Annotated in this window: 50 protein-coding genes; 40 read left to right on the forward strand and 10 right to left on the reverse strand. The window is 45.7% G+C overall.

Going from position 1 to position 53,407, the window contains the following annotated elements:
• Positions 1 to 587: 587 nt before the first annotated feature.
• The 22 genes from pyrH to FFM73_RS12925 all read left to right on the forward strand — a co-directional run bounded on the left by pyrH (position 588) and on the right by FFM73_RS12925 (position 26,672).
• Positions 588 to 1,310, forward strand: a complete 723-nt coding sequence (pyrH, locus tag FFM73_RS05085; protein ID WP_137630701.1) for a UMP kinase — start codon at positions 588 to 590, stop codon at positions 1,308 to 1,310.
• Positions 1,311 to 1,312: 2 nt separating this feature from the next.
• Positions 1,313 to 1,870 carry a ribosome recycling factor gene (gene frr, locus FFM73_RS05090; protein WP_137630702.1) on the forward strand — a complete coding sequence of 186 codons (558 nt, stop codon included), beginning with the start codon at positions 1,313 to 1,315 and terminating at the stop codon, positions 1,868 to 1,870.
• Between the two features lie 24 nt (positions 1,871 to 1,894).
• Positions 1,895 to 2,305 carry a hypothetical protein gene (locus FFM73_RS05095; protein ID WP_137630703.1) on the forward strand — a complete coding sequence of 137 codons (411 nt, stop codon included), beginning with the start codon at positions 1,895 to 1,897 and terminating at the stop codon, positions 2,303 to 2,305.
• Between the two features lie 105 nt (positions 2,306 to 2,410).
• Positions 2,411 to 3,184, forward strand: coding sequence for an undecaprenyl pyrophosphate synthase (gene uppS, locus FFM73_RS05100; RefSeq protein ID WP_137630704.1), 774 nt, complete (start codon positions 2,411 to 2,413; stop codon positions 3,182 to 3,184).
• Between the two features lie 24 nt (positions 3,185 to 3,208).
• Positions 3,209 to 3,997 (forward strand): phosphatidate cytidylyltransferase, encoded by a 789-nt coding sequence (locus FFM73_RS05105; RefSeq protein WP_137630705.1) that lies wholly within the window; start codon positions 3,209 to 3,211, stop codon positions 3,995 to 3,997.
• Between the two features lie 38 nt (positions 3,998 to 4,035).
• A complete protein-coding gene (rseP, locus tag FFM73_RS05110; protein WP_137630706.1) occupies positions 4,036 to 5,310 on the forward strand; it encodes an RIP metalloprotease RseP in 1,275 nt (424 codons plus the stop codon).
• Between the two features lie 37 nt (positions 5,311 to 5,347).
• Positions 5,348 to 7,090 carry a proline--tRNA ligase gene (locus FFM73_RS05115; protein ID WP_137630707.1) on the forward strand — a complete coding sequence of 581 codons (1,743 nt, stop codon included), beginning with the start codon at positions 5,348 to 5,350 and terminating at the stop codon, positions 7,088 to 7,090.
• Between the two features lie 109 nt (positions 7,091 to 7,199).
• Positions 7,200 to 11,528: a PolC-type DNA polymerase III gene (locus tag FFM73_RS05120; protein WP_137630708.1), complete on the forward strand. Its 4,329-nt coding sequence runs from the start codon at positions 7,200 to 7,202 to the stop codon at positions 11,526 to 11,528.
• Between the two features lie 149 nt (positions 11,529 to 11,677).
• Positions 11,678 to 12,151 (forward strand): ribosome maturation factor RimP, encoded by a 474-nt coding sequence (gene rimP / locus FFM73_RS05125; protein ID WP_137630709.1) that lies wholly within the window; start codon positions 11,678 to 11,680, stop codon positions 12,149 to 12,151.
• A 22-nt stretch (positions 12,152 to 12,173) separates the two neighbouring features.
• Positions 12,174 to 13,421 (forward strand): transcription termination factor NusA, encoded by a 1,248-nt coding sequence (nusA, locus tag FFM73_RS05130; protein ID WP_137630710.1) that lies wholly within the window; start codon positions 12,174 to 12,176, stop codon positions 13,419 to 13,421.
• Positions 13,422 to 13,435: 14 nt separating this feature from the next.
• Positions 13,436 to 13,738, forward strand: a complete 303-nt coding sequence (rnpM, locus tag FFM73_RS05135) for an RNase P modulator RnpM (protein WP_137630711.1) — start codon at positions 13,436 to 13,438, stop codon at positions 13,736 to 13,738.
• On the forward strand, positions 13,725 to 14,039 hold the full coding sequence (locus FFM73_RS05140; RefSeq protein WP_137630744.1) for a L7Ae/L30e/S12e/Gadd45 family ribosomal protein: 315 nt from the start codon (positions 13,725 to 13,727) through the stop codon (positions 14,037 to 14,039). Before rnpM ends, FFM73_RS05140 begins: the two co-directional genes overlap by 14 nt.
• 4 nt (positions 14,040 to 14,043) lie before the next feature.
• Positions 14,044 to 16,572: a translation initiation factor IF-2 gene (gene infB / locus FFM73_RS05145; RefSeq protein WP_137630712.1), complete on the forward strand. Its 2,529-nt coding sequence runs from the start codon at positions 14,044 to 14,046 to the stop codon at positions 16,570 to 16,572.
• 22 nt (positions 16,573 to 16,594) lie between these two features.
• Positions 16,595 to 16,954 carry a 30S ribosome-binding factor RbfA gene (gene rbfA, locus FFM73_RS05150; RefSeq protein ID WP_137630713.1) on the forward strand — a complete coding sequence of 120 codons (360 nt, stop codon included), beginning with the start codon at positions 16,595 to 16,597 and terminating at the stop codon, positions 16,952 to 16,954.
• Between the two features lie 115 nt (positions 16,955 to 17,069).
• The gene (gene truB / locus FFM73_RS05155) at positions 17,070 to 17,969 is read left to right on the forward strand and encodes a tRNA pseudouridine(55) synthase TruB (protein ID WP_137630714.1); all 900 of its coding nucleotides are present in this window, start codon (positions 17,070 to 17,072) and stop codon (positions 17,967 to 17,969) included.
• A 17-nt stretch (positions 17,970 to 17,986) separates the two neighbouring features.
• Positions 17,987 to 18,952, forward strand: coding sequence for a riboflavin biosynthesis protein RibF (ribF, locus tag FFM73_RS05160; protein WP_137630715.1), 966 nt, complete (start codon positions 17,987 to 17,989; stop codon positions 18,950 to 18,952).
• A 105-nt stretch (positions 18,953 to 19,057) separates the two neighbouring features.
• Entirely contained in the window at positions 19,058 to 20,101 is a 1,044-nt protein-coding gene (gene hrcA / locus FFM73_RS05165; RefSeq protein WP_137630745.1) for a heat-inducible transcriptional repressor HrcA, read from the forward strand.
• Positions 20,102 to 20,116: 15 nt separating this feature from the next.
• Positions 20,117 to 20,755 carry a nucleotide exchange factor GrpE gene (grpE, locus tag FFM73_RS05170; RefSeq protein ID WP_137630716.1) on the forward strand — a complete coding sequence of 213 codons (639 nt, stop codon included), beginning with the start codon at positions 20,117 to 20,119 and terminating at the stop codon, positions 20,753 to 20,755.
• 45 nt (positions 20,756 to 20,800) lie between these two features.
• The gene (gene dnaK, locus FFM73_RS05175; RefSeq protein ID WP_137630717.1) at positions 20,801 to 22,693 is read left to right on the forward strand and encodes a molecular chaperone DnaK; all 1,893 of its coding nucleotides are present in this window, start codon (positions 20,801 to 20,803) and stop codon (positions 22,691 to 22,693) included.
• Between the two features lie 215 nt (positions 22,694 to 22,908).
• Positions 22,909 to 24,075 (forward strand): molecular chaperone DnaJ, encoded by a 1,167-nt coding sequence (gene dnaJ, locus FFM73_RS05180; protein ID WP_137630718.1) that lies wholly within the window; start codon positions 22,909 to 22,911, stop codon positions 24,073 to 24,075.
• Between the two features lie 178 nt (positions 24,076 to 24,253).
• The gene (gene lepA, locus FFM73_RS05185; RefSeq protein ID WP_137630719.1) at positions 24,254 to 26,092 is read left to right on the forward strand and encodes a translation elongation factor 4; all 1,839 of its coding nucleotides are present in this window, start codon (positions 24,254 to 24,256) and stop codon (positions 26,090 to 26,092) included.
• A 247-nt stretch (positions 26,093 to 26,339) separates the two neighbouring features.
• Entirely contained in the window at positions 26,340 to 26,672 is a 333-nt protein-coding gene (locus FFM73_RS12925; RefSeq protein ID WP_206750970.1) for a hypothetical protein, read from the forward strand.
• Between the two features lie 116 nt (positions 26,673 to 26,788).
• Here the strand turns inward: FFM73_RS12925 and FFM73_RS05190 are convergent, their stop codons facing one another.
• Positions 26,789 to 28,024, reverse strand: a complete 1,236-nt coding sequence (locus tag FFM73_RS05190) for a DNA/RNA non-specific endonuclease (protein ID WP_137630720.1) — start codon at positions 28,022 to 28,024, stop codon at positions 26,789 to 26,791.
• Positions 28,025 to 28,285: 261 nt separating this feature from the next.
• On the opposite strand from FFM73_RS05190, the gene FFM73_RS05195 reads away from it, so the two are divergent.
• Positions 28,286 to 28,609, forward strand: a complete 324-nt coding sequence (locus tag FFM73_RS05195) for a thioredoxin family protein (protein WP_137630721.1) — start codon at positions 28,286 to 28,288, stop codon at positions 28,607 to 28,609.
• A gap of 70 nt (positions 28,610 to 28,679) precedes the next feature.
• Here the strand turns inward: FFM73_RS05195 and FFM73_RS05200 are convergent, their stop codons facing one another.
• The 3 genes from FFM73_RS05200 to FFM73_RS05210 form a co-directional block, all read right to left on the reverse strand.
• Complete coding sequence (locus FFM73_RS05200) at positions 28,680 to 28,874, reverse strand: hypothetical protein (protein ID WP_137630722.1); 195 nt, start codon at positions 28,872 to 28,874, stop codon at positions 28,680 to 28,682.
• 14 nt (positions 28,875 to 28,888) lie between these two features.
• On the reverse strand, positions 28,889 to 29,764 hold the full coding sequence (gene fakB, locus FFM73_RS05205; protein ID WP_137630723.1) for a DegV family protein: 876 nt from the start codon (positions 29,762 to 29,764) through the stop codon (positions 28,889 to 28,891).
• Between the two features lie 91 nt (positions 29,765 to 29,855).
• A complete protein-coding gene (locus tag FFM73_RS05210) occupies positions 29,856 to 30,767 on the reverse strand; it encodes a magnesium transporter CorA family protein (protein WP_137630724.1) in 912 nt (303 codons plus the stop codon).
• A gap of 277 nt (positions 30,768 to 31,044) precedes the next feature.
• On the opposite strand from FFM73_RS05210, the gene FFM73_RS05215 reads away from it, so the two are divergent.
• The 7 genes from FFM73_RS05215 to FFM73_RS05245 all read left to right on the forward strand — a co-directional run bounded on the left by FFM73_RS05215 (position 31,045) and on the right by FFM73_RS05245 (position 36,941).
• Positions 31,045 to 31,377 (forward strand): hypothetical protein, encoded by a 333-nt coding sequence (locus FFM73_RS05215; RefSeq protein ID WP_137630725.1) that lies wholly within the window; start codon positions 31,045 to 31,047, stop codon positions 31,375 to 31,377.
• 56 nt (positions 31,378 to 31,433) lie between these two features.
• Positions 31,434 to 32,393, forward strand: a complete 960-nt coding sequence (prmA, locus tag FFM73_RS05220; RefSeq protein ID WP_137630726.1) for a 50S ribosomal protein L11 methyltransferase — start codon at positions 31,434 to 31,436, stop codon at positions 32,391 to 32,393.
• Positions 32,394 to 33,128 carry a 16S rRNA (uracil(1498)-N(3))-methyltransferase gene (locus tag FFM73_RS05225; protein WP_137630727.1) on the forward strand — a complete coding sequence of 245 codons (735 nt, stop codon included), beginning with the start codon at positions 32,394 to 32,396 and terminating at the stop codon, positions 33,126 to 33,128.
• Between the two features lie 76 nt (positions 33,129 to 33,204).
• Positions 33,205 to 33,531 (forward strand): hypothetical protein, encoded by a 327-nt coding sequence (locus FFM73_RS05230; protein ID WP_137630728.1) that lies wholly within the window; start codon positions 33,205 to 33,207, stop codon positions 33,529 to 33,531.
• Between the two features lie 4 nt (positions 33,532 to 33,535).
• Positions 33,536 to 35,773, forward strand: a complete 2,238-nt coding sequence (locus FFM73_RS05235; RefSeq protein ID WP_137630729.1) for a RelA/SpoT family protein — start codon at positions 33,536 to 33,538, stop codon at positions 35,771 to 35,773.
• Positions 35,774 to 35,839: 66 nt separating this feature from the next.
• A complete protein-coding gene (gene dtd / locus FFM73_RS05240) occupies positions 35,840 to 36,286 on the forward strand; it encodes a D-aminoacyl-tRNA deacylase (protein ID WP_137630730.1) in 447 nt (148 codons plus the stop codon).
• Positions 36,287 to 36,296: 10 nt separating this feature from the next.
• Positions 36,297 to 36,941 carry an HAD-IA family hydrolase gene (locus tag FFM73_RS05245; RefSeq protein ID WP_137630731.1) on the forward strand — a complete coding sequence of 215 codons (645 nt, stop codon included), beginning with the start codon at positions 36,297 to 36,299 and terminating at the stop codon, positions 36,939 to 36,941.
• 4 nt (positions 36,942 to 36,945) lie between these two features.
• Here the strand turns inward: FFM73_RS05245 and FFM73_RS05250 are convergent, their stop codons facing one another.
• On the reverse strand, positions 36,946 to 37,779 hold the full coding sequence (locus FFM73_RS05250; RefSeq protein WP_137630732.1) for a fructosamine kinase family protein: 834 nt from the start codon (positions 37,777 to 37,779) through the stop codon (positions 36,946 to 36,948).
• Positions 37,780 to 37,802: 23 nt separating this feature from the next.
• Positions 37,803 to 38,642, reverse strand: coding sequence for an N-acetylmuramoyl-L-alanine amidase family protein (locus tag FFM73_RS05255; RefSeq protein WP_306418823.1), 840 nt, complete (start codon positions 38,640 to 38,642; stop codon positions 37,803 to 37,805).
• Between the two features lie 377 nt (positions 38,643 to 39,019).
• On the opposite strand from FFM73_RS05255, the gene hisS reads away from it, so the two are divergent.
• Both hisS and aspS read left to right on the forward strand, forming a co-directional pair.
• Complete coding sequence (gene hisS / locus FFM73_RS05260) at positions 39,020 to 40,306, forward strand: histidine--tRNA ligase (protein WP_137630734.1); 1,287 nt, start codon at positions 39,020 to 39,022, stop codon at positions 40,304 to 40,306.
• A gap of 12 nt (positions 40,307 to 40,318) precedes the next feature.
• Positions 40,319 to 42,112 (forward strand): aspartate--tRNA ligase, encoded by a 1,794-nt coding sequence (aspS, locus tag FFM73_RS05265; RefSeq protein WP_137630735.1) that lies wholly within the window; start codon positions 40,319 to 40,321, stop codon positions 42,110 to 42,112.
• A gap of 105 nt (positions 42,113 to 42,217) precedes the next feature.
• Here aspS and FFM73_RS05270 read toward each other — a convergent pair whose 3' ends face one another.
• The gene (locus tag FFM73_RS05270; protein ID WP_137630736.1) at positions 42,218 to 43,540 is read right to left on the reverse strand and encodes an MFS transporter; all 1,323 of its coding nucleotides are present in this window, start codon (positions 43,538 to 43,540) and stop codon (positions 42,218 to 42,220) included.
• Between the two features lie 585 nt (positions 43,541 to 44,125).
• Here FFM73_RS05270 and msrA point away from each other — a divergent pair.
• From msrA to FFM73_RS05300, 6 genes are all read left to right on the forward strand, one after another.
• The gene (gene msrA, locus FFM73_RS05275) at positions 44,126 to 44,665 is read left to right on the forward strand and encodes a peptide-methionine (S)-S-oxide reductase MsrA (RefSeq protein WP_137630737.1); all 540 of its coding nucleotides are present in this window, start codon (positions 44,126 to 44,128) and stop codon (positions 44,663 to 44,665) included.
• A gap of 92 nt (positions 44,666 to 44,757) precedes the next feature.
• The gene (locus tag FFM73_RS05280) at positions 44,758 to 45,633 is read left to right on the forward strand and encodes a YitT family protein (RefSeq protein ID WP_137630738.1); all 876 of its coding nucleotides are present in this window, start codon (positions 44,758 to 44,760) and stop codon (positions 45,631 to 45,633) included.
• A gap of 180 nt (positions 45,634 to 45,813) precedes the next feature.
• Complete coding sequence (locus FFM73_RS05285) at positions 45,814 to 46,968, forward strand: CDP-glycerol glycerophosphotransferase family protein (protein ID WP_235874459.1); 1,155 nt, start codon at positions 45,814 to 45,816, stop codon at positions 46,966 to 46,968.
• A gap of 23 nt (positions 46,969 to 46,991) precedes the next feature.
• Complete coding sequence (locus FFM73_RS05290; RefSeq protein ID WP_137630739.1) at positions 46,992 to 47,798, forward strand: ABC transporter permease; 807 nt, start codon at positions 46,992 to 46,994, stop codon at positions 47,796 to 47,798.
• A 38-nt stretch (positions 47,799 to 47,836) separates the two neighbouring features.
• Positions 47,837 to 49,048 carry a CDP-glycerol glycerophosphotransferase family protein gene (locus FFM73_RS05295; RefSeq protein ID WP_137630747.1) on the forward strand — a complete coding sequence of 404 codons (1,212 nt, stop codon included), beginning with the start codon at positions 47,837 to 47,839 and terminating at the stop codon, positions 49,046 to 49,048.
• On the forward strand, positions 49,045 to 49,974 hold the full coding sequence (locus FFM73_RS05300; RefSeq protein ID WP_137630740.1) for a deoxyribonuclease IV: 930 nt from the start codon (positions 49,045 to 49,047) through the stop codon (positions 49,972 to 49,974). The genes FFM73_RS05295 and FFM73_RS05300 overlap by 4 nt, the downstream gene beginning before the upstream one ends.
• 48 nt (positions 49,975 to 50,022) lie before the next feature.
• Here FFM73_RS05300 and FFM73_RS05305 read toward each other — a convergent pair whose 3' ends face one another.
• Together FFM73_RS05305 and FFM73_RS05310 are read right to left on the reverse strand one after the other, a co-directional pair.
• Positions 50,023 to 50,868 (reverse strand): GNAT family N-acetyltransferase, encoded by an 846-nt coding sequence (locus tag FFM73_RS05305; RefSeq protein ID WP_137630741.1) that lies wholly within the window; start codon positions 50,866 to 50,868, stop codon positions 50,023 to 50,025.
• Between the two features lie 115 nt (positions 50,869 to 50,983).
• Entirely contained in the window at positions 50,984 to 51,823 is an 840-nt protein-coding gene (locus FFM73_RS05310) for a pyruvate, water dikinase regulatory protein (protein ID WP_137630742.1), read from the reverse strand.
• Positions 51,824 to 52,031: 208 nt separating this feature from the next.
• Between FFM73_RS05310 and rpsU the strand changes: the two genes are divergently transcribed.
• Together rpsU and FFM73_RS05320 are read left to right on the forward strand one after the other, a co-directional pair.
• Positions 52,032 to 52,217, forward strand: a complete 186-nt coding sequence (gene rpsU, locus FFM73_RS05315) for a 30S ribosomal protein S21 (RefSeq protein ID WP_054655423.1) — start codon at positions 52,032 to 52,034, stop codon at positions 52,215 to 52,217.
• 280 nt (positions 52,218 to 52,497) lie between these two features.
• On the forward strand, positions 52,498 to 52,944 hold the full coding sequence (locus FFM73_RS05320) for a GatB/YqeY domain-containing protein (protein WP_137630743.1): 447 nt from the start codon (positions 52,498 to 52,500) through the stop codon (positions 52,942 to 52,944).
• 79 nt (positions 52,945 to 53,023) lie between these two features.
• On the opposite strand, the gene FFM73_RS12755 is transcribed toward FFM73_RS05320, so the two are convergent.
• Positions 53,024 to 53,170 carry a hypothetical protein gene (locus FFM73_RS12755; RefSeq protein WP_171001213.1) on the reverse strand — a complete coding sequence of 49 codons (147 nt, stop codon included), beginning with the start codon at positions 53,168 to 53,170 and terminating at the stop codon, positions 53,024 to 53,026.
• Positions 53,171 to 53,407: the final 237 nt, after the last annotated feature.

Raw genomic sequence — 53,407 nt, forward strand, 5'->3', positions numbered from 1 at the left:
CGTATTTTTTTGGAACGCGGCTGGTTCAAACCATTGTCCAAAAAACTGCCAACTAAAAAAGCACCTAGACCAATTGAGGTCTAAGTACTCCTATAAATCTAAATCAACTCTACTTGACGAAGTGCCACTTTTAAAAAGGGTGTACGTGAAACGTACACCTTTTTTTATGCAATTTAACCGGGTTACGACTGTTGGTCGATACTGGTTTATGATAGAATTACACAAGGAAACTAAAAAGAAAAAGTGTGATGACGGTATTTTGCACTGCAGGCTAGAAAACAGAAAGAAGGAAAACTGCTACTGATTTGAACCTAGCCAAAATCCAGCTGAAAGTGCAACGCATCTCGTTAACATTTTGTTCAATCATTAAAATAAAATGATGATTGGGATGCTGCCTCAAATATGAGGGATATTGAAAACTTTGTCTTAGCCGACTAAATAATAGGCTGCAAAGGGATGTACCGGCGGCTAGCCGGGAATTAACGCTTGTGGACTATCAGATACCGGTGTAGTGGTTTTAAACTAGCCAGGATAGGTTGAAGCAGGAATCATCAATAACTGTATCAGTTATTAGTAGCAGACACATGATGTCGGATTTAAAGTATAAACGCGTTGTTTTAAAGCTGAGCGGGGAAGCCTTAGCCGGTGATCAAGGTTTTGGTATCCATCCACCAGTGATTGAAACGGTTGCCAAGGAAATTAAAGAAGTCTATGATTTAGGCCTTCAGATTGGAATCGTCGTTGGTGGCGGTAACATGTGGCGCGGTGAATCAGGTGCTCAGATGGGTATGGAACGCGCTCAGGCTGACTATATTGGGATGCTGGCAACCATCATGAACGGTCTTGCTCTGCAGGACAATCTTGAATCGATTGGTGTGCCAACCCGGGTTCAGACCTCGATTGAGATGCGCGCCATTGCCGAACCCTATATTCGGCGCAAGGCAATTCGTCATTTGGAAAAGGACCGGGTCGTTATTTTTGCCGGTGGTACTGGCAGCCCTTATTTTTCAACCGATACCACGGCTGCTTTACGAGCAGCTGAAATCAGCGCTGACGCAATCTTAATGGCTAAAAATGGTGTTGACGGTGTTTATTCAGCTGATCCAAACGTTGATCCAAACGCCGTTAAATTCGATCATCTGACCCATATGGATATTATCAATAAGGGGCTGCACGTGATGGATTCAACGGCCAGCACTTTGTCGATGGATAACAATATTCCATTGGTCGTGTTTAACTTGAATCATCCTGGAAACATTAAGAAAGTTGTCCTTGGTGAAAATATCGGGACAACGGTAAGGGGGAAATAGGTATGGCAAACCCAATTATTGACGAAGCAAAAGTTAAGATGCAAAAGGCAGAAAAGGCGTTAAACCGTGAGTTCGGTACAATTCGTGCCGGCCGTGCAAATGCCAGTCTGTTGAGTCGGGTAACGGTTCAGTATTATGGTGTCGAGACACCCATTAATCAGGTGGCTGCAATTACCGTGCCAGAACCACGGGTCATTTTAGTTACCCCATTTGACAAGTCTGCTTTGGAAGACGTGCAAAAGGGCATTATGGAATCAGACCTGGGGATTACCCCAGCTAACGACGGTTCCGCACTGCGGTTGGTTGTTCCTCAACTGACTGAAGAACGCCGTAAGGAATTGGCTAAACAGGTTAAGGCGGTTGCTGAAGAAGGCAAAGTGGCTGTTCGTAGTATCCGGCGTGATGCAATGAACGACTTGAAAAAGGGTCATAAGAACGGTGATTTCACTGATGATCAAATTCATGATCTGGAAAAACAAGTTCAAAATGAAACTGATGCGGCAGTTAAACAAATCGATAAGCAGACCGATGACAAGGAACAGGAAATTATTACTGGCTAGTCATTGAACGAAAGGAACTTACACATGGCAAATGACGATGAAACAGTTGAAATTACGCCCGGCACACCACAGTTTGCCAAAATGGTTTTCAAACTGAATGATGCTGTCACCGATGACAACTTAGCGGTTTTAAATTATAACGGTAATGAGCTGACTCAAATTCAAGATGGTGTTTACGCGCAACCTGCTTTTGTGAATGACAACTTTAACCTCTTCTTTGTGATCACGCAGTTGATTGAAGAAGATTGGATCATTGCCTTTTCAAAAGCCACGATTGAAAACGATTCTGAAATTACGGATCTGAGTGAACCGATTCCAACCGGTGAAGGGTTGAACAAGCTTGGTGAAGTTAGCCCAGATGATGCTAATAATTTGTTGCAGTATTTTAATACGTTATCTGACGCTAATCGTGGTGAATGGCGTTTACTTCAGTAGCTTATTTAAATTCTGTTAAATAATCGCTTAAAGCAGAGTTGGGATAGTCGACAACTCTGTTTTTTGGTATGATTAGTTTTTGAAAGCTAATTTGGAGGTGCCATCTTGTTTTCTTGGCTTAATAATAATCAATCAGGGGAACCTGAAAAAATAGAATTAGATCCGAATAACATTCCAGCGCATGTGGCCATCATTATGGACGGCAACGGTCGCTGGGCCCAAAAACGGCATTTACCACGGGTTGCCGGCCATAAGCAAGGGATGGAGACCGTTAAGACCATCACGAAAGCGGCCAGTGATCTGGGCATTAAAGTGCTGACACTCTATGCGTTTTCAACTGAAAATTGGAAGCGGCCAACGGATGAAGTGAATTATCTGATGAAGTTGCCTGTCGACTTCTTTGATACCTTCGTGCCAGAATTGATTAGTAATAATGTCCGGGTCAACGTTATGGGCTATACGGATCAGTTACCAAAAAAGACCCAAAAAGCAGTTGCGGATGCAATCGAAGATACTAAAGATTGTGATGGCATGGTCTTGAACTTTGCGTTAAACTACGGTAGCCGTGCGGAAATTACTACTGCCGTGCAGGAAATCGCGCAATCAGTGCAGCAGGGTCAGCTGAAGCCAGAAGATATTTCGGCAGACACAATCAGTTCACACCTGATGACGGCACCATTGGGACAGTATCAAGACCCAGATGTGGTCATTAGAACGTCAGGCGAGGAGCGGATCTCTAACTTCTTGCTGTGGCAGATTGCTTACTCGGAATTTGTTTTCATGGCGCCGCACTGGCCTGAATTCACAGCGGAATTATTAACGGAGGCAGTTTATGAGTATCAGCATCGTAAACGCCGCTTTGGCGGGTTAACGAAATAACTGAGGTAAAAAAGGAGTTTTTAAATGAGACAACGGGTTATTACGGCGGTGATCGCCTTAATTATCTTCATTCCAATAATCATTGCTGGGGGCGTCTGGGTCGATATTGCGGCTGCCGTTCTTGGCTTGATCGCACTTTCTGAAATTTTAGTCATGAGAAAAAAGTTGATCATTTCGTGGGAGGCGGTTTTATCAGCACTGGTTTTGTTGCTGATCGTCCTGCCCGATTTCTGGCACGATTTTTTGCCGGGACACTTGAATGTGACCTTCGTGACCTATGGTTTGGTCGTGTTACTCTTAATGTACACTGTTTTTTCCAAGAACCGGTTTTCGTTCGATGACGCAGCGGTTTTAACACTGGGGGCAATCTATATCGGCGTTGGGTTCCACTACTTTATCGTGGCTGATCAAACGAGTCTGACCACCATTTTCTTTGCGCTCTTTACCGTTTGGATCACCGATAGTGGGGCTTATATGATTGGCCGTAAACTCGGCCGGCACAAGTTAGCACCGCATATCAGTCCTAATAAGACCTGGGAAGGGTCAATTGGCGGGACAGTAGTGGCAACCATTATTGTGGCGATCTACGTTTATTTCTATCCCCAAGGCGACTATAGTTGGTTAGTCACGGTATTATTCACAATCGTGCTGTCGATTATCGGTCAGATTGGTGACTTAGTGGAATCAGCATTAAAACGTTACTATGGTGTCAAGGATTCTGGTAAGATTTTGCCTGGTCATGGCGGTATCTTAGACCGCTTTGACAGTCTCTTGCTGGTATTGCCAGCCTTACATTTGCTGGGCTTTATGTAAATTAGCAAATCGAGTTTATTACGAAAGGATCGACGTCTGTGATTACGACCATTATTACTTTCATCATCGTGTTCGGCCTGATTGTTTTTATTCACGAGTTTGGTCACTTTTATTTTGCCAAACGGGCGGGGATCCTCGTACGTGAATTTTCAATCGGAATGGGACCTAAACTGTTTAATTACCGGACGACCGATACCACCTACACGATTCGGCTATTGCCAGTGGGTGGCTACGTTCGCATGGCCGGTGCTGAAGACGATGAAGATGAGTTAAAACCGGGGACACCTGTCAGCCTGTACGTGGGTGATAATGATCAGGTGACCCGGATCAATACAAGTAAAAAATCTACGTTATTTAACGGTATCCCCATGGCAGTCACAGCTACTGATCTGGAAGATGAACTCTGGATCGAGGGCTATGAAAACGGCGATGAGAGTGAAGTTAAACGGTACAACGTGGCCCACAACGCAACGATTATCGAAACGGATGGCACGGAAGTCAGAATTGCACCGCGGGATGTTCAGTTCCAATCAGCTAGCTTAGGGCATCGTTTGATGACCAACTTTGCTGGACCGATGAATAACTTTTTCTTGGCGATCATCGTTTATACGATTTTGACGTTTGTCGCTGGCGGTGTGACCAATAACAGTAACCGGGTCAGCCCAACCACGTCAGACGTGACGGTGGCCCGCTCTGCTGGGATCAAGAATGGTGACTACATTACCGCTGTCAATGGTAAAAAAGTCAACAGCTGGGATCAAATTGCCATCCAGATTCAGGGTCGGGCTCATAAGCAGACCACTTTTAAGGTTGAGCGCGGTAAACAGGCTAAGACCATTCAAATGGTGCCGGCCGCTTCCAAGGTCAACAACAAGACGGTTGGTGCGATTGGAATTACCCAGTATCGTAATCACGATGTTGGCGCCATGCTGCTCTCCGGCTTTACGCAGACTTGGCAGATGACCATCCGGCTGTTAGCCGCCATTTGGTCGATGATCTCTGGGCACTTTAGTCTGAATGATCTAGGGGGGCCAGTGGCAATTTTTGCCACGACTTCCACGGCGGCCTCCGAAGGGATACTGGGCATTTTAAGCTTCCTAGCGTTTTTGTCGCTTAATTTAGGAATTGTGAACTTATTGCCGATCCCGGCACTTGATGGTGGTAAAATATTAATTAACGTGATTGAGGGTATTCGACGCAAACCGCTCTCAGAAAACGTTGAAACAGCGATTACCCTAGTAGGGGTAGCCTTCTTAGTTGTTTTGATGTTACTGGTGACGTGGAATGATATCGAACGCTATTTCATTAAATAAAACCAATATAAACGGTTAAAAAGGAGTTCAATTGAGTATGAAACAGTCAAAATTGCTGATTCCAACATTGAAAGAGGTACCTAGTGATGCGGAGGCGTTAAGTCATCAGATGATGCTTAGAGCCGGCTACATTCGCCAGGTGACTGCAGGAATGTATGCTTATTTACCTCTGGCATTCCAAGTCCTGAGCAATATTGAAAAGATCGTTCGGGAGGAAATGGCCAAGATCGATGCTGTTGAAATGGTGGTCCCAACTGTTTTACCAGCGCAACTCTGGAAGGATTCAGGTCGGTATGATACATACGGCCCAACCTTGTTTAAGTTCAAGAACCGGCACGACACGGACTTTATCTTAGGCCCAACGCATGAAGAAACGTTTACCACGCTGATTCGTGACAGTATTAAATCATATAAGAAATTACCACTGACTTTGTATCAAATCCAAGCTAAGTACCGTGATGAAGAACGTCCCCGCTATGGGTTGTTACGTGGTCGGGAATTCATCATGAAGGATGCTTACTCATTTTCAACTAATTACGATGATCTGGATAAGGTCTATCGTCAAATGGAAGGTGCCTACCGACGCATCTTTGACCGGATCGGCCTGAAATACCGGACGATCATTGGTGATGCCGGTGCCATGGGCGGGAAAGATTCCAAAGAATTCTCCGCCATTGCCCCAATCGGTGAAGACACCATTGTTTACGTGGATGAATCAGATTACGCAGCCAACCTTGAAATGGCCACTAACTTGTATACACCAAAGAAGTCCCATGCAGCGCAACAAGATCTGGAAAAGGTAGCAACTGGTGATGCTAAGACCATTGATGACGTGGCTAAAAAGCTCGATGTCAGTCCCGATGATCTCATCAAGAGTATGCTGTACATTGCCGATGACAAGCCCGTTTTGGCGTTGCTGCGCGGTGATGATGAACTGAATGAAGTTAAGCTGAAGAACTTCCTGCATGCCGACTTTTTCGCACCTGCTACCAATGACGATGCTGAAAAGTATCTGGGTGCTTCATTTGGCGCCTTGGGTCCCGTGGGTGTAGGCGAAGACGTGACCATTGTGGCTGACCGCTACGTTCAAGATATGGTCAATGCTGTCGTGGGTGCTGATGAAGATGGTTTCCATTACAAGAATGCCAACGTTGAACGTGATTTCCGGGTCGATCAATTTACCGATATCCGGACCGTTAAGGAAGGCGATATTTCACCTGATGGCGCCGGTAAGCTGAAGTTTACCCGTGGGATCGAAATTGCCCATATCTTCAAGTTGGGCACCCGTTATTCAGAAGCGCTTAATGCCAAAGTCCTCGATGAAAATGGCCGTTCAGTGCCAGTGATCATGGGGTCTTATGGAATCGGTGTGAGCCGGTTATTGTCAGCTATCACTGAACAGCAGGCTGACGAACACGGTCTGGTATGGCCACGCGCCATTGCACCATATGACCTGCACGTGATTCCTGTGAACATGAAGAATGATACACAGGTTGATCTGGCTAACCAATTAACGGACAGTCTAACGGATGCTGGTTATAGTGTTCTGATCGATGACCGTAAGGAACGGGCCGGTGTTAAATTCGCCGATTCTGACCTGATCGGGTTACCGATTCGCATTACGGTGGGTAAAAAAGCCAGTGACGGCATCGTGGAAGTTAAGATTCGTAAGACTGGTGAAACCGTTGAAGTTAAGGCTGATGAAGTCGAAAATACGGTAGCTATTTTACTAAAAGAAACCGATGCTAAACCAGAAGATTCAGATACGACGAACGATTAAAAATTTGTGTGGGACGGGCTCGAGAAATCAAAACAATTTTTGTTTTGTCTCGGGTCCGTTTTTACGTTAAAATAACGGCACTAAGCAAAAATAAAGGGGGCAGTTTGGTGTGGCCTTAGATCATCAGGCATTATTTGAAAAATTATTACAGCAACTCCAATTATCAGATTTAGCTGACCAACCATTCTTTAAAGGGGCAGCACTGGAAAAACTGACGGTGCACGAGAAGTCCAAACGCTGGCATTTTAATTTTAACTTACCAACGATTTTACCCTTCGAGGCGTTTACAACGTTTTCCGGGCAACTTGAAAAGGCGTTTCAATCAATCGCTAAGGTGGACTTTGAGATTCATACCGAGCAGACTGATCTTGATAACCGGCTGATCGGAGACTATTGGAACTGGGTCGTGCAGCACAGTGGGGTAACCTCACCGCTGCTGCAGGAACTTTGTCGCGATCAAGTCCCCAAGGTTCAAGACGACCGGGTGATCTTCATGGCTGAAAATGAAGTGGTGAAGAACTTTTTGGTTGGCCAAGCATTAGGACCAATCGAAAATCAATATGAAGCTGTGGGTTTTCCTAAATTTGCAATCCATACGATGGTTGACGAATCAGCTTCACAGGCGAAGATTCAGGAATTTAAACAGCAAAAGGCCCAGTCGGATGCGCAGCTGGCCCAAAAAGCAGTGGCTGCTATCAAAGTGGCTAACGAGAAACGGGAAAAACAGGGGGTCGCACCCGCTAGTGGACCAACTGTGATTGGCCGCAAAATCAAGGCGGATGATGAGCCCGTCCAGCTTTCAACGATTGAAGATGAAGAAAAATCAGTCACGGTTCAAGGCTACGTCTTTAATAAGGAAGTCCGAGATCTGCGTTCTGGCCGGAAATTGATGATTTTGGAGATTACCGATTACTCCTCCTCAATTGCGGTGAAGAAATTCTCCCGTGATGAAAGTGATGAAGCCCAGTTTGAAGGTTTAAACGAGGGTGACTGGATCAAAGTTCGTGGCAGTGTCCAAGAAGATAATTTTATGCGCGATCTGGTGTTAAACGCCTATGACATTAACCGAGTTACGGTGCCGGCCCGTCAGGATAAAGCCCCTGAAGGTGAGAAGCGCGTTGAACTCCACCTGCACACGAATATGAGTACCATGGATGCCACCAATTCAATTTCTGATTTTATTAAAACGGCTAAACGGTGGGGCCATAAAGCAATTGCCATTACCGATCACGCTGGGGTACAGGGATTTCCCGAAGCGTACCGGACGGCTTCTAAAAACGACATCAAGATGATCTACGGGGTGGAAGCTAACCTCGTTGATGATGGGGTGCCAATTGGGTATAACAATGAGCACCGGGCACTGGAAGGCGCAACGTACGTGGTCTTCGATACTGAAACCACGGGGCTGTCGGCCATTTATGATCGGGTGATCGAACTCTCCGCTGTGAAAATGCAGGGGAAAGAAGTCATCGATCAATTCGAGGAGTTCATTGACCCTGGATTCCATTTGTCGGATCAAACCACTAATTTGACTAGTATTACCGATGATATGGTCCACGGATCAAAGTCGGAAAAAGAAGTCTTCGAACTCTTCAGAAAATTCTACGGCGATGCTATTATTGTTGGGCATAACGTCACGTTTGACATTGCTTTTATGAATGCCGGCTATCAGCGGTATGATTTGCCAGAAATCACCAACCCTATCATTGATACGTTAACGTTGGCACGATTCTTGTATCCCAACATGAAGGGATACCGTCTGAACACGTTGGCTAAAAAGTTCCACGTCTCACTGGAACACCATCACCGGGCGATTTATGATGCGGAATCCACTGGTCATTTGAACTATCTTTTCTTAAAGGATGCAGAAGATCGCTACCACATTCAATACCATGATCAGTTAAACGATCACATGAGTGAAAACGACGCGTATAAACACGCACGGCCGTCTCACGCCATTGTTTTGGCGCAGACCCAGGCTGGCCTGAAGAACATGTTCAAGCTCGTCTCCATGTCTAACGTGGATTACTTTTACCGGGTACCGCGGATGCCAAGAAGCCAGATTGAGAAACTGCGCGATGGTTTACTGATCGGCTCCGCCTGCAGTTCTGGTGAAGTCTTTACCGCGATGATGCAAAAGGGTTATGCCGAAGCCCGCGATAAAGCTAAATTTTACGATTACCTTGAGGTTCAGCCGTTGGCCGCTTATAAGCCATTGATCGAGTCTGGACTGATTCAGAACAAAAAAAACCTGGAAGAGATTTTGACGAACATGGTCAAACTGGGTGAAGAATTAGGCAAGCCAGTGTGTGTCACCGGGGATGCCCACTATCTCAATCCAGAAGACGCGATTTACCGGAAGATCTTAATTAATTCGCAAGGTGGGGCTAACCCACTAAACCGGCAGGAATTACCTGACGCGCATTTTCGAACCACTGATGAGCTGTTGGACGATTACAGTTTCTTGGGCGAAGAAAAAGCCAAAGAAATTGTGGTGACGAATACCAACGCCATCGCGGATGAGATTGATGACGTTCATCCGTTGAAAGATAAGCTGTACACGCCACGGATGGAAGGCGCGGAAGATGAAATTCGCGAACGGACAATGAATACGGCACACGCCTTTTATGGTGATCCGCTGCCAGAACTCGTTCAGCACCGGCTTGACCGGGAACTAAAGAGTATCATCGGTAACGGGTTCGCCGTGATCTATCTGATTGCTCAACGGCTGGTAGCCAAAAGTAACAAGGACGGCTACTTAGTTGGTTCCCGTGGGTCAGTGGGGTCCAGCCTGGTGGCGACTATGACCGGGATCACCGAAGTTAATCCGCTGCCGCCGCATTACCGCTGCCCTAACTGTCAATATTCGAAGTTTTATACCAAGGGTGAATACAGTTCTGGGTATGATCTACCGGAAAAGAAGTGTCCTAAATGCGGCACTTTGATGATTGGCGACGGCCACAACATTCCGTTTGAAACCTTCTTAGGGTTTACTGGGAATAAGGTGCCTGATATTGACCTGAACTTCTCTGGGGATTATCAACCAATTGCCCATAACTATACGAAGGTCTTGTTCGGTGAAAAGAACGTTTACCGGGCTGGGACGATCGGTACGGTGGCTGATAAGACGGCTTACGGCTACGTGAAGGCGTATGAGCGGGATAAGGAAAAGCACTTCCGCAACGCTGAAATCGACCGGTTAGCCAAGGGCGCTACCGGGGTCAAACGGACCACTGGACAACATCCGGCTGGTATCATCGTTGTGCCAGATTACATGGACATCTATGATTTCACGCCGATCCAATACCCAGCCGATGACCAAAACGCGGCTTGGCAAACGACCCACTTTGATTTCCATTCGATCCATGATAATATTTTGAAAATTGATATTTTAGGGCATGATGATCCCACCATGATCCGGACGTTGCAAGATTTAAGCGGAATCGATCCCAAGTCGATCCCAATGGATGATCCGGGTGTTATGGCACTGTTTTCCGGTACCGATTCACTGCACGTCACACCAGAACAGATTCAATCCAAGACCGGGACGCTTGGTGTGCCGGAATTTGGGACGCGTTTCGTCCGGGGAATGCTAGAAGAAACCCACCCGAAAAACTACTCAGAACTGTTACAAATTTCTGGACTGTCTCACGGGACCGATGTGTGGTTAGGTAACGCGGAAGAATTGATCAAAAACGGAACTGCTACGATTGCCAACGTCATTGGGTGTCGTGATAACATCATGACCGACTTGATCAACTGGGGCATGGATTCTGAAACCTCCTTCCAAGTGATGGAGTCGGTTCGTCACGGTCGCGGGATCCCCGATGAATGGCAGCAAAAGATGCGTGAATCTGAAGTCCCAGACTGGTACATTGATTCCTGCCTGAAGATTAAGTACATGTTCCCACGGGCCCATGCGGCGGCTTACATTTTAATGGCGCTGCGGGTGGCTTACTTTAAGGTATATTTCCCACTGGTATACTACGCAGCTTACTTCTCAGTGCGTGCGGATGACTTTGACGTCGTGGCCATGGCCCGTGGCAAGGAATCCGTTAAGGCTAAGATGAAAGAGATCAATGATGAGGGCATGGATGCTTCTACCAAAGACAAGAACCTGCTCACCGTGATGGAGTTAGCCAACGAAATGCTGGAACGGGGCTTTAAGTTTAAGATGATTGACATTGATAAATCGGCTGCCAGTGAGTGGCTGATCGATGGCGACACCCTGATTGCACCGTTCAATTCGGCACCTGGATTAGGGCTGAACGTGGCTAAGCAGATCGTGGCTGCCCGTGAAGACAAGCCGTTCCTATCGAAGGAAGATCTGGCTAAACGCGGGAAAGTTTCCAAGACGCTGATCGAATTCATGACCGATAATGGGGTTTTGGACGGATTACCAGATGAGAATCAACTGAGTCTGTTCGATATGATGTAGTCAAAACAAGGCACAGTGGGCATAGCAGCGCGCTTTTGGTTTGCTATTATGCCAAGCTTGTGCTATCATACAACTTGTAGATATTTCGGAAAGGAGTGAGCAGCGATGCTCGCTCTTTTTATTGGAAAAATGGTATTGGAGGTAACAGATTGGAGAACGTCGTAGACATTGTTTCGGCTCTGGCAAAGCCGATTGTAGAGACGCATCATTTTGAACTGGTGGACGTGGAATTTGTTCACGAAGGCAAAAGCTGGTACTTACGGCTCTATATCGACAAACCGGGTGGCATTACGATCGATGAATGTGCATTAGTGAGTGATGAGTTAAGTGAAAAACTGGATGATATCGATCCCGATCCAATTCCCCAAGCGTATTTCTTGGAGGTATCCTCTCCGGGTGCTGAACGGCCGCTGAAAAAAGAAGCTGACTATGAACGGGCGGTCGATCATTACGTTCACGTTTCGCTCTATCAGAAAATGAACGGTGAAAAGGCATTTGAAGGAACACTGACCGCTGTTAATGCCGATGAATTAGGTTTAAAAATCAACCTAAAGGGCCGAATGAAAGACCTGGTCATTCCAAGAAAAAACGTTGCCAAAGCAAGATTAGCAATTAAGTTTTAACAGCTAAAGGAGACTATACGTAATGAGTAAAGAACTAGTAGGTGCCCTTGACACACTAGAAAAAGAAAAGGGTATCAAAAAAGAAATTGTGATCGATGCACTTGAAGCGGCATTGACCTCTGCTTATAAGCGGAACTACGGCCAAGCCCAAAACGTGGAAGTGGACTTCGACCAAAAAAAGGGTGACGTACACGTTTACGCGGTTAAGAAAGTCGTTGATCAAGTGTATGACTCCCGGTTGGAAGTGAGTCTAGACGATGCGCTACAAGTCAGCCGCGGTTATGAATTAGGCGATGATATCAAGTTTGAAGTGACACCGAAGAACTTCGGTCGTATTGCTGCTCAGACTGCTAAGCAGGTTATCATGCAACGGGTCCACGAAGCCGAACGGTCACTGGTCTTTGACCAGTACAGCCAGTATGAAAACGAAATTATTACTGGTGAAGTTGAACGTCAGGATAACCGCTTTGTTTATGTTAATCTAGGTGACGTAGAAGCCGTTATGAGCCGTCAAGACCAGATGCCTAACGAAACTTATCGGATGCACGATCGAATCAAAGTGTACGTGACGCGTGTTGAGAACGCCGCTAAAGGGCCACAAGTGTTCGTTAGCCGGACGGATTCGGGACTGCTGAAGCGGTTATTTGAAGAAGAAATTCCGGAAATCTACGATGGTACCGTTGAAATTATGTCGATTGCCCGTGAAGCGGGTGATCGGGCTAAAGTGGCGGTACGTTCAAATAACCCCGATGTTGACCCAGTGGGAACCAGTGTTGGTCCCCGTGGACAACGGGTTCAAGCCATCGTTTCAGAACTTGATGGCGAGAACATGGACATTGTTGAATGGACGGATGACGAAGCGAAGTTCATTGCTAACGCTTTGAATCCAGCCGAAGTGATCGACGTAGTCTTTGATGAGAACAACGAACGGGCATGTACCGTGATCGTGCCAGATTATCAATTATCATTAGCCATTGGTAAGCGGGGTCAAAATGCCCGTTTAGCTGCCAAGCTGACCGGCTATAAGATCGACATTAAGTCTGAAACTGAGGCTGAGACGATCTTTAAGGATAAGGACCAGCCTGCTGACAGCGATGATACTGATAGCGACGATACCGATTCTGAGGCACCGCAAGAAGCACCATCAACGCAATCAGCCGACGATGAGACTGCGACGACTGACACTGATACTGACGCAGCTGATAACACGACTGAGTCAGAACCTGAAGATACCCCAGAAAATTCTGAGGATGACGGGACTGAAGACTAAGGAGGTCAGCGTACATGAAGAAACGTAAGGTACCAATGAGAAAAGACATTGTGACCGGTGAAATGGCGCCGAAAAAAGACTTGGTCCGAATTGTCCGTGACAAGGATAACAATGTGTCTGTTGACCCAACGGGGAAGAAATCAGGCCGTGGCGCCTACATTTCATTGAACGTTGCGATTGCTAAACGGGCACAAAAGGAACGGACTTTTGACCAAGTCTTTGAGACCAAAGTCGATGCGAAATTTTACGATGACCTAGTGGACTACGTGGACCACCAGCAAGCCCGTCGTAAACTTTTTGAAGATGGAAAAGCCTAACCGCTTTTTACAGCTTTTAGGACTCGTTCGCCGGGCTAATCAGTTAGTCACAGGTGAAGGATTTGTCTTAAAAGCGATTCGGAACCAGAGCATCTCAGTGGTGATACTTGCCAGTGATGCCGGTCCCAGCAGCATGAAAAAGTTAAGTGATAAGGCCACGTTTTACCACGTTGACTTAATTACCGCATTTACAAAGGAACAGCTTAGCCAAGCGACTGGTATGAACCGGTCAGCTTACGGCGTAAAAGATCCTGGATTTGCTAGAAAGTTAATTGAACTAGTTAATACCAAAGGAGAGTGAAGATATGGGAAAAAAGCGAATTTACGAATTAGCTAAAGAACTCAACGTCTCAAGTAAAGCCATTCTCGACAAAGCTCAAGAAAAAGGTTTTGACGTTAAAAATCATATGTCATCATTAGGCAGTAACGAGGAACGACAATTGCGAGAAAACTTCTCAAATAAAAATAAAACCACAACTAATAAGCATCAATCAAGTCAGGCTAAGCCAGCACACGCTGCACAGGCAGCTAAACCGGCCCAAAACCGTGACCAGCATCACACCACGAGTAACAATAATCAGACTACGCACAGTCGTAGTAGCCAGGCTAGCAATACTGGTGCACATAATCGGACACAGTCCAGCAATGGCAACCGCTCAAACGGGCAAAACCATTCAACGAACAGTCGCAACCAGTCGACGAACCATAGTAATAACCAATCGACTAACCGCAGCCAGTCCAGCAACCATAGCCAGTCCAATAACCGCAACCAATCAACGAACCACAGTCAATCAGCTAATCATGGCCAGTCCAACAATAACCGGTCACAATCAAGCAATAATAACCGTAGCCAATCCAATAACCATTCAAACGGTAACGGCAGTAACAATAACCGCGGTGGCGGTCGTTTTGGGGGCAGTTTAAACAGCGGTAACGGCCGTAATAGCCGGAACAATCGTAATAACCGCAACAACAATCGTCGTCGTAACAACAATAACAAGAAGTACAAGCGAAACCAGCGGATCAAAGAAACCAACCATCCAAAGGGTGCGCCAGAACGTAAGAACAAGGCGCTGCCAGAAACTTTGATCTATCAAGTAGGGATGAACTCTCAAGAAATTGGGAAACTTCTTCACCGTGAGCCAGCTGAGATCGTTAAGAAGTTATTCATGTTAGGCGTTATGGTTAACCAAAACCAGTCATTGGATAAGGATACCATCGAAGTCTTGGCTTCCGAATATGGGATCGATGCTAAGGAAAAGGTCGAAGTTGATGTTGCTGATATTGATAAGACCTTCCAAGAAGAATCGAACAATACTGACCATCTTGAAACCCGGCCACCAGTTGTTACCATCATGGGTCACGTTGACCATGGTAAGACAACGCTGCTGGATCATTTGCGTCATTCTCACATTACTGCCGGTGAAGCCGGTGGGATCACGCAAGCTATTGGTGCTTATCAAGTGAAGCACCAAGGTAAGACCATTACCTTCCTGGATACCCCAGGACACGCGGCCTTCACTGAAATGCGGGCCCGTGGTGCTGATATTACCGATATTACGGTCTTAGTGGTTGCTGCCGATGATGGTGTCATGCCGCAAACGGTTGAAGCCATCAACCATGCCAAAGCTGCTAAGACACCGATTATCGTGGCGGTCAACAAGATCGATAAGCCAGGTGCAAATCCAAACCACGTCATGGAACAATTGACCGAATATGGTCTGATTCCAGAAGACTGGGGCGGTGAAACGATCTTCGTTCAGATTTCAGCTAAGTTCGGTAAGAACATTGATGAATTGCTGAACATGATCTTGCTGCAAGCTGAAGTGATGGAATTGAAGGCTAATCCACAGCAACACGCTGCTGGTTCAGTCATCGAAGCCAAGTTGGATCCAGGCAAGGGCTCTGTAGCTACGCTCTTGATCCAACAAGGAACCATGCACGTTGGTGATCCAATCGTGGTTGGGAATACCTTTGGTAAAGTTCGGACAATGGAAAATGAAAATGGTAAAGAAATTAGAAAAGCCTTACCATCGACACCAGTTGAAATTACTGGTTTAAGTGATGTGCCAGAAGCCGGGGATCGTTTCGTCGTCTTTGATGATGAAAAGACTGCTCGTGCCGCTGGTGAAGAACGGGCTAAGAATGCCTTAATGGAAGAACGTCGCTCGAAGAATACGGTCACCTTGGATAACCTCTTTGATACCATGAAAGAGGGAGAGATGAAGGAAATCGACCTGATCATCAAGGCTGACGTGCAAGGTTCTGTTCAAGCATTAGCTAACAGTTTGAACAAGATCGAAGTTGAAGGCGTGCGGGTCAATATTATCCATACTGCCGTTGGTGCGATCAACGAAAGTGATGTAACGTTGGCTGAAGCAAGTAACGCCATTATCATTGGGTTTAACGTACGGCCTACACCACAGGCCAAAGCCCAAGCTGACTCTGATAACGTGGATATTCGCTTGCATCGGGTTATCTATAACGCTATTGATGAAATCGAACACGCCATGAAGGGTAAGCTTGAACCAACCTACAAAGAAGAAGTCATCGGTGAAATTGAAGTTCGTGAGATCTTCAAGGCTTCTAAAATTGGGACGATTGCCGGTGGTATGGTGACTGACGGTCACATTACCAGCGACAGCGATGTCCGTTTGATCCGTGACTCAGTGGTCGTTTATGAAGGTAAATTAGGTAGTTTGAAGCGGTTTAAAGATGACGTTAAAGACGTTAAACAGGGCCATGAATTAGGCTTGACCATTGAGAATTACAACGACATTAAAGTCGGCGACGTTGTTGAAGCTTACATTATGAAGGAAGTTCCAATCGAATAAAGAGCTAACGAGGTGTTAGAATATGGCACATTATCGTCTAGGACGGCTAGAACAAGAAATTCAGCGAGAAGTTAACGATATCTTACTGAAACGGGTTCGCGATCCGCGAGTACAGGGCATCACCGTAACTGGTGTTGTTGCCACAGGTGATTATCAGCAGGCGACGATCTATTACAGTATCCTGTCTGATAAGGCTTCTGATGGTGAAAAAGCTGCTCAGGGATTGACTAAAGCCACTGGATTGATCCGTAGTGAATTAAGTTCTCGCTTGAATATTTTCAAGGTGCCGGAACTGACATTCGAACGTGATGAATCCGTCCAGTATGGGAGTCACATCGATGAATTGCTCAATAAGCTTCATCGTGACGACGCTAATCTGTAATTGAAAAAAGTCGCCTGCAGAAAGTTCTGCGGACGACTTTTTTCGTGTCGTTATCACGTACTCACGTGATATAATGGCAAAGTTAGACAGTTTATACGAAATGGAGTGGTCATATATGGATGGCATTATTCCACTATATAAAGAACGGGGCATGACGAGTCATGACTGCGTTAATCACGTACGTAAAATTATTCATATGAAAAAAGTTGGCCATTCAGGAACCTTAGATCCTAATGTGGATGGTGTGTTGCCAATCTGTGTGGGCAGTGCCACTAAGGTAGTCGATTATTTGATGACCCATAAAAAGGTTTATCGGGGCAGCGTGACGCTAGGCTTTGCCACCGAAACGGAAGATTTAGACGGATCAGAAATCAAGCGCGTGACCATGACTAAACCGGTGGCTGATGCGCAGATCGATGCCGTTATGGTCGGAATGATTGGTGAACTGGAACAAGTACCGCCAATGTATTCAGCTGTTAAAGTGAACGGCCGAAAACTGTACGATTATGCGCGAGCGGGGCAAACGGTTAAGCGGCCTGTTCGAACGATTACAATTCTGGACTTTAAACGGACCAGTGACAGTCAGTTTGACGCGCAGACCGGCACCCAGCGCTTTGATTTTGAAGTGGCTTGCACTAAGGGGACGTATGTCCGGACGTTAGCCGTTCAAATTGGGACTGAATTGGGCCTGCCGGCAGTCATGTCCGCCTTGACCCGCGTTGAAAGCGGTGGTTTTACCATTGACGAAACCGTTTCGTTAGCAACGCTCAGGGAACAAACTGCCAAGGGGACAGCGGATTTTCTGTATCCCATCGACCGGGTATTGACCCAGTATCCCACCATTGAGATTTCCGATGAAATCTGGTCCGTTGTGCAGCATGGTGTTTGGCTGCTGCCCGATGAAGTCGATACGGATGCACCAATCATTTCACTCAAGTATCAGGGGCAGATCAAGTGTCTATATCAACGGGTAGAAGACCGGTATAAGCCGTTAAAAATGTTTAGTATTAAGTAGAAAGTTGGGGCAATAATATGCGAGTCATTCAGATTCATCATCCATTAACAGCGGCCAAAGTTATTGATCGACCGGTGGTTTTGGCGATGGGCTTCTTCGATGGGGTGCATCGCGGCCATCAGGCGGTGATCAACCGAGCTCGCACCATTGCGGATGAACGGGGGTTAGCACTCGCCGTTTTGACCTATGATCATCATCCGGCATTGGTTTATCAAAAATTAACACCGGAACGCAACCGTTATTTAACGGTCAATGCACGTAAAATGGCACTTTTTGAACAGTTAGGCGTGGACATTGTTTATCAAATCAATTTTGCCAGCCAGTTTGCAGCGCAGACACCGCAAGAATTTGTCGATCAGTATCTGATCGGTTTTCACGCTGCGGTGGTAGTTGCAGGGTATGACCATACCTACGGACCAAAAGATGTGGCGACGATGGACAAATTACCAGAATATGCCCAGAATCGCTTTGAGATCGTGGTCGTTGGTGAAAAAGAACTGCAATCGAAAAAAATCGGTTCATCACGAATCCGCCATAATTTAGATCAGGGCGATCTTAAGACGGTCAATGACCTGTTAGGCTACCGGTACCAAACTACGGGAACCGTCATGCATGGTGAAGCCAGAGGACGCACACTGGGCTTTCCAACTGCCAATGTCAGCCATGATGCGCAGTACTGGTTACCAGGAATCGGCGTCTACGTGACCCGGGTCAAAGTCAACGGCAAATGGTATCAAGCCATGACGTCGATTGGCCGTAACGTGACGTTTGGCGAAGGGCGTCCGGTGACCGTTGAAGCTTATTTATTAGATTTTAAGCAAGCCATTTACGGTGAGATTGTGACCGTTGAGTGGGATTACCGATTACGCGGCGAAATTAAGTTTGATTCAGTTGCGGGACTGATTAAGCAGTTAAATCAGGATGCTCAGGATACCAAAGCTTATTTTGAGGCTCATCCGATCACCAAATTAGCACTCGAATGAATTAATTGCTAAAAATGTTAGCTGAATACTTGACTTAAAAAACAGTGTTTGATACATTATATATGTGTCTTAGCACTTGTACTATGGGAGTGCTAAAAAGAGGTGATGATCACGTTAACGGACAGACAGAATATGATTTTAAAAGCAATTGTTCGCGATTATACGAGCAGTGGCGTTCCTGTGGGTTCGAAGGCGCTAGCAGCACAGTTACCGATGCACGTCAGTTCGGCGACGGTGCGTAACGAGATGGCCGCTCTAGAAGAGCTGGGTTTGATTGCGAAGACCCATTCTTCGTCCGGCCGGATCCCTTCCGTGAAGGGCTATCGTTATTACGTGGATCATTTGGTTCAGCCGGATCCAATCAAAGCCAACGACATTGATATCATTAAGTCTTCACTTGAAGGTCAATTTCTTAAAATTGACGAAATTATTGAAACATCGGCAAAAATTTTATCGAATTTAACGTCATATACCGCCTTTTCACTGAAACCGGAGCATAAGCAAAGCCGGTTAAGCGGTTTTCGGTTAGTTCCGTTGGGGAAGCGGCAGGTGATGGCCGTGCTGGTGACGGACAACGGCGATGTTGAATCACAAACGTTCAATATCACGTCTAAAATCACTAGTGACCAGCTTGAAGCGGTGGTACGTCTGATTAACGACCAGTTAGTCGGCAAACCGTTAGACGAGGTGTTAACCGCACTGAAGTCGGATATCCCAATGCAGGTTGCCCATTATTTGCAGCAGCCTGAAGGGTTCTTGAAGATCTTTGGCGATGTGCTGACCAAGGCCGCTCAGGAGCGGTTCTACGTTGGCGGTCGGCTGAATCTATTGAACTTTTCCGACAGTAATGACGTGGATGAATTAAAGTCGTTGTATACCTTAATGGATCACAGTGATGATATGGCCGATGTTTTAGGCCAGCCCACTGATCACATTCAAGTGAAGATCGGCAGTGAAATGACTAACGATATCTTAAAGGATTACAGTTTGATCACTGCCACCTATGATGCGGGGAACCATGGTACCGGCGTTATTGCCCTGCTGGGGCCGACGCGGATGCCGTACTCGCGGATGATTGGTTTAGTTGGCGCTTTTCGGCAAGAGCTAGCGCAGCGACTCATCGATTATTATCGATATTTTGATCAGTAGTAAAGGGGTGTTATAGTGGCTGAAGATAAAGCAGACCAAGCAGCAAATAAAAAGGCGGATAAGCAAAAAGACACCAAAAAATCCGCTGCAAAAAACGCACAGGTAGACGACCAGCAATCTTCAGCTGACGCAAGCAAGTCAGCTGATCAATCAGCCTCAACGGGTAAGAAGAAGTCCGTAGATGACGCTTTGACAAAAGCGCTCGCACAAGTTGGCAGCTTGCAAAAGCAGTTAGACAAGGCTTCTGATCAATATCTGCGAGCTGAAGCTGAGATTCAAAATATTCAGACGCGCAATAAAAAAGACCAGGCTGCGTTGATCAAGTATGATGGCCAGCAATTGGCACATGATATTTTACCGGCACTGGATAATTTGGAACGCGCTTTGAGTACGCCGGTTGAAGGCGAACAGGCCGAGTCGTTGAAAAAGGGAATTGAAATGGTTCAAAAGCACTTGATGGATGCCTTAACCAGCAATGGCGTGACTGAAATCAAGGCTGAAGGCGAAAAGTTCGATCCGAATATTCACCAAGCTGTTCAAACGGTAGCGGCAGAATCTGATGATCAAAAAGACCATGTTACTAAGGTCCTGCAAAAAGGTTACCGTTTGAAAGACCGAATTTTACGTCCAGCGATGGTAATGGTTGCACAATAACGTAATCAATTTGAATCTAATTTAAATAAAGAGGGTAAATTATTCATGGCAAGTAATAAAATTATTGGTATTGACTTAGGTACTACGAACTCAGCGGTGGCTGTTCTGGAAGGTAACGAACCAAAGATCATTCCTAATCCAGAAGGTGGCCGTACGACGCCATCAGTTGTCGCTTTTAAAGATGGTAAACCATCCGTTGGTGCTGTGGCTAAGCGTCAAGCGATCACTAATCCCAACACGGTTTCTTCAATCAAGAGCCACATGGGTGAAAAGGGCTACAAAGTTACCATTGAAGGCAAGGATTACACCCCAGAACAAATTTCTGCAGACATTTTGCAGTACATTAAAGAATTTGCTGAAGATTACATTGGCGATAAGGTCACTCAAGCGGTAATCACCGTTCCTGCTTACTTCAACGATTCTCAGCGTCAAGCAACTAAGGATGCTGGTAAAATTGCTGGCTTAGACGTTAAGCGGATCATCAACGAACCAACCGCCTCTTCATTAGCCTATGGTCTTGATAAGAAGGATGCTGATGAAAAGATCTTGGTCTATGACCTTGGTGGTGGGACCTTTGATGTTTCCGTCCTTGACTTAGGCGATGGCGTGTTCGATGTTCTTTCTACTAACGGGGATACTCACCTTGGTGGTGATGATTTCGATAAGCGCATCATGGATTGGTTGATCGACCAGTTTAAAGCCGATAACGGGATTGATCTTTCTAAGGATAAGATGGCGATGCAACGGCTGAAGGAAGCTGCTGAAAAAGCTAAGAAGGACTTATCTGGTGTGACTGAATCATCAATCAGCTTGCCATTTATTTCTGCCGGCGACAATGGTCCGCTTCACTTGGAGACCACGTTGACTCGTGCTAAGTTCAACGAATTAACTTCTGACTTAGTTGAAAAGACCCGTGTCCCAGTTGAAAACGCCTTAAAGGATGCTAAATTATCAGCTGATGATATTAACGTTGTCATCTTAAACGGTGGTTCAACTCGAATCCCAGCCGTTCAAGAAGCTGTTAAGAAGTGGACTGGCAAGGAACCTAGCCACTCAATCAACCCTGACGAAGCCGTTGCTTTAGGGGCTGCCGTTCAAGGTGGTGTCTTAACTGGTGATGTTAAGGACGTTGTTTTGCTGGATGTTACCCCACTTTCACTTGGTATTGAAACCATGGGCGGTGTCTTCACTAAGCTGATCGATCGTAACACCACGATTCCAACTAGCAAGTCACAAGTCTTCAGTACCGCTGCCGATAACCAACCAGCCGTTGATATTCACGTGCTGCAAGGTGAACGACCAATGGCTGCTGACAACAAGACTTTGGGTAATTTCCAATTAGCAGACATTCCAGCTGCACCTCGTGGGGTTCCTCAGATCGAAGTTACTTTTGATATTGACCGTAACGGTATCGTTAACGTTTCAGCCAAGGATAAGGGAACTAATAAGGAACAAAAGATTACCATCAAGAGTTCCGGCGGTCTGTCAGACGAAGAAGTCGACAAGATGATGAAGGAAGCCCAAGAAAACGAAGAGGCCGACAAGAAGCGTAAGGAAGAAGCCGACTTAAAGAACGAAGTTGACCAATTGCTCTTCACTGTTGACAAGACCTTGGACGAAGTTAAGGGCAAAGTCTCAGACGACGAGATCAAGAAGGCTAAGGACGCACGTGATGCCCTTAAGAAGGCCCAAGAAGACAACAACGTTGAAGAGATGAAGACTAAGAAGGACGACTTGAACAAGATCGTTCAAGACCTTTCAGTTAAACTTTATCAACAAACTAAAGATCAAAAGGGTGCCGATGGTGCTAAGGCTGATGCCGGCGCTGGTGCTGACGGTGCTAAGTCCGATGATCAATCTGGTAAGACAGATGATAAGGGCGACGGTAAGACCTTTGACGGTGACTTCTCAGAAGTTAATGATAAAGACAAAAAGTAATGATTAACTAGATAGCAGACAGGAAGTCAAGGCTCAAACGCGGGCTTTGGCTTTTTGTTTTAATGGAATTATGCTATTCTATTTGAGTGAACGATTATTGGTTCAAATGATCATTTAAATGAAAAACGGTCATTTCAAATAGGCCAAGTACACTGTCGTGAGTCTTGATGATTTAGACAGTCGACGCACGCAATGCTTACTTTTAGGAGGTTAACATGGCTGGTAAAGATTATTATGAAGTGCTTGGGGTCTCAAAAGATGCGTCCCAAGCTGAGATTAAAAAGGCCTACCGCCAATTATCGAAGAAGTACCATCCCGATATTAACAAGGCGCCTGGTGCTGAAGAGAAATTCAAAGAGATCACTGAGGCCTATGAGGTCTTAAGTGACGAACAAAAACGGTCGAATTACGATCAATACGGCTCAGCTGATGGCCCTCAAGGCTTTGGTGGCGCTGGTGCTGGCGGAGCCGGTGGTGGCTTCGGTGGCTTTGGTGATGCTGGCGGTAGTTTCGGCGGTGGCGGTTTCGAAGACATTTTCAGCCAATTCTTTGGCGGTGGTGGCGGCGGTGGCCGTCGCAACCCGAATGCACCGCAACCGGGACGTGATCTGCAGTATGAAATGACACTGAAGTTTGAAGAAGCGATCTTTGGTAAGAAGACCAAGATCAAGTATAATCGTCAAGCACAATGTCATACCTGTCACGGTAGTGGTGCCAAGCCGGGTACCAGTCCAGAAACGTGTCACAACTGTGGCGGTTCTGGTTACGTGACTACGGAAACCAATACGCCATTGGGCCGGATGCGCAGTCAACAGCCTTGCCCAGTTTGTCATGGTACTGGTAAAGAAATTAAGGAAAAGTGCCCAACCTGTGGCGGCTCTGGTCACGAGGAAGAGCGGCATGAAGTTGAAGTCAACATCCCAGCTGGGGTGGATGACGGTCAGCAAATGCGGCTGCAAAACCAAGGTGAAGCCGGTGAAAACGGTGGCCCTTATGGTGACTTGTTTATTCTGTTTAGCGTCAAGCCAAGTAAGGTCTACACCCGTGATGGTGCCGATATTTACTTGGATAAAGACATTAGCTTTACGCAGGCGGCATTGGGTGACGAAATTAACGTTCAAACGGTTCACGGTGACGTTAAGCTGAAGATTCCGGCTGGAACGCAAACTGGTTCAGTCTTCCGTTTGAAGGGTAAAGGCGCACCGCGTCTGCGTGGTAACGGTACTGGTGACGAGCGTGTCACCGTCAAGATTGCCACACCAAAGAACCTGAATAAAGCGCAAAAAGTGGCATTGAAAGCATATGCCGAAGCCAGCGGTGAGAAAGTTGGCAACGGTAAAGGTCATTTTTTTGACAAGATGAAAGATGCATTTGATAATTAGTTCAGCGGAGTGATGACCACTTGCTCTAACGGACGAACAAAAAAGCCGCATGGTCGATCATTGACCACGCGACTTTTTGGTGTTTCCAGGCGAAATTCCACCAGCCGTAATAGGTGGTTACCCCCGGTTTCTGTTATAATGATTAATATGTTTGAATTTAAAAGGTAGGAGAATGCAAATGGATCTTGAACAAATGAAGGCGCACCAACGAGACATCCGGAATTTTTCAATTGTCGCTCATATCGATCACGGGAAGTCGACTTTAGCTGACCGCATTTTGGAAATGACGGATACCGTTGCTAAGCGCGATATGCAAGACCAAATCTTGGATAATATGGACCTGGAACGGGAACGCGGTATTACAATCAAGTTGAACGCGGTTGAATTAACGTATGACGCCAAAGATGGCCATACCTACGAGTTTCATCTGATTGACACCCCCGGACACGTAGATTTTTCGTACGAAGTTTCACGGAGCCTAGCTGCCTGTGAAGGCGCGGTGTTAGTCGTTGATGCTGCTCAGGGGGTCGAAGCACAGACTCTGGCCAACGTTTATTTGGCGATTGACGATAATCTGGAAATTCTGCCAGTGATCAATAAAATCGATCTGCCATCGGCTGAACCCGAAAAAGTTCGCAAAGAAATTGAAGATGTGATTGGCATTGATGCTTCGGACGCGGTCATGGCCAGTGCGAAAAAGGGAATCGGGATTGAAGATCTGCTGGAACAGATCGTGCACAAGATTCCGGCACCGGATGGTGATCTGGAAGCTCCGCTGCGAGCGTTAGTCTTTGATTCAATTTACGATGATTACCGCGGGGTCGTTTTGAGTGTTCGCTTATTTGAAGGCACCGTTAAACCCGGTGATAAAATCAAATTGATGAACTCCGGTTCGGAATACGAAGTGACTGAAGTTGGGGTGAACTCACCGAAGCCACTGAAACGTGATCAGCTGATTGCCGGTGAAGTTGGTTATATTACCGCTAGCATCAAAGATATCACGGATACCCGAGTGGGTGATACTGTTACCAGTGCAGCCAATCCAGCAGATAAGCCGTTACCTGGTTACCGGGAAATGGAGCCTATGGTCTATGCGGGGCTCTACCCAACCGATAATGCCAAGTACCAAGATCTGCGTGAAGCACTGGAAAAATTAAAGCTCAATGATGCCGCTCTGGAATTTGAACCCGAATCTTCACAGGCGCTGGGATTTGGTTTTCGCTGTGGATTCTTAGGGATGCTGCATATGGATGTGGTTCAAGAACGGCTGGAACGGGAATTTAACCTCCAGCTCATTACGACAGCCCCATCCGTGACGTATCGGGCTAATCTAACTGACGGTACGGTCAAGGAAGTGGAAAACCCGTCTGAGATGCCAGATACTGCAGCGGTTAAAACGATTGAAGAGCCCTTTGTTAAAGCCACAATTATGACGCCTAACGACTATGTTGGCCCAGTCATGGAACTGTGCCAGCATAAGCGTGGGGAGTTCGTGACGATGGAGTATTTGGACGATTACCGGGTTAATGTCGTCTATAAGATGCCACTGTCCGAAATCATCTTTGATTTTTTTGATAAATTGAAGTCTTCCACCAAAGGTTATGCATCGTTAGATTACGAATTAGACGGTTACCGTGAAAGTGACTTAGTTAAGATCGATATTTTGCTCAATGGTGATAAGGTCGATGCGTTGAGTTTCATTTCTCACCGTCAGTTCGCTGAGAAGCGTGGCCGTGATATTGCCACTAAGTTAAAGAAAATCATTCCTCGGCAAAACTTTGAAATTCCGATTCAAGCAGCGATTGGTGCTAAGATCATTGCTCGGACAACGATTAAGGCCTACCGTAAGGACGTTACTGCCCGGATTCATACCGGCGACCCTGATCGGCGTGCCAAGTTGCTGGAAAAGCAAAAGCGTGGGAAGGAACGCATGAAGTCTGTGGGAACAGTGGATATTCCGCAAGAAGCGTTCATGGCGGTCTTGCAAACGGATGAGGACGAAAAAGGCGGTAAATAGACATTCTTATGGGAATGCTACTATTGTTTCTTGTTTCAAGTAACGTGCGAATGAAGACTAAATGGGAAGCTAAGTTGTTTTTCAATGTAAGTAAGGCTGCATTGGGAGAGTAACTGGCTTTCTATTTTTTTACATATTGAAGTTGTCTCCTGACTATAATAATTGGAAGTCTTTTTAGTTGTGTATTAAGTTGTCATTTGGTATACTCCAATTATTCAAGCCGTTGCCAACTATGAAAGGATTACAAATGATCTATTATATGACAATCAGCGCTTCATTTGAGAAAACTCGTAAACGCAAAATGAGAAAGAATCGTAAAGACCAATTTGAAATCATGATACTCGAAGTAGAACCAGATAACCCATTTGCGCCGAAAAATTTATTCCATTCAAAAGTCAGATACGTGCCAAGTCGGATTTACGAAAGTATTCCAATTAGGAACGTAATTGAAGATGAAAGAACATGGAATGTTAACGAGACGACCGTTTTTCGACAGACTATTTTTTCGATAAACAGTCGGGAACAGGCCGATGAAATCATTGAAATGTTCCGTCAAGAATATCAAAGTAAAGCCTCGTAAAATCTTCCGTTGTAACTTGTAAACGGACACCATTCACTACAAAAATAAAGCAGCTAGGCCGATACTGGTCTAGCTGCTTTATACTAAAATGTAAACAGAGTTGATTTTGTTAAAGACTAAGGTTGGGCGTATTCATTACCACGTAGCGCTTCGGTTGCGCCAGCAGCTTTGGCCTGGGCCTTCGTTTCTTTCGTATAATTCTGCGGATTCGTGACGCGCGTATAGTATTTATTAGATTTAGACACGTAAACGTGGCCAGCTGGTGCCACGTGCCACTTGCCTGACGTTGTTGCTTGTGAATGTGTCGTTGAATCTTGATAGCCTTGATTAGAACTAGTCGTGCTATGGTGCTGGTAAGGTGTCGCTTGCGAACGATGATAAGGTTTGGCGTTATTGGCACCCGTATTGTAGTTAATTTTGATGCCTTCCGCGTCGTTGATAACGGCAATTTCAGTATTAATGGTGCCATCAGAAGATTTAATATCAACCAGTGAACCACGAGGAATACTTTCGTTGCCCTTATAAATTGGTGTGGTCTGATAGTCGACTGTTTGATGGGTATCAGGGTGATCGGACCAGTAATTTTCAACGGTTTCTTCCCCGTAGCGCATACCACCGTCCTGATCAGCACCGACGTTTTGGGGCCGCGTACCAGTGGTAAAATTATTGACAGAAGTATATGATTTGGCTCCTAAAAGACTATCACCAATGGAATGGCTGCGGTTCCATAAATACCCATGATAGGTCCGGCCGGTAGCTGCGTACGAAATAGCGACGATGGGGTTATTACTTGGCCAGGCATAGGGCTCTAAAGGATCGCCTTGACGGCCACCTCGTGAAGAAGCGTATTCCTGATAGGTGAGTTTGGCACGGGCAGCAGCTGGGCGTTGTTCAGCGTCAGCCGTGAAACGTGGGCTGCTGGTCCCCAGAGATTTAAAACCAGTGAGGTGAGCTTTGCCAACGTGCCAATAATAGTTGCCAGTGGGGCCGGCGGATTCTTTATCCGTATAGCTGACTAGTTTATTCAAGACGCTAGTATGGTCTTGATGATTCGACTGAGAGCTCTTTTTGGTTGAACTCGGTTTGGCACGGCGAGTTGTTTTTGTGTGCGAACGATGCGAACTAGCTGATGAGCTGGAATCTTTCAGTTCGGCTTTACTACTGGATTGATCACTGGCGGATTTAGTTGCTGAATGATTACCAGAAGTGCCCCCGATTACGAAGGCTAGAACTAATAAGATGATGGCGCTCCAACCGGTTCGTTTAGTGGGCAGGTGTTTAAAACGCCGACTGCCCCAATAGCCAAATAAAATAATGCTGATAAGCAGCAAGATCATGCCAAGCGAAGACATGGATGAATCCCTCCTTATACAAAATATAAAATGAATAAGCGATCATTGATGCTTACTCCAATATAGCAAGTCCAACAAGGCTTTGGCAATATAAACCGATATCATTTTAGATATTGTCCGGAAAAGGGCGACTGTTTGGCACAAGTGTTTAACTAATTAGGCTTATTAACTGAACTGATTGAATGACGAAACTCAGAAAACAGCAGATCAGGTCAATTTGTTTTATAATGAAGCTGGATTTAAAAGAGAGGTGGGTTACTAATGGCACCAATTAAACCGATTCAAGACACAGACTATGCAGCAGAGACCCGTCATGGATTAGTACTGGTTGATTTTCGTTCGGATTGGTGTCCGCCATGCACCGCCGTTGATCGGGTGCTGACCCATCTCGCAACCGCGACTGAATTAGCTAAAAGGGTGAAATTCACGTCTATCACCGTTAATCGACAGCCACTGATTGCTGAAGCGTTAGGTGTTCAAAGTACCCCAACGGTAATTCTGAAGAAAGATGGTCAGATCGTGGATGCAGTGATCGGTGCCCGTTCGGTAACAGCTTTTGAGGCATTGATCAGGAAACACTTATAATTAAGCAGACTAAAAAAATAGAAGCTAATTCTTCAAAGTGAAGAGTTAGCTTCTATTGATATATTACGGGTCAATGTTTTAGTCGCGGTAAAATTTGTTTTTGAATAAATTTTAATAATTGCTGATATTCATCTTTATTTTTGGGTGTTGGTAATTGTGAAAAATCAAAGTCCGGCTGGTTTAGATCTCGGTTGAGTGCCGCGATAAAATCATGTCGGGAAAGGTACTTAGTGTCACCCTTGCCACCAATGGAGAAAATATTCATCCGCTGACCTTCTTTCAGTTAGATTCTGGCCACTGTTCCCAATCATAATCCCAGAGCAGTGCCATGGTACCAGCGCCAACGTGGACGCCGAGTACGGGACCAATTTCACTATGGGCAATTTTAATTTTGGGGAAGCTTTTTTCTAGATCGGCAGACCACTCTTCTTGCAGCTGCTGGTTGTTTGCATCGACGATGGTTAGACGTAGTGGGTAGTCAGCTTGATCATAGGCGGTCTGCAATTTTTGCTTAATTCGCTGATAGGCGCGTCGCATCGTGCGTTCCTTTTCAATGGCGACAATCTGGGCTTGATCATTGAACGTTAAAATGGGTTTGATCCGTAATAAACTGCCAACAATACTGGAAGCGTTCGATAAACGTCCCGTTCGGACTAGGCGAGAGAGGTCATCGACCACGAAGTAGACTTCAATTGTGTCTCGTAAATGGGTCAGGGCACGCATGATCTCCTCTGGTGAACGGCCAGCTTCAACGAGCTTGGCAGCTAACATTACTAGATCAGCCTCACCAGCCGATGCAATGCGGGAATCAAAGGGGTAGACCTTGATGTTTTTGACGTTGGGTAAATAATTGACGAGGTTACTGTAAAAAGTAGTGATTCCCGAAGACAGGTGGATACTGATGGCAGCATCATAACCTTCAGCAGCTAACTGATCGTACATATTCTGCATCTGGCCTAAGGTGACCTGCGTCGTCGTTGGCATCTGCGGGTCGGTTTTTAAGCGCTGGTAGAATTCACTTGTTGTGATTTCAACGTTATCCAAATAAGTCTGCTGACCAAAGATAACGGTAATCGGGACCACGTGAATGTTGTGATCCGTTACCTGTTTCGGGGTTAAATAACTGGCTGAGTCAGTTACAACAGCAATTTTCATTGGTTCGGGCTCCTTTAAAATAATTAAATCGCCTATGAGCATATCAAAGGCGTGCCAAGTTAGCAATCATATCCAGTAGGATTTAAAAAAATTATAACCGATGGTGCATCTTGAAAACCAATAATAGCCAGATGATCAAGCCCACGGAGAGACCGATCACCATGATCCAGGCGCTGTTAAAGTGTTCAAACGGTAGCTTGACGTTCATGCCGAAGAACCCGGTAACAATGGTTGGAACAGCCATCGTCAGAGACCAGATCGTCAAAAACTTCATCGTATCATTTAAGTTGTTATTAATAATACTGTCAAAGGTATCGGTGATACGGTTGACCACCTGTTCTTCATTTTGAATCATATGTAAAACTTGGTCGGATTCAATGGAAACGTCTTCCAGCATGTCGTTTTCATCGCTAGAGTTATTAACGCCAAAATAAGTCCGCGGAATTCGCGTGAACAGGTCGTTATTGGATTCAACACCGCTATTGAAGAAGGTGAGGGTCTGGCCCAAATAAGACAGGGCGACCAAGTTGGAATTCTTAGCATCCTTATTGAGCATCTTATCAAGTTGATTTCGCTGCTTAGTTACAAATTTGACGATTGGGATGTAACTGTCGATTAGGTCAAACATTGATTCCAAAATAAACGCCGAGGCCGAAGTCGTTTCAGTATCTTGGGCCGTTTTTTGGAAGGCTTCACTGACAAAACTTAAGTGGCTTTCATTAAAAGTAAAGAGCACGCCCTGATGAATTAAAAAGCCCACTGGCCGGGTGATGTAGCGCGGTGCTTGGGTGTTTTTTAGTTGGTACGGGACTAGGACGATCATCAGTTGCTGATTGTTGGCCGGATCGTAAACGTAATTGGCAGTTTCATCCTTATCAGTGACGTAAGTAATGATGTCGTCTGTGATACCGTAATCAGCCATTAGTGTTTGTCCTTCAGCTTCGGTTAAGGCGGTGGTTTCAACCCAGTCAAAGCCGTTTAAATGTTTGGTTGATTTAATCATAAATAAACTCCCTTTTTAAATTTTTAATTTAAAAGTGGTCATGCCTCAAGAATACTATTTCTAGGGGGAAAAGCAAGCACTAAGGGAGGGTGGATCACGCTAAATTAGGACTGGTAATTAGTGGAAATTAGGTGTTGTTTGGTTGACTTTTTTATAAAAATCCAGTAGTATGTTCTTTTTAAAGAACGGAATAACCCCGTCTTCTGTTGCTTGCAGGTTAAATATGATATGATATATCCAATAGTAAGTTAGTGGGTTATAGAAAAATCATTGGGAGGTGATTACCGTGTTAAATCTAACAAAACAGTACTTAAAGAGCCGACATTATCAGTATGAAAAATCATACATTCGGCCACTGATGACTCCTGAAAGTGTCTACGTCTTTAAATTTGGTCGGGAGGCGTTGAATAATCGGGTAATCATCCGGTACAGTCATACGTGGACTGGTCGTCGCAAGATCAACGAAATCGATCTGCGATTGCACAAACAAAAACATCCACGAATCTTCCAAAGTGAAAAAGATTTATTAGACTATCTTGAATCGCGGTTGCCGCAACGAGAGGAAGAAGAAAAAGAACATCAGACTACTGATGAGGAGAACGCTAAGTAACTTTGGCGTTCTTTTTTTGGAAATTTATTTTTTGAGGAATACGGAGGGCGACAAGTATGAATTGGATCGCAGTGACAGTAACAACGACTAATGAAGCAGTGGAAGCCGTTAGTAATATTTTAATGGAACACGGGGCTTCTGGTGTGCAGATCGATGATGAAAAGGATTATGAGCAGCTTAGTCAGGTTGACTGGGGGAAAAAGGGCGAGATCTTAAACGTGGATGAAATTCCCCACGTAAAAAGCGGGGCGAAAATCACCGCTTATTTTCCGGCCACGATTTATGTGCCGGAGATCATTCCCGCAATTAAGCGCCAAGTTGAGGGATTAAAAGCCTTTGGTTTAGCCGTTGCACCGGCAGAAGTGACTACGGCTAAAGTTGACGAAAAAAACTGGGCAACCGAGTGGCAAAAATACTACCATCCGATACAGGTCACCCGTTTTTTGACCGTGGTCCCGAGCTGGGAGGATTATCAACCGAAAACTAAGGACGAACGGATCATCAGATTGGATCCCGGAATGGCCTTTGGTACGGGGACTCATCCAACGACTAAGTTATCCATGCAAGCTTTGGAGCTCGTCATTCATGGTGGTGAGTCAATGATCGACGTGGGGACCGGTTCTGGGGTGCTGAGTATTACGGCTAAGCAGTTAGGGGCCGGCGATATTCGCGCTTATGATCTGGATCAGGTAGCCGTGGATTCCGCTAAGAAGAATTTGGCGCTAAACCCCATTGCCGCGGATGTTAAGATTGCTGCCAATGATTTACTAAAGGGGATTCACGGTAAAGCTGATATCATTGTTGCTAACATTTTACCGGATGTGATCATTCCCCTGATTCCGCAGGCCTGGGACTTGCTGCCAGTACACGGCTATTTCATCACCTCAGGGATCATTACAGAAAAAGTGGATCAGATTCTTGATGTCCAGCGCAAGCAGGGCTTTAAAATTTTGCAAACACTCAATATGGGTGATTGGTATGCTGTCATCGCGCAAAGACCGGGGGCGGATGATTAGATGCAACGGTATTTTGTGAAGCCCACTTTAAAAACGGGCAGTCAATTTGAGTTAGACAGTAATGTTTCTAAACATTGGCTGCAGGTCATGCGGGGCGTACCAGGGGATCAGGCTGAGTTTGTTGACGGAACAGAAACGCTTTATTTGGGTCAATTGAATGAAGACCATTCGGTAACGGTGGTTAAGCCTTTGGCAAACCACGTTGAATTACCAATCAAAGTCACTATTTTGTCCGGACTTCCAAAACAGGAAAAAGCCGAATGGATCGTCCAAAAAGCCACTGAAATGGGAGCTGATACGATCTGCTTCTTTGGTGCCGACTGGTCGGTGGCCAAGTGGCAGCCCAATAAACTGAGTAAAAAATTAACACGGCTGCAAAAGATTGCCCAGGGCGCCGCTGAACAGGCTCACCGGACGCACATTCCAACGGTGCGTTACTTTAACACTTTGAAGCAAGCCATCACGGAACTTAAATTTGACCATCTGCTGGTGGCCTATGAAGAGGCTGCCAAACAGGGCGAACAGGCGCAGTTAGTCAAATTACTTAGTCAAACTAAAACTGGTGAACAGCTCACGGCGGTCTTCGGTCCTGAAGGTGGTGTTTCACCGGCTGAAATGCAGTTTCTAGAACAAAACCAGGCTACAGTTGCTGGTCTTGGACCCCGAATCTTACGGACGGAAACGGCCCCATTATACTTTTTGGCGGCGGTTTCGACGATGCTAGAATTACAGTGATTGAATGCTATCCATACGAGTAAAATAATGCTAAAATGTAAACCATTCATGAAATAAGAGAGTGAAGCAAGTAAATATGACAATTTTGAAACGAATCGGCTGGCCTTATTGGGCACTCAGCATAGTATTGGGCGTGATCTTACCCACCTTGTTAAACAATATTTCAATTGGTGATCTCTGGCGTTCCGGTGTGATCTACGGTGTAATTTACACCGTTACTGCTGGTTTGATTGGTCATTTTATTAAGCGTCGTGGTGACAGCTGGTGGCTGTTATTTGTTTTACCCGTATTATTTGCGTTAGGAATTTTCATATCTGGGCCGAAATACGCCATCTATTTTGCCCCGGTGTATCTATGTATTAGTTATTTAGCTTATGGCCTGAGCGCCATGGAGGGGATGTGATTGGATGTCTAGAGATCAAACTTGGACAGCGCAGGGCGTGATTGACGCCGTATCAGCTTATATGAATAAGGACCATGTTGCAATTGTCAAACGAGCTTATAAATTCGCTGCAGTTGCGCACAAGGATCAGGTTCGTCAGTCGGGTGAACCCTACATTATGCATCCCATTCAGGTCGCCGGAATTTTGGCTAATCTGAAGATGGATCCAACCACCATTGCATCTGGTTTTCTTCACGATGTTGTTGAGGATACGGGTGTTACCCTCGATGACGTGCGGGAGCTCTTTGGCGACGATATTGCGATGATCGTGGATGGCGTCACTAAGCTGGGTAAAATTAAGTATAAATCTAATAAGCAGCGGCTGGCAGAAAATCACCGGAAGCTGCTGTTGGCGATGTCTAAGGACATTCGGGTCATGATCGTTAAGTTAGCTGACCGGCTGCATAATATGCGGACCCTGCAGCATTTACGACCAGATAAACAGCGTCGAATCGCTAATGAAACGTTGGAAATTTATGCACCGTTAGCTGACCGGTTAGGGATCAGTGCGATTAAGTGGGAATTGGAAGACATTTCGTTACGTTACCTGAATCCGCAGCAATATTACCGCATCGTCCACCTCATGAATTCGCGTCGTGATCAACGGGAAAGCTACATTGCTGAAGCAATTCAAGATATTAAGCATGCTATTGGCGATTTGCACATTGATCCGGAAATTTATGGCCGGCCAAAGCACATCTATTCGATCTATCGCAAAATGCGTGATCAGCACAAGCAATTTAGCCAGATTTATGATCTATTGGCAATTCGGGTGATCGTTGATAACATTCGTGACTGTTACGCGGTTTTAGGAGCCATTCATACAAAGTGGAAGCCAATGCCAGGCCGGTTTAAGGACTATATTGCCATGCCTAAGGCCAACATGTATCAATCTTTACATACGACGGTGATCGGGCCAGAAGGACGGCCGCTGGAAGTCCAGATTCGGACTAAGGAAATGCACCGGGTGGCTGAATTTGGGGTGGCGGCTCACTGGGCCTACAAAGAAGGTAAAACGGATAAGGTTGAAGCAACCAATACCGGCAACAAGTTAAACTGGTTCAAACAGATCATTGAACTGCAGGAAGACACTGATGACGCTGCCGACTTTATGGACAGTGTTAAAGGTGAACTATTTGGTGACCACGTGTATGCCTTTACGCCTAAGGGTGATGTTTTGGAACTGCCGAAGGGTGCCGGACCATTGGATATGGCTTATCAGATCCATACTGAAGTTGGTAACCATACCACCGGTGCCACGGTGAACGGCAAGATCGTGCCATTGGATTACGAAGTTAAAAATGGTGATATTGTCGATATTAAAACGTCCTCTAATTCGGCTGGTCCCAACCGTGACTGGCTCAAGCTGGTCTCAACACGGCGGGCGCGCAATAAGATCAAGCAGTTCTTCCGTCAAAAAGACCGGGAAAAGAACGTTGAATCTGGTCGGCAGATCATCGAACAGCAGCTGCGCGACTTTAAGTTCGATCCTAAGGAACTGATGACGAAGGACAAGCTGCAAAAAGTGGTCGACAAGATGCACTATTCACACATTGACGACCTGTTTGCCGCCGTGGGTTTTGGCGACCTGCAGCCAGTGGGTGTTGCTAACCGCTTAACTGAAGATGTGCGACATCAACGTGAAGAACAGCGGCAGCGGCAAGAAGAACATGAATTGCTGGAAGAACATCAGACCATCGATAATACGGAATCGGAGTCTAGTTCGTACCGCAAGCGTAAGCTCAAACCGTCTGAAGGGGTCGTCATTGAAGGTGTCGATAACCTGCTGGTCCGTTTAAGCCATTGCTGTGCCCCAGTTCCCGGTGATAAGATTATTGGGTACATTACTAAGGGTCGTGGCGTTTCAGTTCACCGTGCAGATTGCCCCAACGTGGCGCATGCTGAAGCTAATGGTGAGCGAATCGTAGAAGTATACTGGGATAACCCTAATGAAACCACGTCAATGTATAATGCTGATCTGGAGATTCAGGGTTATAACCGCGATGGTCTGCTCAACGATGTTTTGCGGATCGTTAATGGCACCACTAAGCAATTAAACGTGGTTAACGGCCGGGTCGATCATAATAAGATGGTCACCATTTCCATTTCGCTGGGTATCAGAAATGCCGAACAACTGGAACGGTTAATGGATAACCTGAAGAACGTCCAGGATGTCTATGTGGTTAAGCGGCCGTTTAGATAAAATGATAAAATTAAAAAAACGACACGGTCAGCCGTGTCGTTTTGATATTTATGAGGAGGATTCATCGTGCGAATCGTATTACAACGGGTAACGTCAGCTCAGGTCGCCATTGACGACCAAGTAGTTGGTAAAATTAAACAGGGTTATTTGGTCTTATTTGGGGCTTCCGATAGCGATGGCGAAGACGAATTGGACTATTACGTGCATAAGATTGCCAAGCTGCGGGTCTTTTCAGATGACGCCGGCAAAATGAACCTGTCGATTCAAGATGTAGGGGGCGCCATTTTATCCGTTTCACAATTTACCCTCTACGCCGATACGAAAAAGGGTAACCGGCCAAGCTTTACGAAAGCTGGGGCACCAGACCATGCTAAAGAGATCTATGACCGCTTTAACCAAAAATTACGCAATGCTGGCATTCAAGTTGAAACTGGTGAATTTGGTGCTGATATGCAAGTCAGTCTGGTCAACGATGGTCCCGTGACTATTCTGTTTGACAGCGCGGATCTATAAGGAGATTGTAATGAAATATCAATCGTTTTTCTGGGATTTTGATGGCACTATTTTTGACACTTATCCCATCATGGTGCAAGCCTTCATGACCGCGCTGACTAGACAGCAGGTTTCTGAACTTGAGTTAGATGAACAGGAAATTTATGAAGTGATGCGCCAGCACTCATTTGGCACCGCGAAGCAACAGTTCAGCGCAGAATTTAGTATCGATGCCGAGCGATTAGAACACGATTACCGTCAAATTGAAAGTCAGCACATTGCACAGGCGCGACCGTTTGCCGGTATGCTGGACTTACTGCAGCAATTAAGCGAAGCAGGTGGGCAACATTACCTGCTGACGCATCGTAACCGCAGCGCTAATCAACTATTAGAAACGGCTGACATTAAAAGACTGTTCGCTGATGAAGTCACCAGTGAACAGCCCTTTCCTAGGAAGCCTAATCCAGCTTCCCTGAATGCTTTAATTGAACGAAACGGTGTGAAGCGGCCAGAAGCCATTATGATTGGCGACCGAACGTTAGACATTGATGCGGGTCATAATGCCGGAATTGCCGGCGCTTTGTTTGACCCCGGCCGGTTGATCGATTTTCGTTCCAGCCACCCTGAAATCAACGTGACTAACGTGGGTGAACTGAAAGCGGTCTTACTTCAGTAATGTTTCAGTAATTACTGAGAATGCGATCAACGGAGCCACCGTAGGATTCACCGAATAAATTGAGGTGTGCCATCAGGTAGTAAAGTTGATACCACGGCAGCCGTTCTTGAAAGCCCGGCTGAATGGGGTAGGTGTCGTTGTAACCTTGGTAAAATTGGTCATCAAAACCACCAAATACCGTGGTCATAGCGAGATCAAATTCCCGTTCGCCGTACAAAACGTCTGGATCAATCAAGGCCGGTTTCCCATCAGCGGTAAACATCACGTTGCCAAACCACAGATCACCGTGCAGTAAACTGGGCACGCTGTCGTGATGCTGAAAATAATCTAAGATAATCTGGCAGAGCCGTGTAAGATGGTCCTGCCTTTTTTGATTCCACAGCCCGTGCTGGTCAGCTCGTTTAGCCAGAACTTCTAGCCGTTGATGGACGTAGAAGTCACCCCAATTAGTCTGCCAGGTATTGATTTTGGGCAACTTGCCGTCAACGTCATGGTCGAAGCCAAACCGGTCGTTGTGCAGCTGATGCACGTGAGCGACCAGTTTACCGAGATCATACTGACTGCCTTGACCGCTTTCTAGCCAGGATAGGATCAGGTAGGCGTCACCGCTAATTTGACCAGAAGCGATGACTTGGGGCACTAAGGCCGCCTGTGCTAATAGTTTGAGACCTTCGATTTCGTGCTGATAAAAGACTTGTTCACGATTGGGCTGCACCAGCAAGAAATAGGTCGTGTCGGCCGTTTCCAGTCGATAGGCTTGATTAATGTCACCACCTGAAACGGGAACCACTCGTTTGATGGCGTCGATTGGCAGCTGCTTGAGCCATTCATTATCCATGTATTTAACCAACCTTTCTGAACTTATTTATTTTCAAAGTAGGCGGCTAGACCATTGGTGACATCCTTAGCCACCTTATTTTGATAGGCCGGGTCTTCAATTGATTTGAAGTCCTTGGCGTTATTGATATAGCCCATCTCTAATAGTAACGCAGGTCGCAAGTTGTCGCGAATTACTTCAAAGTTGCCAACATCGACCCCCTTATTAGTTAGCGGCAAGCCCGTGAGATGCTGATTAATGGTATGCGCTAACTTTAAGGAGGTATTGGCATGGTAATAGTAGGTCGTGAAGCCGGACCCCAAGTTATTTTCAGGGCTGGAGTCATAATGAAAACTAATAAAAGCATCCGCGTGGTTGTCGGTTGCCATTTCTGGCCGGGCTCCCAAAGAGACGGTTTGATTGCCGGTACGCGTCATAATGACGTGAGCGCCGCGGGCAGTTAATTGATTACGGACTTTTTTGGCTAATTGCAGCGTATAGGTCTTTTCATCGTGATGCTGGTCAATGGACAGGGCACCGGAATCACTGCCGCCATGACCGGGATCCAAAACGATTGTGGCTTCGGACAAATTAGTGGCTGTTTTGATTTTTGACGACTGATTGATCAGCCAGCTGGCGACCCAGCCGAAATAGTGATCATCGTAGCGGACTTTATACCAGTTATCCGTTTTCTGAACGATGTAAACGGCCTGCCCCTTTTTCAAAATAGCTTTAGTTTGATAGTTAATATTGGGACCGGTGCGCACATTAATGTTTGCGATGGGGGTCGTTAAGCGGTCTTGACGAACGGTTTGAAAGACAGCAATGCCTAAGGTCAGCACGATTGCAATTGAAATGACGATCTGCTGCCAGTGTTGTTTCACGTAGTTCAAATTGATTTCCTCGATTAGTTTTTGAAATAATTATAATTATAGATTATTTTGCTACAAAGATACAGCCTGCAAATGAAAACGTCCTTGACTTTTTGCGGGCAACTGAGTAGTCTTATTGGTAGTTAAATAAATGAAACGCCGATGAAAAAGATCAGTAAATGACCCGTGACTTTCAGAAAGTATCTGGTTGATGAAAAGATACAGCAGACGGGAAGTTGAAGACACTTTTGAGGTGGGTAAGCAATTATCCGTGTCCAACGTTATGGATGAGTAAATTTAAGGTGGTACCGTGCGAAGCACCCTTGTGAAAACAAGGGTGCTTTTTATTTTTTTACGCCACGACATCAAAAATCAGAAAGGGAGATACTATGCGTTATCAGCGACCAAAAGGCACTGCGGACATTCTTCCCGGTGAGAGTCAGCACTGGCAGTATGTTGAGGCAGTGGCGCGACAAGTATTCAGTAAGTACCGGTTCGAAGAGATTCGCACACCGTTATTTGAAAATTTTGAAGTGTTCTCGAGAACTTCTGGCGACACTTCAGACATTGTTACTAAGGAAATGTATGATTTTAAGGATAAGGGCGACCGTCACATCAGTTTACGGCCAGAGGGGACCGCTGGTGTTGTGCGGGCCTTTGTGGAGAACAAACTGTATGGTCCAGAAGTTCAAAAGCCCTTTAAGACTTACTATATCGGGCCGATGTACCGTTATGAACGGCCACAGTCAGGCCGTCAGCGGGAATTCCATCAAATGGGGATCGAAGCGTTCGGTTCCGATGAGCCAGCTCTAGATGTTGAGGTCATTGCGGTGGGGATGGATCTGTTTAAGCATTTCGGTATCTCTAACCTCCGTTTGGCGATCAACACACTAGGCGATAAGGAGACTCGAGATAATTACCGGCAGGCGCTGATCGACTATCTGGAACCGCACTACGATGAACTGAGTGAAGATTCTCAGATTCGCTTGCACAAGAATCCGCTACGGGTACTGGATAGTAAGGATAAAAAGGATAAGCAGTTCGTGGCGGATGCGCCATCGATCCTAGATTATCTGACACCTGAAGCTAAGGCTCATTTTGACCAAGTAAAGAGCTTGCTGTCAGCTATCGGTATTGACTACGTGGTCGATTCAACCATGGTGCGAGGTCTGGACTACTACAACCACACCATTTTTGAAATCATGGTTGATTCAAAGGCGTTAGGTCATGGCTACACCACGGTGTGTGCCGGTGGTCGTTACAACGGCTTGGTCGAAGAATTGGGCGGCCCGGAAGTTTCCGGTGTTGGGTTTGGCCTAGGTATGGAACGCTTGATCTTATTGATGGAAGCTGAAGGGGTCAAGTTCCCTGAAGAACATCATTTGGACGCCTATGTCGTGGGCATTGGTGATGAAGCCAACGCACCAACGTTAAAGGTGGTTCAAGCGCTGCGTCAGCAGGAATATTCAGCTGACCGCGATTACTTAGCTCGTAAACCCAAGGCGCAGTTCAAAACGGCTGACCGCTTAAGTGCTGCTTACACGCTGACTCTGGGTGAAAAAGAGTTAACGACCAATACGATTCACGTTAAGAATATGAACTCTGGTAATGAAGTTTCAGCACCGTTAGACGATGTGATGACCGATTTCGCCAGTGTCATTAAAAATATTGATTAAAGGGAGAGTAAGATGAAGCGAACAACATATGCCGGTCTGGTGGACGAAAAATATCTTGATCAAGATGTCGTCCTCAAGGGCTGGGTTCAAAAGCGCCGTGATTTAGGCGGTTTAATATTTATCGATCTACGCGATCGCGAAGGCATCGTTCAACTGGTCTTCAGTGAGGAATTTGATAAGGATGCATTAGCCGTTGCTGACCAGCTGCGGAACGAATACGTCATTGAAATTAAGGGTCACGTGGTACCACGGGCCGAACACGAAGTTAACGAGAAGATGCGTACCGGTAAGATCGAAGTGCGGGTATCTGAAATCAACTTGTTAAACAAGGCTAAAAACCCGCCATTTTATATTCAAGATGGTATTAACGTTTCTGACGATCTGCGGTTGAAGTACCGTTATCTGGATCTGCGTCGGCCAGAAATGCAACGTGGTCTCTTAATTCGTAACCGGATCACCCAATCAGTTCACAGTTACTTTGATTCTCAGGGCTTCATCGATATTGAAACGCCTGATTTGACTAAGTCAACGCCAGAAGGTGCCCGGGACTATCTGGTGCCTTCACGGGTCTATCCGGGTCATTTCTACGCTTTGCCACAATCACCACAACTGTTTAAGCAGTTGCTGATGGGTGCCGGCTTTGACCGTTACTACCAAATCGCCCGTTGCTTCCGTGACGAAGATCTGCGTGGTGACCGTCAGCCAGAATTTACCCAAATCGATATGGAAACCTCCTTCTTGGATGCTGAAGAGATTCAAGATCTGACTGAAGGTCTGATTGCTAAAGTCATGAAGGAAACCTTAAACATTGACGTTAAGTTACCGTTCAAACGGATGGACTGGGATGAATCGATGGCTCGCTTTGGGACTGACCAGCCAGATGTCCGTTATGGCATGGAATTAAAAGACTTAGGCGACTTAGTGAATAATCTCGGCTTTAACGTCTTTAACAAAGTGCTTGATGACGGTGGCCAAGTTAAGGCAATCGCCGTTCCTGGCGGTGCTGATAAGTACTCCAGAAAAGACATCGACAAGTTCGTGGAGCATATCGAACGCTTCGGTGCTAAGGGCTTACCTTGGTTGAAGGTCACTGAAGACAACTTTACCGGCCCAATTGCTAAGTTCTTCAAGGACAACGCTGAACTGTACAAAGCCATTACGGAACGGACCGGCGCTAAGCCTGGTGATCTCCTGTTATTCGCCAGTGATTCCAGCCGAGTGGTTGCCCAAACTTTGGACTACCTGCGGCGGACAATTGCCAAGGAACTTGGTTTGATCGATGAGTCGAAGTTTGCCTTCCTGTGGATCGTGAACTGGCCACTATTCGATTACGATGTGGACTTAAAGCGCTGGGTTCCAGCCCATCACCCATTCACCATGCCAAAAGCCGGTGACGAACATTACTTGGACGAAGGCGAAGATCCGCATAAAGCCTACGCGCAAAGTTATGACATCATCTTAAACGGTCTGGAATTAGGTGGCGGTTCGATCCGGATCCACACCCGTGACCTGCAAATGAAGATGTTCAAAGCCCTCGGATTCACCAAAGAACGGGCCGAAAAGCAGTTTGGTTATCTCCTAACCGCTTTGGATTACGGCTTTCCGCCTCATGGTGGTCTGGCAATCGGCTTGGATCGGTTTGCCCGCTTGTTAGCTAAGCGCGGTAACATCCGAGACGTCATCGCCTTCCCTAAGAACTCTAAGGCTGTTGAACCATTAACATCTGCACCAACCACGGTTTCAGACAAGCAATTGCAAGATTTAAGCCTGTTTGTAACCAAGGATGACGATAAAAAAGATAAATAAGTTATAAAGAGTGCTAGACAAAAAGCATGGTTCTCAGTCAAAAATGGCTGAGAACCATGCTTTTTTGATGACCATATATTTATTGTAGATAATTGATTTTAAAAACTACTTGATGATTTTATCATCCGTTTCAGGTCCCCAAATGAAGATGACAGCGGCCGCAATAATGGCAATTACTGCAATGCCGTAGAAGAGAAACACGGTTGAAAAATGGGTGATTACAATGGTGACGACTGAGGGCATCAAAACGTTTAATAGCTTGGAAACACCGTTGGCAATACCGGCGCCACGGAAGCGGTGACTGGTTTCAAACAATTCGTTGGTGTAGATGCTGACCACGGTTGCCATTAGAATATAGAGGGTTACTGTCAGCAAAAAACCGTTTAGTAAGATACCCACCGTAGTGGTCTCATAGGCATAAGCAAACCCTAGAATAGCGACGGCAATAAAGGCGCTGCCAATTAATTTTTTCCGGCCAGTCTGGTCTACTAGCAGGGCACCAATGGCACAGCCAATTGGGGCACCCAGCATCATGATGGCAGAAAAGCCGATGGAACTGACAATATTAATGCCGCGTTTCAGCAGTAACGTTGGCACCCAAGTGGAGAAGGTATACTGGCAAAGCAGGGTGGCACTGACAGCAACAATTGCAATAAACAAGCCTTTGGCAAAGCTAATGTGGATGACAGATTTATTTTTATCTTCTAACTCACCATCATCGTAAAGCCCGCGGGTCGTGAGCTGTTTAATAATGGCGTTAGCCTCTTGAGTCCGGCCCTTAGTCAATAGCCAGCGGGGTGATTCAGGAAAATGACGACGGGCAAACCACAGGATCATGGCCAAAATCCCTAACAGCAGAAACATTGACCGCCAGCCGAATTTCGGAATCACGAAGGTGGCAATCAGTAAGGTGATCGGTGCACCGGTGTTGGCGATGATCGCGGTTAATCCGGACCAGTGACCGCGACGTTTAACTGGCGCAAACTCATTGACAACGGCATAACTGGTGACAATTTCGGCACCCAGACCAGTGGCAGCAAACAGCCGGCAGATGATCAGTGTGATCATATTCGGTGCAAAGGCGGCTAAGAGGGTAAACGCGCCAAATAGCAACAAATTATACTGATAAGATTTTTTGCGGCCATAAAAGTCGCCAATATACCCGGAAATTAACGATCCGAGGAACAGTCCTAAAAAGCCGCTGGATAAGAAGAGTGAACCCTGTGTAACGGTGGCAAAATGGGATGCAACCATGGCGCCATTGATGGCACTGGCCACGTAAACGTCAGCAGCGTCCAGCATGATGCCAGCGCCGGCTAATCCAAATACTTTGTAGAACAAAGGCGTTTCGCGAGCGGAATTAAGCTGTGTTTCGAGGTTAAGTGAACTTGAACTGATGCTATGAGAAGTAACGGTATTAGAAGCCATATGTATTCCTCCTAAAGATAGATGAATGATGTGTTTTTGTACCTGTGTATGGGCTAAGGGCACGAATGGATGCGCTGATGAATACTAGATACTGCGATTTGGCGAATAAAAATTCCCCCTTATCTGAAATAAATGTAAAATAAAACGTCCTTCGAAAAAATTCGAAGGGCGCAATAGTATGCACGGTACCACCTTGATTTGTTGTCCATAAGACAACCTCAGCGGATCTAACAATGCTTAAATCCGTCGGCCAGATAATGGTGGTCACCACGAAATCCCAATAAACAATTATGGCTCAAAGCCTACTTTTAGTTCTAGATGCCATCCGTTTGCAGCCACTACGGACTCTCTAAGCACATCGAAGGAACTTACTCTGCTTATTCACTCTGTTTATCATTGATTTTTAATTATTCTTTAATTTAGTTGTATGCTAACTCATAACTTGAACCTTGTAAAGAGACTAGCTAAAATCAATTTTAGTTATGCAGTCTTGATTGACGGTACAGACAGCGGTTTGCTTGTTTCATGAGCTGAAATACCCTATACTGATCACTATTCAATTTAATCAATTTAGGGGTGAACGAAATGAGTAAAAAACGAGAAACAGCAATTTTTGCAGGTGGGTGCTTCTGGTGCATGGTCAAGCCCTTCGATACACAGCCAGGTATTGAGAAGGTGGTCTCTGGCTATACTGGTGGGCACGTGGCTAATCCGACTTACGAGCAGGTCAGCAGCCACACTACCGGCCATACCGAAGCGGTTAAAATTACCTTTGATCCAGAAATCATGTCTTATGAAAGATTAGTTCAGATCTATTGGCAGCAGACCGACCCAACGGATGCTATGGGCCAGTTTCAAGACCGTGGCGACAACTACCGACCAGTCATTTTTGTGAAGGACGAGACCCAGCGTAAAATTGCAGAAAAGTCTCGTCAGGCTTTGATCGATAGTGGTAAATTCGATGCCCCAATCGTCACTCAGATTGAAGACGCTAAGCCATTTTATGAAGCTGAAGAAGAACATCAAGATTTCTATCGCAAGCAGCCAGCACGAATGGCCATGCAGGAAGCCGGTGGGCGTGAAAAGTTCGTTAACGAACACTGGCAGGATTCGAAAACCAAGTAAAGTTCGCTTTAGAATCTGGAAATAATGCTGTGCAGCCCGATGAGGTATGCTAGGATATTGGTAGTAACCTAACAGGATAGAGAGGGTTTGTTATGGATGATGTACAGCGTTTAGTTAAACGCCATCAATCAATTGGAAAAATTTCGACTGCTTTTATATACGGTATTTTAGTGTCTATCGCCATGAATTTCTTTTGGACGCCAGGACACATTTATTCTTCTGGTATCACTGGGTTAGCCCAAATTGTGACGACCCTGACTGAACGGCACTTGACCTTTGTGATTTCAACTGCTTTAGGACTGTTTTTGCTGAACATCCCACTGTTTATCTTGGCGTGGCGGGCAATCGGTCATAATTTTACGGTTTATACGGTTATTGCGGTTTTTCTTGCCAGTTTAATGATCAAGATGCTGCATCCCGTTCATTTGACGACTGACCCCATCATCTGTGCGCTGTTTGGTGGGGCGGTCAACGGGTTTGGAACCGGCTTGGCCCTTAAAAGCGGTATTTCAACCGGGGGCTTAGACATCTTGGGAATCGTGATTCGCCGCAAGACTGGCCGCTCGATTGGCTCCATTAACATTGCGTTTAATTCGCTGATCATTTTGGCTGCCGGTTTTCTGTACGGCTGGCCACACGCGTTTTATTCCGCCATTGGGTTAGTGGTTAACGCCCGGGTCATGGATATGACTTATACGCGCCAGCAATTGATGCAGGTGATGATCATTACTGACCGGCCGAAAACGGTGATTGATTCGATTCAAAACCATATTCGACGGGGGATTACCATTGTGCATGATGCGGAAGGTGCCTATCACCATGATACGAAGACGATCCTCTTCACTGTTATTTCGCGTTATGAAATGTCGGACTTAGAGGAAGCCATGAATGAAGCTGATTCAAGTGCCTTCACCAGTGTTTCAGAAATTTACAAGATTTTGGGCCATTTTTATGAGCCTAGATTATGACAATTTTATCGCTATGTTCTTGATATCAAGGGCATGGCGATTTTATATTTTGGTAAATTCTTAAATTCTGATAAAAGCCAGTTACTTAAAATTTGAATGTGGTATAATGCCAAGGTGTGCGTTACGGCACCCGTTGCTGGGAGACGTAACACAGGAGAAAAATAGAATTGGTGGTCTGCTGTGAAAGTAATTTATATTTGGCTGGTCCGGTTGATATCTGCGCTGAACTTTTTTAGGCGAAGCAAGGTTCATTCAGTTATTTACCTGATGAGTTTCGGCAATAATTTGAAGTTTATACTAGCGCTGGCTGATAAATTACCTGACAATCAGCGACTGGTCGTTTTTTACCGGCCAGATGTTGAAGTCGAGGCAACCCAGTTAGCTGCTTATGGCATCAAAGTTATTCCATTTCGGGATAATCTGCATTTTGTGTTTACTGGAATCCCGTTGATCATGACGGCTAGGCTGATCTTTTGCGACAACTACTACGCCTTTTTAGGCGGCCTGCTGCATCCGCGGCACGCCAAGATTGTTCAGCTCTGGCATGCCAATGGTGCAATTAAGCGCTTCGGCTGGGGCGACCCAACCACGAGTCAGCGTTCTAAAGAAGATCAGCGCCGTTTCCAACGGGTCTATGATCAGTTCGATGATTACGTGGTGGCTTCAGATGCCATGGGCAACGTTTTTCAGGATAGCTATCGCGTCCCACGTTCACGGATGCAGTTACTGGGTTATCCGCGGTCTGACCGGTTCTTTTCTGCTAAATGGCAGGTCGGGGCGCGTGCGCGTATTGATCGTTTAGCGCCGGGGTTAGCCAAGCATCGGGTGATCTTATACGCACCAACGTATCGAGACTCGATGACCTTTGAGCTGACGCCAGAACTAAAAGAAGCACTGGTGGCTGATCCAAATGCCGTGGTGGTGGTCAAGCTCCATCCCTTGCTGCAAAAGTACGAACAGCGGCTTAGTCAGTCAACGACGCATCAGGTGCGCTTTTATCCGCAGCTGTCAACAACGGATCTGCTGATGGTGACGGAGACTTTAATTACCGATTATTCGTCGATTGCGTTTGATTACAGCTTGCTGCCACACGCGCATAGTCTGCTGTTTTATATGTCTGATTTAGAAGAGTACCAGCAAAATCCTGGTATTCAACCCCACTTTTTAAAGTGGCTGCCATCAGCACCCTTAAAGACACCGGCAGAACTGCGAACGGCAATTGTCGCTGACCGGCAAACGGATTTTACCAAGTTTAATCGTCATTGGAATACTTACAATGATGGTCATGCGACGCAACGGGTCGTGGAATATTACTGCCGTTATTTGGAAAAATAGGCGGCGTAAAGGAGTGTTAACCTTTGAAAGAGGTCGGAACTTTATTCAAGGAACAATTTAATAGTTTAGGGATTATCTTTAGAATTTCAAAATATCAAGATCGTGCCGATTATCAAAGTCACTATCTGGGGTTAATTTGGGAATATCTATATCCCTTAATTCAAATCTGTATTTACTGGTTAGTGTTCGGTGTTGGCCTGAAACATGGGGCAAGCAGCGGTATTGATTACCTGCCTTGGATGGTGATTGGAATCACGCCATGGTTCTTCATGAACCGGGCAACTTTGGATGCTTCTAAGAGTATCTATCAACAAGTGGGAATGGTTTCTAAGATGAAATTCCCCGTTTCAGCTTTACCGTCGATTAAAATTGTTTCCAATTTAAGTTCATTTTGGACGATGTTAGTGGTTTCTGTGATGGTTGGTTTGATTTACGGGATTCGCCCCAATATTTACTGGCTTGAGTCAGTTTATTATTTCTTCTGTATGATCATGTTCCTGATTGCCTTTGGTATTTTTAACTCGGCAGTGTCAGTGCTTGTGCGGGATTATCACATCTTGCTCCAATCAGTGATGCGGATGTTATTCTACATTTCTGGTGTACTGTTTAACTTTGAGACTGGTGGCTTTCCACCAGCTGTCATTCGGCTCTTGCAATTGAACCCATTCTTCTACGTGGTTTCCGGCTTCCGGGAATCAATGCTGGGTCAAGGCTGGTTCTGGCAACGACCAACGTTAACCATTGAATTTTGGCTGATCGTGCTGTTCTTCTTACTAGTCGGTTCACATTTGCATTACAAGTTCCGTTCACGTTTCGTTGATTTAATTTAGTCAATTAATAAGGAGGAATTACGGTGAAAACGACTGGACTGGTCAACCAAGTCATAAAAGGTCTAAAAATCGTGATTCGCAATGGGCTCATCGTTTTAAACGATGGGTTTCTTTGTATCCCGGTAAAAAAAGATCTGCTGGTGTTTGAGAGTTTTAATGGTAACGATATTAATGACAATCCGGCAGCCATTTACCGGCAGCTGGTTCACGACCGCCCCGAGCTGAAAGCCACGGCTTATTTTGGGGTTAAACCACGGCGGTATCACGAGTTGCACGCGCAGTACCCAGACATCAAGCTAGTCAAACGTTTTTCATTCAAATGGGTGTGGCTGATGGCCCACGCTGGGTTTTGGGTGTTCAATTCACGCTTACCAAACTGGTGGCATAAAAATAAAGGGACAACTTATATTCAGACCTGGCACGGCACACCGCTGAAACATTTAGGCGTTGATATTGAACACGTGGCGATTCCGGGAACCAAAACCGCCGATTACTATCAGCAATTTATCCGGGAAGCGGCTCGTTGGGATTACTTGATTGCACCCAATGACTATTCGAAGCAGATTTTCCGTTCGGCATTTCAATTTCACAATCAGTTTTTAGACATAGGATATCCCAGAAATGACGTTCTCTATCATCAAAATCAGCCGGCCGTGATCCGGCAACTGAAGCAACGACTGGTTGGCGATCCGGATACAACAGTGATTACGTACGCGCCGACTTGGCGAGATGATGATGCCATTAAAACCGGTCAGTATCATTTTGAACTGCCATTTAAGCTGCAACGCTTTTTTGAACAGGTGGATGATCAGACCATCTTGGTTTTAAGACCGCACTATTTAGTGAAGGATCATATTGATATCCGGGAGTTTGAAGACCGAGTCAAGATCATTGCCGATGAGGACATTGCTAATTTGTACCTCATCTCCGATCTCATGATCACCGACTATTCGTCAGTCATGTTTGATTTTGCTAACCTGAACCGGCCAATGCTTTTCTATGCCTATGATCTCGAGCATTACCGCGATCAGTTGCGGGGCTTTTATTTTGACTATCAAGCTGAGATTCCGGGACCGTTAGCCACTACTGAGGATGCCTTTGATGATTATTTGAGCCAGTTTGCAACTCAGGGGGCGTTTGCCGGTTATCGTTCGCAATTAGCTGGTTTTAACCAAAAATATTGCGATTGGGAAGACGGTTCAGCCTCAGAAAAAGTCGTTAAGGTTATCCTAGGGGGAATTCAAAAATGACATTTTTAATTGGTTCGCACGTCAGCATGAAGGGCAAAGAGATGCTGTTAGGGTCAGCTAAAGAAGCTGCTTCCTATGGTGAAAATGTGTTTATGGTTTACACGGGCGCACCGCAAAACACACGCCGTAAACCAATCGATAAACTTAATATTGAGGCTGGTCACGACTTTATGCAGACTCATGGGTTACGCCAGATCGTGGTCCACGCGCCGTACGTGGTCAATCTGGGTAATACCATTAAACCCGAAAACTACCCCTTTGCGGTCCAATTTCTGCGTGAAGAAGTGAACCGGGCTGAAGCGATTGGCGCCACTCAGATCGTGTTGCATCCTGGCGCCCACGTTGGCGCGGGACCCGAAGCGGCCATTGCTCAAATTGCCAAGGGCTTAAATGAAATTATTACCCCGGAGCAAACCGTCAAAATTGCGCTGGAAACCATGGCTGGTAAGGGGACTGAAGTGGGGATTACCTTTGAACAGCTGGCGTCGATTATCGACCAAGTTACCGATAACGATAAACTATCGGTCTGCTTTGATACCTGCCATACCAGCGATGCGGGTTACGCCATTAAAGATGATTTTGATGGTGTGTTAAAGCAGTTCGATGACGTAATCGGTCTTGATCGGCTGCAAGTTATTCATTTGAATGATTCCAAAAACCCGCAAGGCAGCCATAAAGACCGCCATGAATTGCTGGGTAACGGCACGATTGGTTTTGAGGCCTTAAATGCCATTGCTCATCATCCTAGTTTGGTCAACGTGCCTAAAGTGATGGAAACGCCGTGGGTGGCCATTGATAAGAAGCATAAACTGGCGCCTTATGGGTATGAAATTGAAATGCTGAAACGCCAAACGTTTAATCCTAATCTGGAAGCAGACGTTTTAGCGCAAAAACCGTTTGATACGAGTTTGGAATCAGATAATTAATTGTAAAAAATAGCGCCAGTAGAAATCATTTTTCTACTGGCGCTATTTTTAATTCGTCGTAAATAAGTCTTGATATTCAGGGTGTTTTTCAAGAAACTTTTGGGCGTATGAACAATCCGGAATAATCGTTAAGTGATAAATTTGTGCAAAGCGGATAACGCGCAGCATTAACCGTTTAGCAATGCCTTGACCCCGTAGCTGCTCACTGACCTGGGTGTTGGTGACCATGATCCGTTTATTTTGCTGGTCGTGAAAAATGATTTCGGCCAGTGTACTGCCATTTTCACCGTTGATGTAAAAGCGGCCGGGTTCGTATTTAATGGCTAGGGCGTTCAGCTCATCAGCAGGCTGCGGATCAAACTTGGCTTGTAAGTCAACAAAGGCGTTAACCGCCGTCTGCAAAAATGAGAGCGTATCTAAGTTGGTCATCAGATTTTGGTCATTAAACAAATGGTTGACATGTCCCAGATAAACTTCGGGGCGTTGAACGGGGAATACGTTTAACGTGACCAGTACTTGGCGGACTTGCTGGTTAGCACCAAAGCCGCCAGTGGCTTCAGGCGAACTGGAAACGACTAAGGCGATTTGATGTTTCCAATGATTACGTCGCTTGGAACCAACGTCAAAGGCATTCTTAAGGGCACCGGTCATCCCACGATTGTATTCTGGGGTGACGATGATCAACCCATCGACGTCATCTAACTGCTGCCGGAAAGTTTGCCAAGCAGGAACGGTATCGTCTTCATCGAGATCAGCGTTGTACAATGGTAACTGACCAATATCAATAAAAACGGGCGTCAGCTGAACGGGTAATAAATTTGCTAGAACGTTAGCGACCTTTTGAGAATAGGCGGCTTGACGTAAGCTGCCCACAATAATTCCAATCTGAGTCAAATGAACCACTCCTTTGTTTAAACCAGTGAGTGAAAGTCAACTTGAGCCTTGCTAAACAGTATCCCATAATAGTGTGTCTCAGAAATAGGTGGTGCTAAATGTATTGCCAATCGGGTCAGTCTTTGATAGTATCGATTTCGGCCGGTTCCAGGTTTTGATTTTCAAGAATCAAGGTCGCCGTTTCTTCAATTGATTTATTAGAGACATTGATGACTAAACAGCCGATCTTTTTGTAGATCTTATCGGCGTATTTTAATTCGGCCTTGATCTTTTCAGTATCCGAATAGGCACTTTCGGCGGGCAACCCATATGAAAGCATCCGTTGCTGGCGAATTCGTCTTAACACTTTGGGACTATTGGTCAAACCAATGATTTTAGCGGGATCGACCTGCCATAATTCATCTGGTAACTGCGACTTAGGTGATAGTGGTAGATTAGCAACTTTGATACCACGATTGGCTAAAAAGAGGGATAGCGGCGTCTTGGAAGTTCGTGAGACACCCAGAATCACAATGTCTGCTTTCTGCAAACCAGTGGGATCCTTTCCATCATCGTAAGCCACGGCAAATTCCATGGCACCGATGCGGTCAAAGTAAGTATCGGTTAAACTGTGGTTGATGCTTGGAATCGAGGCGGGTTCAACCCCAGTGCGGTTAGTGAGCGCCTTCATAGCGGGCTGAATGCAGTCAAAAGACTGCAGGTGGTTTTCCTCAGCAAAGCTTCTCACCTGTTCGCTTAATGAATGCGTGACTAGCGTATAGTAAACGACCGCATCTTTTTTTGCAGCCATTTTTAAAATGCCGCTGAGGATCGCTTCCGTTTGAATAAAGGGAAAGCGCTGGTACTTCACTTTCAGATCAGGAAATTGCGCGACTGCGGTCTGGGCAACGGTCAGTGCCGTTTCACCAGATGAATCGGAAATAATAAAGATGTCGATATCAGAATTTTCAGCCATCATAAAGCCCCCGTTATTTAATAGTTAGTCTAATTTTAGCACAGGCGGAAACAAAGCGATGATATTTGAATTTTCTGGTTAAAACTTAATTGAAATGATTGACGTGACGCGATTAGGTAGGTATAATTAAAAGGAACTATTGAGGAGGGCAATTTTTTGTTGCTCATTTTCAATCGGTTACTACTAGAGCTCGGAGGGAGGGATTTACATGACAAAGACAGTCGTTCGCAAAAACGAGTCTCTTGACGATGCTCTTCGGCGCTTCAAACGAACCGTTTCCAAAAGCGGTACTTTACAAGAATACCGTAAACGTGAGTTTTATGAAAAGCCAAGCGTTAAAAAGAAATTAAAATCAGAAGCAGCAAGAAAACGTAAGAACAAGAAGCGTTTCTAGTTGCATCGAAGACTCCTGGCTACCAGGAGTCTTTTTTTGTTTTAATGGCATAATCACGGTTCTATCAAGATATACTGAATTGCCTATGCCACTAATAACGAATATAATAAAGATGATAGCGAGTAGCTAGGTTATCAAAGTTCGGCGCGGAACGCACCTTAGTAAATTACCGTAAATTAGCGGTGTTTCTAGAAGCTTGTTGCCCAAGTAACGAGCAGTTCACGAGAATTGGCGCACTTTAGAGGTGAACCAATTAATGAAAATTAGGAGGTTTTTGTACATGTCATTATCAGACACGCTCACAGAAGATTTAAAAACGGCCATGAAGGCTCGCGATAAGGTTGCTTTAAACGTTATTCGGATGATCAAGACATCCCTAACCAACGAACGTATCAAGTTGGGTCATGATCTAAACGATGACGAACAGTTGACGGTCCTTTCCCGTGAACTGAAGCAACGAAAAGAATCCCGCCAAGAATTTGCCGACGCCGGCCGTCAGGATCTTGTTGATGGTTTGGATGCTGAAATTAAATTGGTTGAGAAATACGCACCCAAGCAGTTGAGTGAAGATGAGATTAAAAAAATCGTGACTGATACTGTCAGCGAAGTTGGTGCCAGTTCAATGGCTGACTTTGGTAAGGTGATGGGGGCAGTCATGCCTAAGCTTAAGGGTAAAGCAGATGGCAACATTGTTAACAAGACTGTCAAGTCACTATTAAGCAAGTAAAGATTGACATTAAAGGCACTGTCTAATTGCGTATCAGCAGTTAGACAGTGCCTTTTTGATTACTTGGAAGGTGTTGGGGCTAGTATGCCTGGGCGTGCAGACTAGCCATTAATAGCTGGATACCATTTTTTAAATCTGCTGGGTAAGTTAATTCCGTTGGTGCGTGGCTGATGCCGCCTTCACTAGGCACAAAAAGCATTGTAGTGGGGGTAACTTGGTTCATCACATAACTATGGGTCTTTGTCAAACGGTGTTGATTAACGACTTGATTATATTTAGAGCTTTCTCTTCGGAGGAAGCTCTTTGTTGCTTACGGGATTTGAGTGGTCGAGATCGGAAATATCGGGACTTTGTACCCTTTAAATGGATTTTGGGTACACTAAATAACCCTTTGTTCTAGGGGCATTCGCAATAGGGACTAAGCAGCGATTTGGAAGATTCGGATAAACATGTTTTCTTGGTT

The organism is Secundilactobacillus hailunensis, assembly GCF_005405185.1.
In the GTDB taxonomy this organism is placed as follows: domain Bacteria; phylum Bacillota; class Bacilli; order Lactobacillales; family Lactobacillaceae; genus Secundilactobacillus; species Secundilactobacillus hailunensis.

Excerpts from the sequence above, each read along its gene's own strand:
- pyrH (WP_137630701.1), top strand. The coding sequence starts at position 588 with ATGTCGGATTTAAAGTATAAACGCGTTGTTTTAAAGCTGAGCGGGGAA.
- frr (WP_137630702.1), top strand. The coding sequence starts at position 1,313 with ATGGCAAACCCAATTATTGACGAAGCAAAAGTTAAGATGCAAAAGGCA.
- FFM73_RS05095 (WP_137630703.1), top strand. The coding sequence starts at position 1,895 with ATGGCAAATGACGATGAAACAGTTGAAATTACGCCCGGCACACCACAG.
- FFM73_RS05105 (WP_137630705.1), top strand. The coding sequence starts at position 3,209 with ATGAGACAACGGGTTATTACGGCGGTGATCGCCTTAATTATCTTCATT.
- FFM73_RS05115 (WP_137630707.1), top strand. The coding sequence starts at position 5,348 with ATGAAACAGTCAAAATTGCTGATTCCAACATTGAAAGAGGTACCTAGT.
- nusA (WP_137630710.1), top strand. The coding sequence starts at position 12,174 with ATGAGTAAAGAACTAGTAGGTGCCCTTGACACACTAGAAAAAGAAAAG.
- rnpM (WP_137630711.1), top strand. The coding sequence starts at position 13,436 with ATGAAGAAACGTAAGGTACCAATGAGAAAAGACATTGTGACCGGTGAA.
- FFM73_RS05140 (WP_137630744.1), top strand. The coding sequence starts at position 13,725 with ATGGAAAAGCCTAACCGCTTTTTACAGCTTTTAGGACTCGTTCGCCGG.
- infB (WP_137630712.1), top strand. The coding sequence starts at position 14,044 with ATGGGAAAAAAGCGAATTTACGAATTAGCTAAAGAACTCAACGTCTCA.
- rbfA (WP_137630713.1), top strand. The coding sequence starts at position 16,595 with ATGGCACATTATCGTCTAGGACGGCTAGAACAAGAAATTCAGCGAGAA.
- truB (WP_137630714.1), top strand. The coding sequence starts at position 17,070 with ATGGATGGCATTATTCCACTATATAAAGAACGGGGCATGACGAGTCAT.
- ribF (WP_137630715.1), top strand. The coding sequence starts at position 17,987 with ATGCGAGTCATTCAGATTCATCATCCATTAACAGCGGCCAAAGTTATT.
- hrcA (WP_137630745.1), top strand. The coding sequence starts at position 19,058 with ATGATCACGTTAACGGACAGACAGAATATGATTTTAAAAGCAATTGTT.
- dnaK (WP_137630717.1), top strand. The coding sequence starts at position 20,801 with ATGGCAAGTAATAAAATTATTGGTATTGACTTAGGTACTACGAACTCA.
- dnaJ (WP_137630718.1), top strand. The coding sequence starts at position 22,909 with ATGGCTGGTAAAGATTATTATGAAGTGCTTGGGGTCTCAAAAGATGCG.
- lepA (WP_137630719.1), top strand. The coding sequence starts at position 24,254 with ATGGATCTTGAACAAATGAAGGCGCACCAACGAGACATCCGGAATTTT.
- FFM73_RS12925 (WP_206750970.1), top strand. The coding sequence starts at position 26,340 with ATGATCTATTATATGACAATCAGCGCTTCATTTGAGAAAACTCGTAAA.
- FFM73_RS05190 (WP_137630720.1), bottom strand. The coding sequence starts at position 28,024 with ATGTCTTCGCTTGGCATGATCTTGCTGCTTATCAGCATTATTTTATTT.
- FFM73_RS05195 (WP_137630721.1), top strand. The coding sequence starts at position 28,286 with ATGGCACCAATTAAACCGATTCAAGACACAGACTATGCAGCAGAGACC.
- FFM73_RS05200 (WP_137630722.1), bottom strand. The coding sequence starts at position 28,874 with ATGAATATTTTCTCCATTGGTGGCAAGGGTGACACTAAGTACCTTTCC.
- fakB (WP_137630723.1), bottom strand. The coding sequence starts at position 29,764 with ATGAAAATTGCTGTTGTAACTGACTCAGCCAGTTATTTAACCCCGAAA.
- FFM73_RS05210 (WP_137630724.1), bottom strand. The coding sequence starts at position 30,767 with ATGATTAAATCAACCAAACATTTAAACGGCTTTGACTGGGTTGAAACC.
- prmA (WP_137630726.1), top strand. The coding sequence starts at position 31,434 with ATGAATTGGATCGCAGTGACAGTAACAACGACTAATGAAGCAGTGGAA.
- FFM73_RS05225 (WP_137630727.1), top strand. The coding sequence starts at position 32,394 with ATGCAACGGTATTTTGTGAAGCCCACTTTAAAAACGGGCAGTCAATTT.
- FFM73_RS05230 (WP_137630728.1), top strand. The coding sequence starts at position 33,205 with ATGACAATTTTGAAACGAATCGGCTGGCCTTATTGGGCACTCAGCATA.
- FFM73_RS05235 (WP_137630729.1), top strand. The coding sequence starts at position 33,536 with ATGTCTAGAGATCAAACTTGGACAGCGCAGGGCGTGATTGACGCCGTA.
- FFM73_RS05245 (WP_137630731.1), top strand. The coding sequence starts at position 36,297 with ATGAAATATCAATCGTTTTTCTGGGATTTTGATGGCACTATTTTTGAC.
- FFM73_RS05250 (WP_137630732.1), bottom strand. The coding sequence starts at position 37,779 with ATGGATAATGAATGGCTCAAGCAGCTGCCAATCGACGCCATCAAACGA.
- hisS (WP_137630734.1), top strand. The coding sequence starts at position 39,020 with ATGCGTTATCAGCGACCAAAAGGCACTGCGGACATTCTTCCCGGTGAG.
- aspS (WP_137630735.1), top strand. The coding sequence starts at position 40,319 with ATGAAGCGAACAACATATGCCGGTCTGGTGGACGAAAAATATCTTGAT.
- FFM73_RS05270 (WP_137630736.1), bottom strand. The coding sequence starts at position 43,540 with ATGGCTTCTAATACCGTTACTTCTCATAGCATCAGTTCAAGTTCACTT.
- msrA (WP_137630737.1), top strand. The coding sequence starts at position 44,126 with ATGAGTAAAAAACGAGAAACAGCAATTTTTGCAGGTGGGTGCTTCTGG.
- FFM73_RS05280 (WP_137630738.1), top strand. The coding sequence starts at position 44,758 with ATGGATGATGTACAGCGTTTAGTTAAACGCCATCAATCAATTGGAAAA.
- FFM73_RS05300 (WP_137630740.1), top strand. The coding sequence starts at position 49,045 with ATGACATTTTTAATTGGTTCGCACGTCAGCATGAAGGGCAAAGAGATG.
- FFM73_RS05310 (WP_137630742.1), bottom strand. The coding sequence starts at position 51,823 with ATGGCTGAAAATTCTGATATCGACATCTTTATTATTTCCGATTCATCT.
- rpsU (WP_054655423.1), top strand. The coding sequence starts at position 52,032 with ATGACAAAGACAGTCGTTCGCAAAAACGAGTCTCTTGACGATGCTCTT.
- FFM73_RS05320 (WP_137630743.1), top strand. The coding sequence starts at position 52,498 with ATGTCATTATCAGACACGCTCACAGAAGATTTAAAAACGGCCATGAAG.